At 32.0% G+C, this 57,671-nt stretch carries 55 protein-coding genes and 1 other annotated feature (1 of these 56 running past the window's edge); of the genes, 32 read left to right on the forward strand and 23 right to left on the reverse strand.

Annotated elements, in window-relative coordinates; genetic code table 11:
- The 5 genes from EF514_RS08365 to tnpA form a co-directional block, all read left to right on the forward strand.
- Positions 1-1,417, forward strand: a 1,417-nt coding sequence (locus EF514_RS08365) for an S-layer homology domain-containing protein (protein ID WP_127724993.1), incomplete at its 5' end; no start/stop codon positions are given.
- Between the two features lie 342 nt (positions 1,418-1,759).
- Positions 1,760-2,245: a M15 family metallopeptidase domain-containing protein gene (locus EF514_RS08370; RefSeq protein ID WP_127724994.1), complete on the forward strand. Its 486-nt coding sequence runs from the start codon at positions 1,760-1,762 to the stop codon at positions 2,243-2,245.
- Between the two features lie 1,022 nt (positions 2,246-3,267).
- The gene (locus EF514_RS08375) at positions 3,268-3,618 is read left to right on the forward strand and encodes a DUF2200 domain-containing protein (protein ID WP_127724995.1); all 351 of its coding nucleotides are present in this window, start codon (positions 3,268-3,270) and stop codon (positions 3,616-3,618) included.
- 118 nt (positions 3,619-3,736) lie between these two features.
- Complete coding sequence (locus EF514_RS08380; RefSeq protein ID WP_127724996.1) at positions 3,737-4,912, forward strand: SAM-dependent methyltransferase; 1,176 nt, start codon at positions 3,737-3,739, stop codon at positions 4,910-4,912.
- Positions 4,913-5,082: 170 nt separating this feature from the next.
- Entirely contained in the window at positions 5,083-5,553 is a 471-nt protein-coding gene (tnpA, locus tag EF514_RS08385; RefSeq protein WP_127724997.1) for an IS200/IS605 family transposase, read from the forward strand.
- 129 nt (positions 5,554-5,682) lie between these two features.
- Here tnpA and EF514_RS08390 read toward each other — a convergent pair whose 3' ends face one another.
- The gene (locus tag EF514_RS08390) at positions 5,683-6,876 is read right to left on the reverse strand and encodes a M20 family metallopeptidase (protein ID WP_205666414.1); all 1,194 of its coding nucleotides are present in this window, start codon (positions 6,874-6,876) and stop codon (positions 5,683-5,685) included.
- Positions 6,877-7,001: 125 nt separating this feature from the next.
- On the opposite strand from EF514_RS08390, the gene EF514_RS08395 reads away from it, so the two are divergent.
- On the forward strand, positions 7,002-8,402 hold the full coding sequence (locus tag EF514_RS08395) for a YfcC family protein (RefSeq protein WP_205666416.1): 1,401 nt from the start codon (positions 7,002-7,004) through the stop codon (positions 8,400-8,402).
- A 55-nt stretch (positions 8,403-8,457) separates the two neighbouring features.
- Here EF514_RS08395 and EF514_RS08400 read toward each other — a convergent pair whose 3' ends face one another.
- The gene (locus tag EF514_RS08400; protein ID WP_127724999.1) at positions 8,458-9,747 is read right to left on the reverse strand and encodes an MATE family efflux transporter; all 1,290 of its coding nucleotides are present in this window, start codon (positions 9,745-9,747) and stop codon (positions 8,458-8,460) included.
- Positions 9,748-9,832: 85 nt separating this feature from the next.
- Here EF514_RS08400 and EF514_RS08405 point away from each other — a divergent pair, with 85 nt between their 5' ends.
- From EF514_RS08405 to EF514_RS08420, 4 genes are all read left to right on the forward strand, one after another.
- Positions 9,833-10,558 (forward strand): MerR family transcriptional regulator, encoded by a 726-nt coding sequence (locus EF514_RS08405; RefSeq protein WP_127725000.1) that lies wholly within the window; start codon positions 9,833-9,835, stop codon positions 10,556-10,558.
- 33 nt (positions 10,559-10,591) lie between these two features.
- Entirely contained in the window at positions 10,592-11,248 is a 657-nt protein-coding gene (locus EF514_RS08410; RefSeq protein WP_127725001.1) for a Crp/Fnr family transcriptional regulator, read from the forward strand.
- 73 nt (positions 11,249-11,321) lie between these two features.
- Positions 11,322-13,190: a hydroxylamine reductase gene (gene hcp / locus EF514_RS08415; protein WP_127725002.1), complete on the forward strand. Its 1,869-nt coding sequence runs from the start codon at positions 11,322-11,324 to the stop codon at positions 13,188-13,190.
- A gap of 32 nt (positions 13,191-13,222) precedes the next feature.
- Complete coding sequence (locus tag EF514_RS08420; protein ID WP_127725003.1) at positions 13,223-13,768, forward strand: hemerythrin domain-containing protein; 546 nt, start codon at positions 13,223-13,225, stop codon at positions 13,766-13,768.
- A gap of 59 nt (positions 13,769-13,827) precedes the next feature.
- Here EF514_RS08420 and EF514_RS08425 read toward each other — a convergent pair whose 3' ends face one another.
- Entirely contained in the window at positions 13,828-14,655 is an 828-nt protein-coding gene (locus EF514_RS08425; RefSeq protein ID WP_127725004.1) for a carbon-nitrogen hydrolase family protein, read from the reverse strand.
- 93 nt (positions 14,656-14,748) lie between these two features.
- Between EF514_RS08425 and EF514_RS08430 the strand changes: the two genes are divergently transcribed.
- On the forward strand, positions 14,749-15,381 hold the full coding sequence (locus EF514_RS08430; RefSeq protein WP_127725005.1) for a GyrI-like domain-containing protein: 633 nt from the start codon (positions 14,749-14,751) through the stop codon (positions 15,379-15,381).
- 112 nt (positions 15,382-15,493) lie between these two features.
- Here EF514_RS08430 and EF514_RS08435 read toward each other — a convergent pair whose 3' ends face one another.
- Both EF514_RS08435 and EF514_RS08440 read right to left on the reverse strand, forming a co-directional pair.
- Entirely contained in the window at positions 15,494-15,949 is a 456-nt protein-coding gene (locus tag EF514_RS08435) for a copper amine oxidase N-terminal domain-containing protein (protein WP_127725006.1), read from the reverse strand.
- 94 nt (positions 15,950-16,043) lie between these two features.
- Positions 16,044-16,745 carry a pirin family protein gene (locus tag EF514_RS08440; RefSeq protein WP_127725007.1) on the reverse strand — a complete coding sequence of 234 codons (702 nt, stop codon included), beginning with the start codon at positions 16,743-16,745 and terminating at the stop codon, positions 16,044-16,046.
- Positions 16,746-16,910: 165 nt separating this feature from the next.
- Between EF514_RS08440 and EF514_RS08445 the strand changes: the two genes are divergently transcribed.
- The 8 genes from EF514_RS08445 to EF514_RS08475 all read left to right on the forward strand — a co-directional run bounded on the left by EF514_RS08445 (position 16,911) and on the right by EF514_RS08475 (position 24,654).
- Positions 16,911-17,681 carry a DeoR/GlpR family DNA-binding transcription regulator gene (locus EF514_RS08445; RefSeq protein WP_127725008.1) on the forward strand — a complete coding sequence of 257 codons (771 nt, stop codon included), beginning with the start codon at positions 16,911-16,913 and terminating at the stop codon, positions 17,679-17,681.
- A gap of 248 nt (positions 17,682-17,929) precedes the next feature.
- Complete coding sequence (locus EF514_RS10935) at positions 17,930-18,124, forward strand: hypothetical protein (protein ID WP_240649046.1); 195 nt, start codon at positions 17,930-17,932, stop codon at positions 18,122-18,124.
- 59 nt (positions 18,125-18,183) lie between these two features.
- Entirely contained in the window at positions 18,184-19,254 is a 1,071-nt protein-coding gene (locus tag EF514_RS08450) for a Na+/H+ antiporter NhaC family protein (RefSeq protein WP_240649047.1), read from the forward strand.
- A 45-nt stretch (positions 19,255-19,299) separates the two neighbouring features.
- Positions 19,300-20,478, forward strand: coding sequence for an S-methyl-5-thioribose kinase (gene mtnK, locus EF514_RS08455; RefSeq protein ID WP_127725009.1), 1,179 nt, complete (start codon positions 19,300-19,302; stop codon positions 20,476-20,478).
- A gap of 9 nt (positions 20,479-20,487) precedes the next feature.
- Positions 20,488-21,537 carry an S-methyl-5-thioribose-1-phosphate isomerase gene (locus EF514_RS08460; protein WP_127725010.1) on the forward strand — a complete coding sequence of 350 codons (1,050 nt, stop codon included), beginning with the start codon at positions 20,488-20,490 and terminating at the stop codon, positions 21,535-21,537.
- A 12-nt stretch (positions 21,538-21,549) separates the two neighbouring features.
- Positions 21,550-22,545 carry an NAD(P)-dependent oxidoreductase gene (locus tag EF514_RS08465; RefSeq protein ID WP_127725011.1) on the forward strand — a complete coding sequence of 332 codons (996 nt, stop codon included), beginning with the start codon at positions 21,550-21,552 and terminating at the stop codon, positions 22,543-22,545.
- Positions 22,542-23,972 (forward strand): FGGY-family carbohydrate kinase, encoded by a 1,431-nt coding sequence (locus tag EF514_RS08470; RefSeq protein WP_127725012.1) that lies wholly within the window; start codon positions 22,542-22,544, stop codon positions 23,970-23,972. The genes EF514_RS08465 and EF514_RS08470 overlap by 4 nt, the downstream gene beginning before the upstream one ends.
- Positions 23,973-23,994: 22 nt before the next feature.
- The gene (locus tag EF514_RS08475; RefSeq protein WP_127725013.1) at positions 23,995-24,654 is read left to right on the forward strand and encodes an L-fuculose-phosphate aldolase; all 660 of its coding nucleotides are present in this window, start codon (positions 23,995-23,997) and stop codon (positions 24,652-24,654) included.
- 47 nt (positions 24,655-24,701) lie between these two features.
- Here the strand turns inward: EF514_RS08475 and EF514_RS08480 are convergent, their stop codons facing one another.
- The gene (locus tag EF514_RS08480; protein WP_127725014.1) at positions 24,702-25,028 is read right to left on the reverse strand and encodes a GNAT family N-acetyltransferase; all 327 of its coding nucleotides are present in this window, start codon (positions 25,026-25,028) and stop codon (positions 24,702-24,704) included.
- 158 nt (positions 25,029-25,186) lie between these two features.
- On the opposite strand from EF514_RS08480, the gene EF514_RS08485 reads away from it, so the two are divergent.
- Positions 25,187-26,104 carry a diacylglycerol/lipid kinase family protein gene (locus tag EF514_RS08485; protein WP_127725015.1) on the forward strand — a complete coding sequence of 306 codons (918 nt, stop codon included), beginning with the start codon at positions 25,187-25,189 and terminating at the stop codon, positions 26,102-26,104.
- 21 nt (positions 26,105-26,125) lie between these two features.
- Here EF514_RS08485 and EF514_RS08490 read toward each other — a convergent pair whose 3' ends face one another.
- The 4 genes from EF514_RS08490 to EF514_RS08505 form a co-directional block, all read right to left on the reverse strand.
- The gene (locus EF514_RS08490; protein WP_127725016.1) at positions 26,126-27,742 is read right to left on the reverse strand and encodes a Na/Pi cotransporter family protein; all 1,617 of its coding nucleotides are present in this window, start codon (positions 27,740-27,742) and stop codon (positions 26,126-26,128) included.
- Between the two features lie 117 nt (positions 27,743-27,859).
- Positions 27,860-28,696, reverse strand: a complete 837-nt coding sequence (locus EF514_RS08495) for a DegV family protein (RefSeq protein WP_205666417.1) — start codon at positions 28,694-28,696, stop codon at positions 27,860-27,862.
- A 103-nt stretch (positions 28,697-28,799) separates the two neighbouring features.
- Positions 28,800-29,549, reverse strand: a complete 750-nt coding sequence (locus tag EF514_RS08500; RefSeq protein WP_127725017.1) for a DUF2238 domain-containing protein — start codon at positions 29,547-29,549, stop codon at positions 28,800-28,802.
- A gap of 33 nt (positions 29,550-29,582) precedes the next feature.
- Entirely contained in the window at positions 29,583-30,692 is a 1,110-nt protein-coding gene (locus EF514_RS08505; protein WP_127725018.1) for an aminotransferase class I/II-fold pyridoxal phosphate-dependent enzyme, read from the reverse strand.
- A gap of 161 nt (positions 30,693-30,853) precedes the next feature.
- Between EF514_RS08505 and trkA the strand changes: the two genes are divergently transcribed.
- A complete protein-coding gene (gene trkA / locus EF514_RS08510; protein ID WP_127725019.1) occupies positions 30,854-32,263 on the forward strand; it encodes a Trk system potassium transporter TrkA in 1,410 nt (469 codons plus the stop codon).
- Positions 32,260-33,708: a TrkH family potassium uptake protein gene (locus EF514_RS08515; RefSeq protein WP_127725020.1), complete on the forward strand. Its 1,449-nt coding sequence runs from the start codon at positions 32,260-32,262 to the stop codon at positions 33,706-33,708. Before trkA ends, EF514_RS08515 begins: the two co-directional genes overlap by 4 nt.
- A 17-nt stretch (positions 33,709-33,725) precedes the next feature.
- Here the strand turns inward: EF514_RS08515 and EF514_RS08520 are convergent, their stop codons facing one another.
- Both EF514_RS08520 and hisC read right to left on the reverse strand, forming a co-directional pair.
- Positions 33,726-34,307 (reverse strand): LysE family transporter, encoded by a 582-nt coding sequence (locus EF514_RS08520; RefSeq protein ID WP_127725021.1) that lies wholly within the window; start codon positions 34,305-34,307, stop codon positions 33,726-33,728.
- A gap of 196 nt (positions 34,308-34,503) precedes the next feature.
- A complete protein-coding gene (gene hisC / locus EF514_RS08525; RefSeq protein ID WP_127725022.1) occupies positions 34,504-35,595 on the reverse strand; it encodes a histidinol-phosphate transaminase in 1,092 nt (363 codons plus the stop codon).
- 195 nt (positions 35,596-35,790) lie between these two features.
- Here hisC and EF514_RS08530 point away from each other — a divergent pair, with 195 nt between their 5' ends.
- From EF514_RS08530 to EF514_RS08555, 6 genes are read left to right on the forward strand one after another with little or no spacing between them, the layout of a single operon-like run.
- Positions 35,791-37,107 (forward strand): phenylacetate--CoA ligase family protein, encoded by a 1,317-nt coding sequence (locus EF514_RS08530; RefSeq protein WP_240649048.1) that lies wholly within the window; start codon positions 35,791-35,793, stop codon positions 37,105-37,107.
- Between the two features lie 12 nt (positions 37,108-37,119).
- Positions 37,120-38,877, forward strand: coding sequence for an indolepyruvate ferredoxin oxidoreductase subunit alpha (gene iorA / locus EF514_RS08535; protein ID WP_205666424.1), 1,758 nt, complete (start codon positions 37,120-37,122; stop codon positions 38,875-38,877).
- A gap of 9 nt (positions 38,878-38,886) precedes the next feature.
- On the forward strand, positions 38,887-39,456 hold the full coding sequence (locus EF514_RS08540) for an indolepyruvate oxidoreductase subunit beta (RefSeq protein WP_127725023.1): 570 nt from the start codon (positions 38,887-38,889) through the stop codon (positions 39,454-39,456).
- Positions 39,457-39,465: 9 nt separating this feature from the next.
- On the forward strand, positions 39,466-39,870 hold the full coding sequence (locus EF514_RS08545) for an amino acid-binding protein (protein WP_127725024.1): 405 nt from the start codon (positions 39,466-39,468) through the stop codon (positions 39,868-39,870).
- 10 nt (positions 39,871-39,880) lie between these two features.
- Positions 39,881-41,179 (forward strand): phenylacetate--CoA ligase family protein, encoded by a 1,299-nt coding sequence (locus EF514_RS08550; protein ID WP_127725025.1) that lies wholly within the window; start codon positions 39,881-39,883, stop codon positions 41,177-41,179.
- Positions 41,180-41,189: 10 nt separating this feature from the next.
- A complete protein-coding gene (locus tag EF514_RS08555; protein ID WP_127725026.1) occupies positions 41,190-41,609 on the forward strand; it encodes a hypothetical protein in 420 nt (139 codons plus the stop codon).
- Between the two features lie 52 nt (positions 41,610-41,661).
- Here EF514_RS08555 and EF514_RS08560 read toward each other — a convergent pair whose 3' ends face one another.
- The 5 genes from EF514_RS08560 to EF514_RS08580 all read right to left on the reverse strand — a co-directional run bounded on the left by EF514_RS08560 (position 41,662) and on the right by EF514_RS08580 (position 48,140).
- Entirely contained in the window at positions 41,662-42,843 is a 1,182-nt protein-coding gene (locus EF514_RS08560) for an amidohydrolase (RefSeq protein ID WP_127725027.1), read from the reverse strand.
- Positions 42,844-42,964: 121 nt separating this feature from the next.
- Entirely contained in the window at positions 42,965-44,143 is a 1,179-nt protein-coding gene (locus EF514_RS08565) for an amidohydrolase (protein WP_127725028.1), read from the reverse strand.
- A gap of 3 nt (positions 44,144-44,146) precedes the next feature.
- On the reverse strand, positions 44,147-45,361 hold the full coding sequence (locus tag EF514_RS08570) for a hypothetical protein (protein ID WP_127725029.1): 1,215 nt from the start codon (positions 45,359-45,361) through the stop codon (positions 44,147-44,149).
- A gap of 517 nt (positions 45,362-45,878) precedes the next feature.
- Entirely contained in the window at positions 45,879-47,858 is a 1,980-nt protein-coding gene (gene ftsH / locus EF514_RS08575; RefSeq protein ID WP_205666426.1) for an ATP-dependent zinc metalloprotease FtsH, read from the reverse strand.
- Positions 47,859-47,870: 12 nt separating this feature from the next.
- Complete coding sequence (locus EF514_RS08580) at positions 47,871-48,140, reverse strand: zinc ribbon domain-containing protein (protein ID WP_127725030.1); 270 nt, start codon at positions 48,138-48,140, stop codon at positions 47,871-47,873.
- Positions 48,141-48,325: 185 nt separating this feature from the next.
- On the opposite strand from EF514_RS08580, the gene EF514_RS08585 reads away from it, so the two are divergent.
- Together EF514_RS08585 and EF514_RS08590 are read left to right on the forward strand one after the other, a co-directional pair.
- Positions 48,326-48,907: a TetR/AcrR family transcriptional regulator gene (locus EF514_RS08585; protein WP_127725031.1), complete on the forward strand. Its 582-nt coding sequence runs from the start codon at positions 48,326-48,328 to the stop codon at positions 48,905-48,907.
- Positions 48,908-48,940: 33 nt separating this feature from the next.
- Positions 48,941-49,270 (forward strand): CGGC domain-containing protein, encoded by a 330-nt coding sequence (locus tag EF514_RS08590; protein WP_127725032.1) that lies wholly within the window; start codon positions 48,941-48,943, stop codon positions 49,268-49,270.
- Between the two features lie 36 nt (positions 49,271-49,306).
- Here the strand turns inward: EF514_RS08590 and EF514_RS08595 are convergent, their stop codons facing one another.
- Positions 49,307-50,224: an alpha/beta hydrolase gene (locus tag EF514_RS08595; protein WP_127725033.1), complete on the reverse strand. Its 918-nt coding sequence runs from the start codon at positions 50,222-50,224 to the stop codon at positions 49,307-49,309.
- Positions 50,225-50,317: 93 nt separating this feature from the next.
- On the opposite strand from EF514_RS08595, the gene EF514_RS08600 reads away from it, so the two are divergent.
- Positions 50,318-51,298: a dipeptidase gene (locus tag EF514_RS08600; protein WP_127725034.1), complete on the forward strand. Its 981-nt coding sequence runs from the start codon at positions 50,318-50,320 to the stop codon at positions 51,296-51,298.
- A 40-nt stretch (positions 51,299-51,338) separates the two neighbouring features.
- Here the strand turns inward: EF514_RS08600 and EF514_RS08605 are convergent, their stop codons facing one another.
- The 5 genes from EF514_RS08605 to EF514_RS08625 all read right to left on the reverse strand — a co-directional run bounded on the left by EF514_RS08605 (position 51,339) and on the right by EF514_RS08625 (position 57,105).
- Positions 51,339-51,539, reverse strand: coding sequence for a PspC domain-containing protein (locus tag EF514_RS08605; protein WP_127725035.1), 201 nt, complete (start codon positions 51,537-51,539; stop codon positions 51,339-51,341).
- Between the two features lie 40 nt (positions 51,540-51,579).
- Positions 51,580-52,608 (reverse strand): hypothetical protein, encoded by a 1,029-nt coding sequence (locus tag EF514_RS08610; protein WP_164845579.1) that lies wholly within the window; start codon positions 52,606-52,608, stop codon positions 51,580-51,582.
- A complete protein-coding gene (locus EF514_RS08615) occupies positions 52,601-53,242 on the reverse strand; it encodes a DUF1700 domain-containing protein (RefSeq protein WP_127725037.1) in 642 nt (213 codons plus the stop codon). The genes EF514_RS08610 and EF514_RS08615 overlap by 8 nt, the downstream gene beginning before the upstream one ends.
- The gene (locus EF514_RS08620; RefSeq protein WP_127725038.1) at positions 53,235-53,549 is read right to left on the reverse strand and encodes a PadR family transcriptional regulator; all 315 of its coding nucleotides are present in this window, start codon (positions 53,547-53,549) and stop codon (positions 53,235-53,237) included. The genes EF514_RS08615 and EF514_RS08620 overlap by 8 nt, the downstream gene beginning before the upstream one ends.
- A 124-nt stretch (positions 53,550-53,673) precedes the next feature.
- Entirely contained in the window at positions 53,674-57,105 is a 3,432-nt protein-coding gene (locus EF514_RS08625; RefSeq protein ID WP_127725047.1) for a pyruvate carboxylase, read from the reverse strand.
- Between the two features lie 187 nt (positions 57,106-57,292).
- Positions 57,293-57,530: a binding site (T-box leader), on the forward strand.
- 82 nt (positions 57,531-57,612) lie between these two features.
- Here EF514_RS08625 and EF514_RS08630 point away from each other — a divergent pair.
- On the forward strand, positions 57,613-57,671 hold the start of the coding sequence (locus tag EF514_RS08630; protein ID WP_205666427.1) for a TrpB-like pyridoxal phosphate-dependent enzyme. Its footprint extends 1,300 nt past the window's final position; the window shows 59 of its 1,359 coding nt (coding positions 1-59); it begins with the start codon at positions 57,613-57,615; the stop codon falls past the right edge of the window.

A 57,671-nucleotide genomic window follows, 5' to 3' on the forward strand; every position in this document is an offset into this window, starting at 1 on the left:
TGGACAGTTAAAAGATCATGTGAAAGTAGATTTGGTACTTTATAGAGATGGAGTTGCAACAAATATAAAACCTGATAGTATATGGCCGGAAGGACCTGCTGATGAATTTACCTATAAGTGGGATAATCTTAAAAAATATAATAATTCCGGTAAAGAATACGTATATACTGTAAAAGAAAAATCTGTTCCAGAAGATTATGAAGTAGAGTACAGCAAAGATAATTTAACAGTTATCAATACCTATATTAAATCGCCCAACGAGTTAAAGATTACTAAAACTGTAGATAAAAGAGAAGTTATAGAAGATTCTAGAGAAAGAGTAACTTATACGATTAAGATTAAAAATATTTCTGATGGGATAGTTAAAGATGTTGATTTTTCAGATAACATGCCAAATTTATTGGAAAATATTAAAGTTGTAGTAGATGAAGATGATGAAGATAATGTTTCATTTGAAATTGTCGGAAATAAAGTAACAGGTGTAATAGATGAATTAAAGAAAAATGAAGAAGTAGAAATAAAGATTAGTGGAACATTAAAATCAAGTGATAGAGCAGGGGATATTTTTAAAAACATAGTAATTGTAGAAGGAAAAGAAACAGAATCCGGCGAGACAAAAGTAGTTGATAGAGATGATATTAGCGGTGGATATATACGTTGGAACTCAAGTGGAAAATCAAATGTGGTTTTAAATAAAGGAGAACATTTCGGTTATTTAATTGGATATCCTGATGGAACAATAAGACCAGAAGGAAGAATTTCAAGAGCTGAAGTATCTACAATTTTCTTTAGAATGATGACCGATGATTCAAGAAACAGTAATTGGAACACAACAAATGAATTTAATGATGTTAGAACCACCGATTGGTATAACAATGCTATTTCAACACTTAGTAAAGCTGAAGCTGTAACGGGTTATCCTGATGGAAGTTTTAAACCTAATGCAAAAATTACACGAGGAGAATTTGCTACAATGGCGTCAAGATTTTTGTCAGAAACAGGTGAATTAACTGATTATAAATTTACTGATACTAAAGGAAATTGGGCAGAAGAAGCCATAAGTAAATTAGCTTCAAAGGGTTTAATAAAAGGATATGAAGATGGCAGCTTTAGACCAGATCAGGAAATTACTAGGGCCGAAGCGGCAACGTTAATGAATGCAGTATTAGAAAGAGCGCCTCATAAAGATAATTTATTGTCAAATATGAAGAGATGGACAGATAATACAAATTCGAATTCTTGGTATTATGCTCAAATCCAGGAAGCTACCAATTCGCATACATTTACACGTGAATCGATAAATGATTTTGAAATCTGGAGAGAATTACTGTCTGTAAGAAATTGGGTACAGTATGAAAAAGAATGGAGTAATACTAATTCAACACAGAATTTAGGCGAGGTAATAGATAATCGCTAATCAAAGTTATAAGAGCTTCAAATTTTTAAAATTTACGGAGACCTTTTGATTGTTACAATTTAGGTCAAAAGGTCTCTATTTTAAAACTGGGAAATTTATTTCAGAGGCAATTGTACTTAATCATAAAATATAGTTAACCATAGTGTAACTTATTGTCTTTTATTATCTGTATAATAGCTTTAGATAAAATTAAGGAAGTTAGAGTTATTGGCTTATAATAATGTTTTGGTTTTGTTCCGGTAGTCCAAGTTCGATAAATATTAATATAAAAAATCAAAGGAATGTATGTAATTTTAATATTATTTAAAATTTAAGACATTTCATAAATATGTAGGTGAGAACATGAAAAAATTTATCTTACTTTTATTGTTTTTAATATCAATATTTTGTATATTTCCTAAAATCGGACTTTATTCATATTTATTTGATAAAAAAAACTACGATTATATAAACCAATCTTCTGTGGAAGCTATTTCTGATTTGAAACAATTAAGCCCTAAAACTGAAGAAGTTGCTAAGGAATTTCTAAAAGAATGTAAGATTAAGGGAATTTCAGTTCAGATAACGGAGACATATCAAACTGAATATAGAAATAATTATAATATGCAAGCTAATAATAGGGATTCGGATATGATTTGTAGTGAGAAGAAACATATGGAAGGAAGAGCTTTTGACATATGTAAATTAAATACAAATACTCCCTATGGAGATATAGAGTTTTTTAGAAGGTGTGCTGAGATTGGGAAAAAGGTTGGGCTAAGTCCTGGATTTTATTCTAAAGATAAGAGTATTGTACATTTTGAACTAAATCGTTGGTGGCTACCTTAATTATGTTAAGATTATTTAAATGAATTATAAAAGGTTGATATTATGGGATGTGTTTTTTTATCATTAGAGATATTGTTTTAAAAAACAATAAATTTAATTTTGTTTTTGATACAATCTTCAAGACTGTTTTAATGATAAAATATAATTTGAAAAATCTTATATAGTTATTAAGGTTTGATAAAATCTAATTTTAAAAAGGTATGATATTTAAAGTTCAATACTTATTTAAGTATAATTATCTTATAATAGAATCGAAAGAATTTTTGAGAATTTCAAAATATTATTAATCCATCAGTAAGTCGATTTTGCAAAGAAACATTTATAGATTACTTTAAAGTTCGATGAGATTTTACTGACCGATAGTTATAAAAACTTAAGGAAAGTAATATTCATTATTTAATATAAAGTTTACCAAAAAAGATTCGTCATTAGAAAATTTCAGGGAGAGATAATGTAAAAAATTTTATTAGAATGGTAAATACTTTAAAAGTAGTTGTATATGTATTATTGTTAAAAAACTTATAATTAATAAGTCAGTGTATTAGATTATTTAAATTCTTTTGTAGCATGCTATTAGTAATTTTAAATTGATATAGTTTTACACAATAAGATTATTTTAATTTAAATTTTCCTGTATATATTTTTTGTAACTAAATTTATTTAAGCTAAAAAGATTATGAATTGTAGAGGTTTATTTTAAATAAGTTAACTATTATAAACAAAAAATATAAAGATTATAAAAATGATAAGTACATTTCCAATAAAATAAAGAATATCATATTAACTATTATGGTATTCTTTATTTTATTGATGGTATAATTTTATTTCTTATTATAGATATAAGCGTAAAAGGGTGTATTATATTTTAATTTATAAATTTTTAGACTATTTATTGTAATAATAGATTAAATAGCTGTTTAATTGTTTCCATATAGTTTCTGCAAGATTTATTTAGGGTAGAATTTGAATAGTAGCTTTATTATAAATAATTTGAAAATTATAGTTGGTCAGGAGGTAGAAAATTGGAAAAACCTAAAATATATACTCTTTCTTTTAGCAGGGTATATCCTCTATATGTGGATAAGGTAGAGAAAAAGGGGAGAACTAAGGAAGAACTTCATGAAATTATTTTTTGGTTGACAGGATATGGTGAAAACGAATTACAGGAGCAACTGAAAAAGGAAGTTGACTTTGAAACATTTTTCAAAGAGGCTCCTAAAATCAACGAAAACATATCCCGGATTAAAGGTAGTATATGTGGAATTAAAGTAGAGAATATTGAAGATGATTTAACCCGACAAATCAGATCCCTTGATAAATTAGTAGATGAGCTTGCTAAGGGCAAGGATATTAATAAAATATTGAGAAGTTAATTAAGATTGAAATTAAATAGAAATAAAGTTTATTTGCAATACAACGATAGTGTCAATACTTTGGAAATATATAGTGATTGTAAGTTGGATTTTAGTGTGGAGATTTTGGAGGGATTGAATGAGTATTTTAAAAACTGCGCTAAAGACTATTTTTCAAAGGTCCTTTAAAGAACCTATTAAAATTATATTTTGGGATGGAGATTCAATTCAATTTAACGGAGAAGAACCAAAGTATGTAGTAACGTTTAATAAAAGCATTTCCGAAGAATTGTTAAGTGAAGATCCAACACTTGCTTTAGCTGAGGCATATATGGACGGAGACATTGATATTCAAGGAGATATTAAGGATTTAATTATTTCCCTTTACAGTACTAAGGACAGTTTTATTAAAGTAAAAAGCGGAATTCTAGCTGGTTTAGTAAGTAAAAGAAACAACAAAAAAGATAGTATAGAAAATGCGCAATACCATTATGATATAGGAAATGACTTTTACAGTTTATGGCTGGACGAGTCTATGATGTACTCCTGCGCTTATTTTAAAAGTGATGAAGATAATTTGAAAGTGGCACAAGAGAATAAGATAGACTATATACTAAAGAAGCTTTGGATTAAACCCGGACAAAAATTACTGGATATAGGCTGTGGTTGGGGAGAGCTTATAATTAAAGCTGCAAAAAGTTATGGCGCAAAATCCTATGGTATTACTTTAAGTGAGGAGCAGTACAAAACTATAAATAAAAAAATAAAAAAGGAAAATTTAGAAAATCAGGTTTTTGTAAAATTAATGGATTACAGAGATTTAAAAAATGAAACTTTTGATAGAGTTTTAAGTATTGGTATGCTTGAACATGTAGGTGAGGGAAATTTGCCTGATTATTTTAAGAAGGTATATGAGTTGTTAGTTGATGGCGGTATTTCTCTAGTACATTCAATTACGATGCCAAATGATGGCGCAAATAATATTTTTTTAAATAAATATATCTTTCCTGGTGGTTATGTGCCCGGAGTAAAACAAATAATTACTGAAATTGCAGAAAGAGGATTTAATCTACTTGATGTGGAAAGCTTAAGAAGACATTATGGTAAAACTCTTGAGATGTGGTATGAAAATTTTAAATCCAATTTATATACTATAAGACAAACTAAAGACGAGAGATTTATTAGAATGTGGACATTGTTCTTGCAAGGATGTGCAGGTTCTTTTTATTCGGGAAATATAGATTTGCATCAAGTTTTATTTTCAAAGGGTATTAATGATAATATTCCTTGGACAAGAGAATATATTTATAATTAATTAAAACAGAGCCATGAAGCTCTGTTTTATCATTGTACGCTTTAGCAAGATTAAACCACCAGCTATGCTGGTGGTAGGAAATACTAGCTTTAGCTTCAAGCAAAAAAATAACCTCACATGTTACAATAGTGTTGGTTTGCCGACCGCACTAAAAACAAAGGAGGTTATCTGTGGATAGCAATAGTTTATCACATACAAAATGGAATTGTAAGTATCACATTGTGTTCGCCCCAAAATATCGGAGACAAATCATTTATGGAAAATTAAAGGTAGATATTGGAAATATATTGAGAGAATTGTGTGAACGAAAGGGGATAGAAATAGTAGAAGCAGAATGTTGTCCGGATCATATCCACATGCTTGTAAAAATTCCACCAAAGTATAGTATTTCGCAAATTATGGGGTATTTGAAAGTGAAAAGCAGTTTAATTATATTTGACCGACACGCAAACTTAAAATATAAATATGGGAATCGACACTTTTGGTGTCGGGTATATTATGTAGATACAGTCGGTAAAAATGCAAAGAAAATAGAAGAATACATCAGAAATCAATTGAAAGAAGATTATATGGCAGATCAAATTAGTATGAGAGAATTTATTGACCCGTTTACGGGTGAGTCGGTAAATAAAGACAAGTAGTAAGGTGCTTTAGCATCCGTCAGAAAAAGCGGTGCGAGTGGCAGACCATTCAAAGCATGAAATGCTGCCGGTAATATGCCCTTATAGGGCTATGACAAACCGCCGGCTAAGCCGGCGGTCATGATTAGATTATTTTACTTGTATATTAAAATTCTCCTTTACTTCTTGCACTAACTTAGGATTTTCCGACAGTTCTATAGCTACTCCTAAGAAAGATTCAACTACCATTAAAAGTCGATTTTTTGCTTCTTCACTATTGGCATATTGTAAAAAAGCTTCTTCATGAACAAGTGCTTTACCATCACCAATACCTACATTGCCGTATAGTGTAGGACAGGCATAGCTCACATTTCCAATATCAGTAGAACCGGGTACTTCTTCTTCTTGACAAAGAGGTTCAAAACCCGAAAGTGCCATATGCTTTTCCATTAATTCTGCAAGAGTGGTATTTACTACTAAGTCATAATAGGTGTTTTCCGGATAATTGATCTTTAACTGAGCTCCAGTCATAAGCGATGCACCTTTGGCACAATTTTTTACTTTTTCATAGGTTTTTTCAAAGTAATCTTTTTTTGCTGCTCGTACATAAAACAAACATTTACAATGGTCCGGAATTGTATTTGCAGCATCCCCTCCTTTAGTAACTATGCCATGGATACGCACGTCGCTTTTTAGCTGTTGTCTAAGATAATTTATTCCTGTAAAAGTCAACATAACAGCATCAAGAGCATTAATTCCGTCTTCGGGATTAACAGAAGCGTGTGTAGCTTTGCCGGTAAATTCAAATTCCAAAGCTCCCATAGCAAGAGCTCGAGCCTTTAAGTTGGTATTTTTATAAAGATGCATTTGAAATGCAGCATCTATATTATCAAAGGCGCCGCCTTCTGCCATGTCAATTTTTCTTCCAGTTGTTTCCTCGGCAGGTGTACCAAAAACTACAATGGTTCCCTTAAAAAGTTCTTTGTCCTTAGCTAATAAAATGGCAGCTCCTACAGTTGAAGCCGCAATCCAGTTGTGTCCGCAGGCGTGTGCGGGTTTTTTATCAGGTCCATATCCAGGAAGAGCATCGTATTCTGCTAAAAAAGCAACAGTGGGACCATCACCATTTTTAAATTCAGCTCTAAAAGCAGTTTCCAAATCCATATATGGTTTTTCAACTTTAAAGCCCTCTTCTATTAACAGTTTAGTTAAATATGCTGAGGATTTGTATTCTTCGTCACCTAACTCCGGATTATTGAAAATATAGTCGCTAACTTCAAAAATCATATTTCTATTATCGTACACTTGAGTTTTAATTTTACTATGTAAATCTGTTAAGTTCATTTCAATTCTCCTTAATAATTGCTTTACTTAATTATAATCTATATAATGATTAATAAAATGTTATCACTATAAATTAACAAATTCAATAGACTAGTTTGTTAATGGTTATTAAGGAGGTCAATTTAGTGAATCGTAAGAAAAAGGGTTTTGCAATGCCCCACACCTACGTGATATTAGTAATTATGCTAATTATATCAATGGTGTTGTCGTGGTTTATACCATCAGGGGAGTATGAGAGGATTGAAGATGTAGAAACTGGAAGAATAATAGTTGTTGAAGGTTCTTATAAGCCAATGGAAAAAGAATATGTAACTCCTTTTCAAGCAGTAGGCGCCATAGCTGAAGGTATGGTTGAATCATCTGATATTATATTTTTTATTTTATTTGCCTATGGAATGGTTTACATGTTAATAAAGTCGGGTGCTTTTTTTGGAGGTATTGCCCAATTTTTAAAGGTCTTTAATGGTAAAGAGGCAATTATGCTACCTATTCTCATGTTTTTATTTGCACTGGCAGGCTCTACAGTGGGAATAAGCGAAGAGTTTTATGGTATTATACCTGTATTTGTAGGGATTGGTATAGCTATGGGCTATGATGGTTTAGTTGGAGGAAGTATAATTTGCCTTTCAATGGCAGTTGGTTTTTCGGCTAATACTACAAATCCTTTTAGCATAGGAATCGCACAAAGTTTAGCTGGTCTTCCAATGATGTCGGGAATGATTTATAGAATTATAATATTTTTAGTATTTACAAGTTTATCTATATTCTATGTAATGAGATATGCGAAAAAAGTGAAGGAAAATCCTGAATTAAGCTTGGTGAAAGATGTAAATTTCGGACATTTAAAGGGTATGAGTAGAGAGGAAATGGACAAACTTCCCTTTACAAATAGACATAAAATTTTACTGGGCATATTTGTGCTTTCAATAGTTTTAATGGTTTTGGGAACTATTATTGGAGGCTGGTACTTAAGAGAACTTTCAGCCCTTTTTATTATAATGATGGTAATTATTGGGTTGGTAGCCGGATTTAATTTTAGTGAAATCAGTAACTATTTTTTAGAAAGTGTTGGAGAGATTATTTTTGGGGCTTTAGTAGTAGGCCTTGCCAGATCTATAATGGTTGTGCTTACAGAGGCTAATATAATTGATTCTGTTGTATTTTATACTTCAAATTTGTTATTAAAGACATCAAAGTATATTGGTGCTGTAGGGATGTTATTGTTCCAAAATTTACTTAACTTTTTTATAACTTCCAACTCAGGTCAGGCAGCAGTAGCTATTCCCTTAATGGCTCCAATTGGAGATATGATAGGCTTAACTCGTCAGACTACTGTTTTAGCCTATACTTTCGGAGCTGGTTTTTCTGATATATTTTGGCCTACGGGATGCGCAGTAATGTGTGGACTTATGGGAGTACCAATGGATAAATGGTATAAATTTATTACGCCTCTTTTCTTAATGATGGTGGCCTTGGAAATTGTTTTTTTACTCTTGGCAGTTTGGTTTGGATATGGTCCCTTTTAAGAAAGTTAAGATTTCAATAGTAAAACAGAGAATTTTGATTCTCTGTTTTTTAAATTCATCTATGTTTATCCATTTTAACTATAAATAAAGCGCCAAGGATTACTGCTGCAAGTTGAGCCGTCGGTATAGATAACCACACGCCGTCAATACCAAGTAAAGGCGGTAGTATAAAGTTTAGCAATATCAATATAAAAACAGGTTCTCCATAGATTATAAGGTAGGATAATCTATTTTTATTAGTTGCATAGAAGTAGGAGGTAGTTATTCTAGTAAAAGAATAGAATAAAAAGGTTATACAAAATATTGGCAGTATTTTAGTTGTTATTAGTGCAACATCTGAAGACGCTCCAAAGACAACTGGAATTTGTCTTCGTAGTAGAAAAACCAAAAAAGCATAAGAAGCTGCAACTATAAAAGAAAATTTATATGCCAAGTTTCGAATTTGTATAGCTCCATCTGTATCTTTTTCTCCGGTATACATACTTATAAGAGGTTGACAGCCGTCGCCAATACCCTGTAACAATAGTTGAATAAAAGAAACTACATAGCTAACAACAGAATAGGCTGCTACAGCCTTAACTCCTCCGTAAATTACTGAAAATTTGTTCATCATAATTAAAATTACATAGGGAGCCACAGCAAGTCCAAAAGGTGATAGTCCTATTCTTACTATGGAGCTCCTAAGTTTTTTAATAGGTTTAAAATCATCAGGATGTAATTGGCGTACAAACTTGTATAAAAATGGAGTTAAAGGCAATAAAGTTGCAAATTGACCTATAATTGTTGCCCATGCAGCTCCTGCCATTCCATACTTCAAAACTGATACAAAAAGCCAATCTAAGACAATATTTATAATAAAACCTAAGATCATAGCAATCATTGCCAGGTTTGGTCTTCTTAAATTACGAATAATGGGAGAAAATCCATTTGCTAAAATTTGAAAAGAAGATCCAAGTACTATCCAGAATAAATATTCCATTGAATATTTAAGTATAGTTCCTTCAGCTCCGAAAATAACTAAAATAGGTTTTGAAAATAACAGTAAAAAAGCAGTGAGAAAAATACAGGCAATTGCAAGTAATGAAAGTGTACTGCCTAAGTATTTTCTTTCAGTGTGAATATCTTTTTTCCCTAAAGAAATAGACATACCTACTGCGCCGCCGAGTCCGATTCCTGTACCTGTAGCCTGAATTAAGACGACTAGGGGATAGGAGAAGTTAATAGCGGATAAGCCTGCATCTCCTACATTTCTTCCAATAAAAAGCCCATCAACAATTGAATATAAGCCTGAAAAGGCAAAAGCAAGCATTGATGGAAGCACGAATTTATAAAAATTTTTTTTCATAAGTCATTCTCCTTTTAAGAAATTTATGCTAACCTATAGAAGAGGATACACCTTAAAGTAGGTTTAATGTCAATAGGAGAATAAAATGAAAAAACAAATTAGTTCAGTGGCTAATATGCTTGATATACCGGCATCTAAATTACGTTATTGGGATAAAAAAGGATTGATTCGTTTTGAGCGAGATTTGGAAAATAACTATAGAGTTTTTTCAAATCAAACTATTATGGATATTTGCGATATTATTTTTTATCGCGACCTATATATGCCGATAAAAGATATTCAGGAGCTTTATTCAAAAGAATACTTTGATTTAAATGAACTTTTTCAAGAAAATAAAAAATCGCTTTTAAATCAAATATCTAAATTGGAAAAATCAGTGGAAAAAATTGATAAGAGAATAGAGGCTTTAAATACTATAGAAAAATTAAAAAGTGAAGGATTTAAAATTGAAAAATATAAATTAAAAGAAATTAATCATTTTGATTTTGAAAACCAAAGTCATGTAGAAAGCTATTTGGAAAATCCTGAGGAAACCATAATTTTTGTATCTCCTAAAGAAGGAGATAAATTTAAATATGGGATTTTTTCTGAATATGGAAAGACTATAAGAGAAAAAGACAGTGGATTAAATTTATATCTAGTGGGATTGTTTTGGGTTAGTACGGAAGATAAAATTTCCAACTTACAAGAATTTATAGATAAGGCAAAAGAATTAAACTATATTCCGGGATCTCTTGTAGGAGAATATTTAATTACCACAGGTAAAGATATTAAAACGGACTATTATATTGGAAGAATGGAATTAAAGTAGTTAGTTTAAATATTGAATTTTAAAGGTGATAAGATGTCAACTAAAAGTAATTTATTTAAGGGATTGAGTTTTTCAGAAATTGAAGATTTTTTAAATAATAATTTTGCAAAGTATTTGAAATTTAAAAAAGGGGAAGAGGTATTTTTACAGGGAGAAAAGCCTGAATATCTTTTTATATTGGAAAGAGGTTCAGTTGTAGTTGAAAATACTAACTCCAGTGGCAAACGAAGCATAGTTAACATATTTAATGAAAGGGGAACGGTCTTTGGAGAAGTATATCTGTACTTAGAGGGAGAATATGATTATAGTTGTTTTTCCAACGAAGATACAGAAGTATTGGCAATACCTAAGAAAGCTTTAGAGTTTAACGAAAATATAGATAAAATTAAAACTATACTTTTAAATAATATGTTGTCTATTTTAGCTGCAAAGGCGCTTTACTTAAATAAAAAGCTTTTAATTTCAAGTAGTTATTCATTAAGAGAGAAGTTAGCTAAGTTTTTTATGGAACAGGCTATAGATGAAAAAACAGTTAACTTAAACTTTACTAGAGAAGAACTGGCTGACTACTTAGGTGCTACAAGACCTTCCATATCTAGAGAACTTATGAATATGCATAATGATGGTTTAATAGAAGTTGGTAGAAAAAATATAAAGATAAACAAAGAGGAGTTGGAAAAGTTTCTATGATAATGTAACAAATGTTACGGAATGAAATATTTTAATAGTATATTCTCTATTTATAGAAGAAATGGGGGATATTATGGGAAATAAAATGTTTTGTTATCAATGTCAAGAAACAGCAAAAAATATAGGTTGTACAGAAGTAGGAGTATGTGGTAAAAATGCTGATGTAGCTAATAAGCAGGATATGTTGATTTGGTTGACTAAGGGTATTTCTGAAATTGTGACAAGACTTAGATCTGAGGGATACGAAGTTCCTTACTATATAAATGAAATAGTTACTGATAACTTATTTACTACTATAACTAATGCAAATTTTGATGAAAAAGTAATTGAAGATAGGATAATTCTTACACTAGGAGAAAAAGAAAATCTTTACAATAGTTTAAAGGATAAAGAAGATTTTTCAGAAGCTGCGTTATATAGTGATTTATCTATAGAAAATATCTCTGAAAAGAGCAAGGTTGTGGGTGTTCTTTCCACTTCAGATGAAGATATTAAAAGTCTAAGAGAATTAATTGTATATGGTTTAAAAGGACTTAGCGCATACACTAAACATGCGGAAGTACTGCTAAACAACAATGAAGAAATTAATATATTTATTCAAAAAGCTCTTGCAAAAACTTTAGATGATTCATTGGGTGGCGAAGATCTGATAAACTTGGTGTTGGAAACCGGGAAATATGGTGTCTTAGCTATGGAGGAACTGGATAAAGCTAATACCAAAGCCTATGGTAATCCGGAAATTACTAAAGTAAATATAGGAGTTAGAAATAATCCGGGAATTTTAATTTCAGGACATGACTTAAGGGATATGGAAATGTTGTTGAAACAAAGTCAAGGAAGTGGAGTGGATATCTATACTCATTCAGAAATGTTGCCTGCAAACTATTATCCTGAATTTAAAAAATATGATAATTTTGTTGGAAATTATGGAAATGCTTGGTGGAAACAAAGAGAAGAATTTGAGTCATTTAACGGACCTATTTTAATGACGACAAATTGTATCGTCCCACCAAAGGAAAGTTATCAAGATAGGTTATTTACAACGGGGATGGCAGGATTTCCCGGCTGTAAACATATAGATGGCAATGTAGGTGAAGAAAAAGACTTTTCAGAACTTATAGAGCTTGCAAAAAGATGCGAAAGTCCAAAAGAAATTGAAACAGGTGAAATTATTGGAGGTTTTGCACACAACCAAGTTTTTCAATTAGCAGATAAAATTGTAGATGCGGTTAAAAGCGGAGCAATTAAAAAATTTGTAGTAATGGCAGGGTGTGACGGAAGACAAAAGGGAAGAAATTACTATAGTGATTTTGCAAAGTCTCTTCCAAAGGACAGTGTCATACTTACTGCAGGGTGTGCTAAGTATAGATATAATAAGTTGAATTTGGGAGACATCGGCGGAATTCCTAGAGTACTTGATGCAGGTCAGTGTAATGATTCCTATTCCTTAGTTGTTATTGCTCTTAAGTTAAAGGAAATATTTAACTTAAAAGATATAAATGAACTACCTATTATATACAATATTGCATGGTATGAACAAAAGGCAGTAATAGTTTTGTTATCTCTATTGTATCTAGGAGTTAAGGATATTCACTTAGGGCCAACTCTTCCGGGATTTTTATCTAAAAATGTAGCTGATATTTTAGTTAGAGAGTTTGGAATATCAGGAATAGGTACTGTTGAAGAGGATATTGAATTGTTTTTTCCTGAAGCTAAAGAATTAAAAAGTTCAATTGACGAAGACTTTACAATTGGACAATTGGTTATGAAGCATCCTGAGACAGCACCGGTGCTTATGAGTATGGGAATGCACTGTCTAGGCTGTCCTGCATCTCAAAATGAAACTTTAAAAGAAGCGTCAATGGTCCATGGATTTAATTTAAATGAGCTTTTAGATAAAATAAATGAAATCATTATAGAGCAAGATTTAAAGATGGTATGATTTTCAATCTAAGTATTATAAAAGGAGCAAGTATGTTTACCATAGAATTTTTAAAAAAAGAGCATGAAAAAATAATAGAAGTAGTGGATAAAGTTGAAGAAAATTGTATTTCTATAATGAATGGACGAGAATTAAATGTTAATTTTTATAGAGTGTTAATTGAGTATATTAGAAAATTTGCCGATTCAACTCACCATAAAAAAGAAGAGGATATACTTTTTAAATACATGGTAGATAATTTGGGAGAAGTAGCGGAAAAATTAGTAAAAAGCGGAATGTTAACAGAGCATCAAATGGCGAGGTACTATGTAAGTGAACTTGAGAATTATTTAAATGATTATGAAGAATCCAAATCTGATAAAAGTAAAGTTCAAGTATTAGCTAATGCAATGAGTTATGTAAACTTATTGAGAATTCATGTGGATAAGGAAAATAATGTGGTATATCCCTTTGGTGAAAGAAGTTTGACTAAAGAACTGCTTTCTGAAATAGATTCGGAAATGAAGTCAAAAATAAAACTAGAAGAGCAAAATGAGGAAAGGAGAAAAGAGTTACTAGATAAGTTGTTTTCTCTTTAACTCAAGTTCGTATTTAGACAGTAGGGAAGTTTTAAAGAGTCAGTTGTTTACTGACTCTTTTATAATTTTATAAGTTTGTATCTATCAATTCTTCTATTTTCCAGAGTTCCGACTTGTTGCCTTATAGCTTTTACATAATCCAAGTTGATTTCTGCAGTAGTTAATCCTTCAAAGTCTGAGGACTTAGCTATAATATCTCCCCAAGGATCTACTACTAATGACTTGGCATAGGCCTGAAATTTTGGCTTTTTACCTATTTGAGCTGCGGCAATTACATAGGCCCCGTTTTCAATAGCCCTTGCTCTTAAAAGAGTTTCCCAATGGTCTTTGCCTGTATTAATAGTAAAGTTAGATGGTACAAATAAAATTTCCGCGCCTTCAAGAACCATTAATCTATAGAGTTCGGGAAATCTCATATCGTAACATATGGACATTCCCCAAGTCCCAAGTTCTTTAGTGTCTAATACTACAATTTCTTCACCGGGCATTATTTTATTGGATTCTTTAATAGTAGGCCCGTTTTCAATGGTAACGTCAAAGGGATGTAGTTTTACATACTTGCTCATTAACTCGCCTTTCGGGTTTATAATAAATGAGGTATTACTAGGTCTATCATATTCATTGCTTTTTTCATATATGCTTCCTGCATGAATCCAAATTTGATTTTTAATTGCTAGGTTTGCCAGAAAATTAAAAGTTTTTCCATCAGGAATATTTTCAGCGTGAGCAGAGGGGTCTTTCCCAATATAATTGGAGTTTTCAGGAAGAGCCACAAGTTTGCATCCCTTTGTACTAGCTTCTTCAATATAGTATTTGATTTTATTTAAATTTTCTTCTAAGTTGTCTTGTGTATCTAATTGTATAAGACCTATAGAATATTTGTTCATAATTGCCTCCTTAAAAGTAAAAGTATGATAACATATTGTTAACTGTCACAATTAAAATATGTAAAAAAATTAAAAGTTAGGAAGTGATTATCTGTGAAACATGAGTGGAGAAAACATGAAAAAGAGCTTTATAGCACTAAAAAGAAACCAACAATATTAACAGTTCCAAAGCAAAAGTACATAATGATTAAAGGGAAGGGAAATCCCAATAACGAAGATTTTTCTCGCAAAATAGGAGTCCTAATGTCAATAGCATACCCCATAAAAATGAATTATAAACGATTTTGCAAAAACAACTTAGAAATTGATGAAGAATTTCATTGTACTGATTACACTGTATATCCTTTAGAGGGACTTTGGACTAAGGAAAAGGAAAATAGTAATAATAAAGACGATTTTATATATACTATTATGGTAAGACAACCTGACTTTATTAGTGAAGAAATGTTTGATGAGGCTATTAAAACAGTTAAGAAGAAAAAACCTGATGATTTATTAGAAGAAGTAAGCTTTGGTGAAATTGAGGACGGGTTATGTGTTCAAATGCTTCATATAGGGTCTTATGACAGTGAAGATAATACTTTTAAGTTAATGGATGAATTAGTAAAAGAGGGCGGATACATTAGAAGTGATAGTTACCATAGAGAAATTTATTTAAGTGACGCAAGGAGAGTGGAATCAAATAAATTAAAGACTATACTTAGATATAAAATAAAAAAGAAATAGTTTTAAATATTTACTATAATTAATAGTGCTTAGATCTAGAAAAAAGAAAAGTGGGACTGTGAACCTGTTAAAAAAAGTCTTTTAGATAACCAAAAGACTTTTTTTGTTGAAACTAGTTACTATCATTTAGATTATATCCTTCGCCAATTATAACGGTTCTGTTTTCTCCATCCCAACTTATATCTGAGCCTAATTGTTCCACTACAAAACGTAGAGGTACAAAAGTGTGATTGTCTATAATTTTAGGGGGAACCTCCAAACTGAAACTTAGTACTTCATTATCTATGGATCTGCCTTCTGCAATTGTTTTTCCTATAGTAAGTTCAAGATAGTTGTTTTCATTTTGAATAGTTACTTTTCTTGCATTTTCATTCCAACTAATTTCATAATTCAGTTGTTCTGCAACTGCCTTAATTGGTGCTAAAGTTATATTTTCCTCAATAAATGGAGCAACTTCACTTTGTACATATTCTCCATTAATCCAAATTTTAATTTCTTCCTGTGCTTGTACGTTCTTTGGAATTATGAAAAATAATAAAATAAATATTAAATTTAAATTTTTTTTCATACTAAATCTCCTTTAACAGTTCAGCAGGATTTTAACTTATGCAATATATTTTTAAAGCTTAAAATTTGTTTAGAAATTCCTGTTAAGAATTGTCTTATGGTTTTTCCATTTCAATTATTAAAAGGTGAGAAGTGTTGCCGGCATAAATGGAAATATCTTCTTCAACAATTTCAAGAGCATCTCTTTCACCAAGGACAATTCCATTTACATCCATTTCTCCCTCAACAGCTATTAAGTAAGCTTGTCTTCCCGGATTGACTTTAAAATCCAAGGTATCATCTCTAAGAATTAAAGAGGAGTATATATGAACATCGGCATGAACCTGAATGGGAAATTTCTTATCTCCATCACCGGAGGCTATTGGCATCCATCTATTAACTCTGTCTTCCCACTTTAGGTGTAAATCGCCATAGTTTGGAGTATAACCTTCTTTATTTGGTAAAATCCAAATTTGAAGAAAGCGCAATACTTCATGACCATAGTTGTGTTCTCCATGTTTCACACCGGTTCCCGCGCTCATATATTGAACCTGTCCCCGAGTTAATTTTCGGCGATTGCCCATATTATCAGTATGAGTAAGCTCACCTTCTACAACATATGATATTATTTCCATATTTTCGTGAAAGTGTTTATTAAATCCGGTCCCGGCTCCAACTAAATCATCGTTTACAACCCTTAAAACTCCAAATTGAATATTATTTGGATTGTAATAATCTGCAAAAGAAAAATGGTGGAAACTATCTAACCAATGTGAATTACTATGTCCCATACTATCTCTTTTTATGTGTCTTAGCATATTAACCTCCTTTAAGTTAATTATACTTTCAACCTGTCTTTAAAAAAATACCCATTAAATAACATTTTAATCTGTGCTTTTAAACTGATTATTTTAAATATATAATTGTAAAAGCTAATATGCTAAGATAAAATGGAGTTATAAAATAGTTTAGTAGGTGGTTAAATGTTACCCATAGATAGAAAAAATAAAATATATAATCTTTTTTTAGAAAGAAAAACTTTGACTATTAAAGAGCTGGCAAAGGAGTTTGACGTTTCGGAGCAAACTATTAGAAGAGATTTTAAAGAGCTAGAAGATGGTGATATTATTACAATGTTTTACGGTGGAGGAACAATTAATGAAGTATCATTGTCTAAAAAGAACGTTGAATTTTCAGTAAGACAGAAATTAACTATTAGGGAAAAGGAAGAAATTGCAAGACTGACCTATGATAAAGTAAAACCAAATGAATCCATATATATGGACAACTCATCTACAGTTTTGGCTATGTTGGACTTTATAGATGATGTACCGGTTACTATAGTTACAAATGCAATTATGGTTTCATATAGACTTTTAAATTTTAAAAATATAAATTTAGTTCAGCTTGGCGGAGTAATAGATATAAGAAATAAATGTACTTCAGATAGTACATGTTTGGAAATGATTGATAATTACAATTTTGAAAAGAGTTTTATTTCATGCAGTTCCATATCTATGGTTAACGGAATAACTGATTCTAACGTAGCAATTTCATCAGTTAGAAAAAAAGTTATAGAGCATTCAAAGGAAGTATATTTATTAGTTGATCATACGAAGTTTGATAAAATTTCTCTCGTTCATATATCAGATTTTGAAAAGATAGATTACTTAATAACTAACAGAAAGCCTAGTGATGAATGGGAGGAATTTTTAGCGGAGAGTGACGTTAAAATTTTATATGGGAATTATTGAATTAAGAATATTTTAAGAGAGTTTAAGCTTTAAATAGGTTTTAGACTCTCTTTATTTATACGTTTATAGACTAGACTATAAGGATTAAAATCTTTACAAAATATTACATTAGTAGCTTCAATTAGATTGACTATTGTAAGAAAACCTTATATTATAATAACAAACGAACATAATATTACACAATACTTTATAAAAATTACATGATTAATCATAAAACTGTTTGTTAATATCATTAAGGGGGAAGTGAAGTGGAAAATAATAACTTAAAGGGTGTAAAAAAGGGAAGTTTACTGGGGCTTTTACCTTTAATTGCCTTCTTGGTACTTTACATGGGGACGGGTTTAATAACAGGAGATTTTAATGTGATGCCACTAATGGTTGGAATGTTAGTTGCCTCTGTTGTCGCAATGTTTTTAAATACTCCTGAAGGTGAAAAAAGTTAAGTCTAGATGAAAAACTATCTTTATTCTGTAAAGGTGGAGGAGAAGAAACTTTAGTTCTAATGGTAGTAATCTACGTACTGTGCGGAGGTTTCTCAGGTATTACTCGCGGTATGGGAGCAGTTGATTCAATTGTAAACTTTGCTCTGTCAATTATTCCCAGTAATTTAGTACTGCCAGGATTATTCTTAGTTGGATGTTTATTAAGTTTTGCCATGGGAACTTCAATGGGTACTGTTGCTGCTCTAATGCCAATTGGAATTGGGATAGCTGAAAAATCAGGTGTAAGTTTAGCTTTAGTATCGGGAGTTGTAGTGGGTAGTGCAATGTTTGGAGATAACTTATCCTTTATTTCTGACACTACAATTGCGGCAACGCGAACTCAAAATATAAAAAACATTGAGAAGTTTAAAGCCAATGCAATTATGGTTTTGCCTGCTTTTATTCTAACTATTGCTTGGCTATTATTTCAAGGTGGCTCAGGAGCAATTGAACTAGGTACATATAATTTATTTTATACAGCTCCTTATATTTTAGTAATAGTGCTTTCATTAATGGGATTAAATGTAGCTGTAGTTCTAGGTTTGGGAATTGCTTTGTCAGTGGTAATTGGCGTTATTAACGGAAGCTTTACGTTACTTGGCAGCTTTGCAGTACTCCATGAGGGAATAATGGGGATGGAAGATATGGCTGTAATAGCTGTAATAGTAGGTGGAATAGTGGAGCTGATGAGAGCTTATGGAGGAATTGATTTTCTATTGTATAATTTAACTAAGACCACTAAGACTAAAAAAGGTGCAGAACTTTCAATTGCAGGGTTAGTAAGTTTATTGGATTTAGCTATGACTAACAATACGATTTCTATAATTGCAGCGGGATCTATTGCCAGAGACATCTCTCAAGAATATGACATTGCTCCTCAAAGAGTGGCAAGTTTATTGGATATCTTTGCCAGTGCCTTTAACGGTTTGGCTCCCTATGCAGGTCAACTGTTAGTAGCAGGAGGAATGGCGGGAATTGCTCCGGCTTCCATTATGCCTTACAATGTATATTGTATTTTAATGTTGGTATTTGGATTACTTTCCATAATAACAGGAGTTCCAAATTATAATAAAAAAGTAAAAACAAAATAAGAGTGGTGACTTAGGTCCTACTCTTATTTACTTAAAGGAGAGGTTATGGATTATAAAAGTATATTAAGTGAGGAAGAAATAAGAGAATATGCAAAAAAACACATTGATGACTTTAGAGAGGGAGAAATATCAATAGATGAAATAGGTGATGGGAATATTAACTATGTCTTTAAAGTAACATCTAAAGGTGGAGAGAGTTTAATTTTTAAGAAGGCAGAAAAATTACTACGTACTTCAGGAAGACCTTTAGATCAAAAGAGAATTGAGATTGAACAGGAGTACTTAAAAATTGCCGACTCATATGTAAAAGATAAAGTTCCTAAAATATATGAATTTGATAAAGGTAATTCACTGATAATTATGGAGGATATATCGGATTTTAAAAATTTAAGAACAGAACTTATAAATGGAAATATTTATAAAAATATGTCTAAATGGGTTATAGAATTTTTAATTCCTATTTTAAGTAATACTTCGGACATTGTAGATGATGCGGAAAATAAAAAGGAGAAAATGAGATTTTTTATTAATCCTGAAATGTGTAAAATTTCTGAGGATTTAGTACTTACTGAGCCATATAATGACTATAAAAATCGTAATATAGTCTATAAAGGTGAAGAAGATTTTGTAAGGGAATATATTTATGAAGATATGACTTTGAGAAAAGAGGTTAATGAATTAAAAATTAACTTTATGAATAATTCTCAGGTGCTGTTACATGGAGACTTACATTCCGGTTCGATTTTTGTTAACGAAAGTGGATTAAGAGTAATAGATTCTGAATTTGCCTTTTATGGACCGGCAGGTTATGACATAGGAAATGTTTTGGCCCACTATGTAATTTCCTATATTACTTCAAGTGTGGAAAATAATAAAACAATGCAGTTTATGGATATACTTATAAGTGAAACTAAGTATCTTTATGACAAAGTTTTTAAGAAGTTGTTAGTTGCTCTTATTGAAAAGGCAAATGCTTTTTATACTGTTGAATATCTAAGAAAGTATGTAAACAGTATTAAATCGGATACTTTAGGTTATATGGGAACGGAGATAATAAGAAGAGTTGTGGGGGATACAAAGACCAAAGAAATAGAAGAAGTTTCGGAATTTAACAGGATTGAAAGTGATAAAGCTCTAATTAAATTTGGTAAGTACTGTATTTTAAATAGAGGGGAAGACATCAAAGGAGATGACTTAGTAGATTATATTAAATTTTTATTGTAGGAGATTAAAATGAAAAGACAAGATTATGATTTGCCATACCTTTTGAGATATGAAAATGTGGCTTGGTATGAGGATGGACAAGTAAGTATTTTAGATAGAAGGATATACCCTATTAAAAAAGAAAAGGTTGTATGTAGAAGTTATAGTGATGTAACTAAAGCCATAGCGGAAATGGTAACTCAAAGTGCAGGCCCCTATACTGCTGTAGGAATGGGAATGGCACTGGCTGCTTATGAGTGTAGAAAGGAAAGTTCGGAAAATCAAATCAACTTTTTAAAAGAAGCTTCCTATAATTTGGCTAATGCCAGACCTACAACTGCCAATAGAATGAGTTTAATAACGGAAAAGTCCTTTGAAATCGGTAAAGAAGCGATTTTAAAAGGAGAAAATCCAATTGAGGCAATTAGATTAGATACTATTGACTCTTTAAATCGAAGATATTCTACAATGGAAAATGTGGCTAAGTACCTTGTTAATCTACTTAGCAGTGATTCCGCCGTTTTAACTCAGTGTTACGGAGAGACTATAGTGGGAATGCTTTTAAGACTTGCAAAACAAGAAAAAAAGGACCTTAAATTTTATTGTGCAGAGACCAGACCATATTTTCAGGGAGCTAGGCTGACGGCTTCCTGTTGTGCGGAAATGGGTTTTGATACTACTGTAATAACAGATAATATGGTGGCTTGGCTGTTGGAAAATGAAAAGGTAGATATATTTACTTCAGCTGCCGATACTATAACGGAAAACGGCTATGTAACTAATAAAATAGGAACCTATCAGATTGCAATTTTATGTGAAAAATTTAATGTACCTTACTATGTTACAGGTTTACCTGATATTGGAAAGAAAGATAGAGATAGCATAGTAATTGAAATGAGAGACCCTGAGCAAATGTTGAAATTTTTGGATATTAAAATTACAGATAAAAATGTTAAGGGAATATATCCTTCCTTTGATATAACACCTCCGGAACTTATAAAGGGAATAATTACAGATAAAGGAATTTTCAAACCTGAGGAATTAAGTGGATATTTAAAGAATCCCACAAAGTTTTATTAATAAGGAGATAATATGAAATTATTAGTGAGAGCTCCAATGGTGGAAAGGGATTTAAATAGATTGAAAGGTGTTTTTAGTGAAATTATCTATAATCCTTGGACCATAACTGGAGAGAGATATTATGAAGATGAAATGATAGAGTTATTAACTAGAGAAAAACCTGATGGCTTGATAATTGAATTAGACGAAATAACTGAAAAGGTAATAAGGAATTATAAAGGATTAAAATTTATAGGTGATTGTAGGGCAACGCCGGAAAATATAGATGTGAAATCCTGCAGTGCTTACGGAATACCCTTACTTACAACTCCGGGAAGAAATGCTCAGGCAGTGGCGGAATTATGGCTATCTACAGTAATTATGTTTCTTCGAAATGTTCTTGCTTCAATGAAATGGATGGAGGAAGAAAATTGGATAGATGGTACAACACCTTATTATTTATTTAGAGGAAATGAATTATATGAAAAGCATGTGGGATTTATTGGAATGGGTGCTGTGCCAAGAGCAATTTTTAAATTACTTAAGCCTTTTAACTGCAAAGTGTCCTACTACGATCCCTATTTAAAAAATGAAATTGAAGGTGCGGAAAAAGTATCTCTGGAAGAAATATTTAAAAATTGTGAAATTGTCTCAGTACATTTGCCTTCAAATGAAAATACAAGGGAAATGATAGATGAAAAGCTTTTAAATTTAATGAAAGAAGACGCCATCTTTATAAATAGTTCACGTTCAAATGTAGTGGATAACAAAAAATTATACAGAGTACTAGATGAGAGGAAAATACGCGGCGCTATTATAGATGTCTTTGATGTGGAACCTCCTATTGGCGGAAAGACCATATTTGACAATTTAGATAATGTTATACTAACACCTCATATATATGGTGCAACTTTTGAAGTGGTAAATCATCAGTCTAAAATTATAACAGATAAAATTTTAAAGTTTATAGATGGTGAAAATCTAGAAGAGATTATTTTCAATAGTGATATTTTAACAGGTGAATCATGAGAGAAGAATATTATTTGCTAATTGATATTGGTACGGGGAATACTGTAGTTGCCATAGGAGATAGCAAAAGGAATATAGTGGATTTTATGGGATTTTCAAATGAATATGAAAGAGATTTAGCCTATGAAAATTCATTGGTTTTTTCCCCTGAGAAACTCTTGGATAAAATCATTGTCGCAATAAAGAATTTACTTGGTAAGAATGAAATCAGAAGGATTGAATCTATAATATGCGACAGTCCTAGACAAAGTTTCGTTTTACTAGATGAAAATAAAAAAGCGATTATTGGAATGCCAAATATAGACAATCGGGGCAAGGAGTTTATTGAAAAGTACAGTGATGAAAAATTAAAAGAAAAAGTATATACACTAAGCGGTCATCCTTTAACAGAGGACTTTGGTGCGATGAAATTAGTAGCCACTAGAGAGAGGCAAAAGGAAATTTTTAATAAATCACGTTGGTTTATAAGTATCAGTGAATGGTTGGGAAGCGTATTTACTGAAAAATTGTCTATGGAATATTCACATGCCGGAGAAACTCAACTTTTTAATATAAAAGAAAATCGTTGGGATGAGGAGCTATGTGAAATATTTAATATTGATATCGATATATTACCTGAAGTAGTGAGTAGCGGAAAAGTGCTGGGAAGTATAAAAAATGATTTTACTACAGAGTTTGGGCTTGATTCTCAAACGGATTTTATAGTGGGAGGAGCAGATACACAGTTTGCTTTAGAAGGGATAGGAGATATAAATAAAAGTGATTTAGTAATCGTGTCAGGAACTACTACTCCCATTATAAAGTTGAGAAATAATCCCATCTATGACTATGAAAATAATATTTGGAATGGGAAACACTGCGGCGGAGAAAAGTATATGGTTGAGTCTAATCCCGGGGTTACAGGATTAAATTATCAAAACTTTAAAGAAATCTTTGCTCATAATATAAGTTATGATGAACTGGAGAATCAATATTTGAAAATAAAAAATCCCCGTGTAGTTGCAAGCCTAACGTCACAGATAACTTTAAAGGCCAAGGGAAGTATAAGGGGTGGATTTTATTTAACGCCACCAAATTCAAATAATATTACAATTTACGATTTTATGTATGGGATTTTATGTGACAACGTATGTGCAATATATGAAAAGTTTAAAATTTTAAATGAAAAAGAAAAAAACAATTTAGTAGTAGGTTGTGGGGGAGGTTTTCAATCTGAAAACTTTACACAAAATCTTGCTAATTTAATAGGACTGCCAATAAGTTTAAATGAAGGGTTTAGTAAAAGTTCATTAATGGGTTTATTAAATAAGTCAGTTAAAAATAAAAACAATGAAGAGCTTTTTTCAAATACAGTTAAAACTTATTATCCTAAAGAGGGTACATATATTCACTTATACTATGAAAAGTGGCTAGAGAGTGTAAAATGAAATATTTAAAAGGAGAAAAAATATGTTAATGATTGAAGAGAGAAAGAAAATAGTGGAGTTTGGTAAAAAACTTATAACTGAGGGATTGACTACGGGAACAGGCGGAAACATTTCCATTGTAGATAGAGAGAAAGGTTACTTTGCCATAAGTCCAAGCGGAATTGACTATTTTGAAACTGAAATTGAAGACATTGTCATAATGGATTTAGAGGGGAATGTAGTAGAGGGAAAAAGAAAACCTTCAAGTGAATTTGAAATGCATAGATTAATATATTTAAATAGAGAAGAATCCGGAGCAGTGGTGCATTGTCATTCAACTTTTGCCACAGTACTGGCTTGTAATAGAATGGACTTGCCCGCTTCAAATTACATTATAGCTGATGCAGGGGGAAAGGATATAAAGTGTGCGGAGTATGCTACCTTTGGAACTAGAGAAATAGGTGAAAAAGCTGTTGAGGCAATGGTGGGAAGAAGAGCTTGTCTTCAAGCTAATCATGGTCAAATTACCTTTGGCAAGACTTTAGAAAGTGCTTTTAATTTAGCTAAGACAGTTGAACAACTTTCAAAGATTCATGTATTTGCTTCGGCTTGCGGGAAACCGGTAATAATTGATGATGAAGAAGTTGAAAATATAGTTCACAGATTTCAAAATTATGGACAAAGTACGAAGGAAGAACAGTAAAAAAGGAACCTAAGCTAATCTTAGGTTCCTTTAAATTGCGTTAAAGTTTAAAGTATTTCACAGATACCCGGGTCCTGAATATCTTTACCTGCATCTACATTTACATCGTCATAGCTGTTGTCTTCATTAAATTTTCTAACAACATAAGAGCATTGAGCTTTAATTTTAAAATTGTTTTCTCTTGCATAAGATGTAAGCTCATTAAGAAGCTTTTCAGCCATACCTTGGCCTCTTAGTTCAGGTTTTACCACAGTACTTGCAGCAATTAGAACCTCAGGGTTATCTTCAGTTGGTCTAAATTTAATAAAACCTGAAGGATTTTCCTTACTTTCTCCTACCCAAAATAAATTTTCGTCTCTAACTATTTTATTCATAAAATCATCCTTTCACTTCCTATTAAAAATTATATACCCCTTAAGAGATATTAATTAACAAAACAAATATCCCAATATTTAATAAGTTTACATATTTGATATAATTATTAATAAACTTAGAATTTAAGATTTTAATATAACTATTTAAAGAGGTAAGAATGTATTATTTTATAATAAATCCAAAATCTCAATCGGGAAGAGGAGAAAAAATTTGGCTGGAAATCAAAAGGAAAGTTGAACTTAAAAAAATTGATTATAAATACTTTGTAACAGAGAAGAAAGGTGATGCTCAAAAGTTTGCTAAAGAAATTAGCAGTGATTTAACAGAAAAGGTCATTATAGTAGTGTTAGGAGGAGACGGGACACTTAATGAGGTTATAAATGGATTGAAAAATATTAATTTAATAACTTTGGGAATTATTCCTACAGGTTCGGGAAATGATTTCGTAAGGTCTTATGGAAAGATTAAGGATTTAAATAGTCATGTGGAAAAAATTTTAAATCCTAAAGATATTGTAAAATACAATATAGGCTATGTGGAAAATGAGTATGGGTGTAGAAATTTTATAGTGTCCTCAGGTTTTGGTTTTGATGCAACTATAACAAACGAAGTCAACAATGCTAAATCAAAGATAGTATATAAAAACACCGCACTTGGAAAACTTATCTATGCATTTAGCGCATTAAAGGTAATGGCCAGCTTTAAACCGTTGGAGTTGAAAATAACTGAGGGCAGTGGAGAGAGAATTTTTAAAAGTTGTTATTTTTGTGTAATTATGAATACAGCCTATGAGGGAAAGGCCGTAATGTTATGTCCTCAAGCAAAGGGTTATGACGATTTTTTAGATCTCTGCATATTTAATACTAAGTCAAAAACAGTAGTTATCTATTTGATTTTAAAGGCATTTTTTGGTAGACATGAAAACAGTAATCGAGTTTATATTTCAAAGGGTAGGAAGTATAAAGTGGAATGTTTAAGCTCCACCCATTGTCATGTTGATGGGGAACAGTTAGGTAGGAGTACTTGGGCGGAATATGGTTTAAGAAATGAAAAAATAAATATTATAGTAAAATAAAAAACCTCCGAAGAGGTTTTTTTAAATTACTAATTTCCCTATATTACTTAGATATGCGGAAATTCTTTCATAGCTGCTTAAAAGTTTTTCATAGAACAGACCGCTTTCAGGGTCGCAAGTTCCGTTTTTCATTCTATCTATGTGGCGATTTCTAAATGTTTCAATTTCAACTTCTACAATGTCATTAATTCTACGGGTATTTGCACGTCTTTCTTCTCTGGTCTTATCTTCATAGATAGATTTATATAGACTGTTTAGACGTTGATCTAAAATTCTGATTTCCTTATGGAAATCTTCACTGTAGTATAGGTTTCTATCATAGGATGCCTTTGCATATTCGCCAATTGATTTTGTATGGTCTCCAATTCTTTCTATATCTCTTACAATTCTCAGATAACCTGTGAAATAAGAAGCCATTGTATCATCCATAGGTTCACTTAAAACATCAATAATGTATTTTGTAATATTGGAGTTTAAATAGTTTATTATCTCCTCATTATGCAAAAGAAGTCTATGTTTCTTTTCGTCATAATCATTAAATATTTCCATTGCAATTTTATAATTTTCTCTTGCAATATCTAACATTCTTGTGGTTTCCGCTCTTACGTCAGTTAGAGCTGCATTGGAATCTTTACCGCTTTTAATATTAATATACTTAAGAGCAAGATCTTCTGTTAGAGGATCCTTTCCAGGTATTAATTTTGTAGCAAGATTTGCAAGGTACTTAGAAAATGGAAATAGTATAACAGTGGCTACAATATTAAATAAAGTATGGAAATTGGCCAACTGTGCTGCAGGTAAATCCTTAGAAAATTTTACAACCCAAGTTTCTATAGGAAGTATACCTAGAAGAATTACAAATATTATAGTTCCTATAACGTTAAAGAGCACGTGTACAGCGGCTGCTCTCTTACCGTTTTTAGAGCTTCCCATAGCAGATAGTATACTGGTAATACAAGTACCTATATTAAAGCCGAATATAATGTACATTGAGCCGTGTAGTCCAACTAATCCCTTATTGGCAAGTGCTTGCAAAATACCTAAGGAAGCACTTGAAGATTGAATAATTGCAGTAAAAAAAGTACCAACAAAAATACCTGTTATTGGATTTGAAATCTTAGTCATCAAAGATACAAAAGCCTCATTTGTTTGTAGAGGAACCATTGACTGAGACATAATATCCATTCCCATAAATAAAACTCCCAGCCCCATAACTACCTGTCCAAGATGGGATATTGAGCTTTTATTTATAAATTTATACATAAAGAACCCAATAAAAGCAATTAAAGGTGCTGAATCAGTAATATTTAATGCAACTAACTGTCCGGTGACCGTTGTACCTATATTGGCCCCCATAATTACTCCTACGGCTTGTTGCAGCGACATTAAACCTGCATTTACAAACCCTACAACCATTACTGTTGTAGCGGAACTACTTTGAATAATAGCTGTAACAGCAATTCCCACTCCAATACCTTTAAGGGTGTTGGAGGTTAATTTTTCAATAATTTTTTGAAGCTTATTTCCGGCAAAGAGTTCCAACCCTTCGCTCATTAAATCCATACCATATAAAAATAATGCAAGTCCGCCTAGTAGCGAAAAGATATAGACAATTGAAAAGCTTTGAACCGTCGACATTTTTTCCTCCTATTAAATTAATCCATTGTTAATCATAACTCAATTGTAGAAAATTTCATAGTAATATTTTGATTTTTAAAGAATGTTTTAAAAGTATGGTGGACTAAAATAATATTATTATTTTCTAACGAAGGCGATTGCAAGACACCCCGGGCCTACATGAGTTCCTATTACACCACTTATGGGAAACATTGCCGTGTTTTTTAAGTTATATTTTTTAATAGTTTCATTCATAAATTGAATACATCTTTCTTCGCTGGAAGTATGTCCAAAGTATACCGGGAAACTTTCATCTACTTCAGTGGCTTCAAATTCTTTATAAAGCAAGTTAAGTGAAGCTTTTGAACCGCGTGCTTTTCCCAATTCTTCAAGTACAGAATTTTTAAGTATAATCGTAGGTTTAATATTTAACAATTCACCTATGAAGGCCATTGAAGCGGGAATTCTTCCACCCATTTTCAAGAATTTCAAAGTATCAAGAGCGCCGCATACTACTGTGTGTCTCTTTAAATTTTCTATAGCACCTGCAATGTTTTCAAGTTCTTTCCCTTCATCTCTTAACTTAACAGCATGTTCCACTAACAGCCTTTGGGTAATAATAGCCTGTTCGGAATCAATAACTCGTATTCTGTCATAATCTATCATATCCTTTGCCAGGTTTGCGGAATTGACAGTGCCGCTGAGTCCTCCGGCAAGTGTAATTACTAGAACATCATCACCTTTTAACTTTGCTTCGTTATATATATTAAGGTACAATTGTGGAGATGGTTGACTTGTTACAGGTAGAGAAGTTGATACTTTTAATTTTTCAAAAAAACAATCAAAATCTTCAACTGTATTTTGAGGACAGACTTCATCTCCAAAACTAATAGTAAGAGGTACAATATCTATATTTAATTTAACTGCTTCATCAATAGTAATGTCTGAAGCACTGTCAGTAATAATTCTAATCATAATCTTTTCCTTTCCCAAATATAATACTTTTTAATTATATCATATTAAAAATATTCTATAAAATAACAAAGCTCTGCTTTAAAACAGAGCTTTGTTTAGTAGATTAAATTTCCTTATCAGTAGTATTATTTATAGTATCTTTTTTTAAATGTTTCTCTTCATTTTTTAAGTGGATGTATCCTAAAATCACTATGAATAAAGCACCTATAAAGTTAACTATTAAATCTTTCATAGTGTCAACTATTGCAGCGTGGCCTATCAATATTTCTCCATGATAGGTCATAAATTTTTGCATATTGGTTCCTAGTATATGATCTGCCAAAAACTCATAGATTTCCCAAATTACACCGCAGGTAGTGGCAAAGGAAAGAGCAAAGAGACTTACAAAGAAGGGCGTTAAATTCAAGTGGAGTTTTTTATTTTTATTTAAGAAATCCACTATTACAAAGCCTAGGGCACCAAGCATAATTGCGCTGAAACAATGTAAGATAGTATCCCAAAAAGGTACTTTGTAATAAAAATTTCTAACTTCGCCTAAATAAATTGCACAGAATAGGAAAATAAAGTAGATGATTTCCATCATATCAGGAATATCGACACCAAACTTCTTTTCAACTTCAGAGGGCAGAAATATTACAATCATTCCAACTAAACATTGTAATATCATAAGTACGTAATCGCTTTTCACCAGTTCATAGGCTTTATTGGAAGTTCCGCTGGGAGCTTTAACTAGGTTTACAGTTGCATAGACTACAGAAAGGGCAAGAAGTATAAAGAGAATTTTAAAAATAAGTGTCTTTCTCTTATCTATTTTATTATTTTTATTATCGTCAGTATTAAGATTTTTTTCCATTATAATTCCTTTCTATTTTGGCTAAAGAATAAATTAAAGAGTATTTTCAATATATTTATCTGCTTTTAATAAAATATCCATAATTAAATCTATTTCCTTGCGAACAATTAATCTAACTGATTTCTTATCCAAACTTTCAAAGGAAAGTCCGGATACTGTATTAAGTCCGAAAGCACTTAATACCTTCCATAGATTAACATTTGCATCAGTATAGATTAACATTATGGGGCTTTCAAGAGATGTGTTGGCGATTTTTAAATTTTTCGTTTTTGAAATACCCTTAATTAAAGTTTGTTTTTTTGTTTTAATATCAGAGATTAGGTTAGGAATATAATCTTTATCATCAATTAAAATTTCAGCTAGAATTCGTCCTAAGCTATTACAGTTAAAAGGAGAAATAAATTTTTTTAAATATTTACTACTTTCTTCGCTGCTTATGGAGTAACCTACTCTAACACCGGCCAAGCCATAACCTTTCGAAAAACTTCTTACAACGTGTAGATGCTTGTATTCCTTTATTAATGGTGCTGCTGAATTTTCAATATCCATATAGTCTCCATAAGCTTCATCTACAATAATTGCCATATTTAAATTTTTAGCAGCTACAACTATTTCTCTAACTGTTTCAATGGGAAGAATTTGACCTGTTGGATTATTGGGATTTTCCAAAAACACTAAGGAAGCATTACTTGAATGCATCTTATTTAAAAAATCATCTTTTACAAAGGTGTAATTATTTTCAGGTTTAAGGTCATAGTGGCTATGTTTAGCTCCGATTAAGTAAGCGTGGTCGGTATAGGCGGAAAAATTGGGAACATAACTAAATAATCCTTTATTTCCAAGTAAGTAAAGTAGATTAATATTAGTTAATAAATCATAGGAGCCATCACCTAAAGTTATATTTTCTCTATTTAAATTGACTATGCAATTAAATTTTTCTATAATTTTATCTACTAGAGAGAGATTGTTTGGATAATTTTTAATAGAATCACCACTTATTCTACTTAATTTTTCTAAAATATATTTCGGCGTATCTCCATAGTAGATTCCCAAAGAAGCGTCCACTATAATTGGATTTTCATTAGACCCGTCATAGGATTTGGGTATGTAATTTTTAATTGTATTATTTATTAAATCGGACATATGCTCCTCCTTATATTTGGGGTTATTATAGATAATATATTAATTTACTTTAAAACTCAAGAAAGTGATTTTAATTTCACTTGACTAATTTTATAGTAAAAAATACAATGATTTTATATATAGCAAAAAGTGACGTTTATTTTATAAATTGAGAGGTTAAAATGAAAGTATTAATTGCGGGTATTGGTAAGTTAGGATTTCGTGTGGCACAATCATTAGTTGATGAAGGAATGGAAGTAATAATTGTAGATAAAAATGAACAGGTAGTAGAAAATGCAACAAATACCTTAGATGTTATGAGCGTTAATGGGAATGCTTTGGATTTAATGCTTCTAAAGGAGTTGGGGATAGAGCAATGCGACATTGTTATTGCTACTACCAGAAGTGATGAGGCAAATGTAATTTTATGTACCATAGCTAAAAAAATGGGATGTGGCATGAGTATTGCCAGAGTTAGAAATCCGGAATATCATAAACACTTAAATTATCTAGGTGAAGAATTAAATATCGACCTCATTGTCAATCCTGACTATGAAAGTGCTTTAGCTATCGAAAAATATCTTTTGAAAAAATATTTGCTAATGAGTGATGACTTTGCAGGTGGTAAAGTTAAATTAGTTGAATTTAACATAGGTGAGAATAAACATTTTGTCGGCAAGAAATTAATGGAGTTAGAAGGTTTTGAGAATCTGTTAATTACTACAATTGCAAGAGACGGAAAGACTATAATACCAAATGGTCAAACTGTTTTAGAGGAGAATGACGTAATTTTACTTGTGGGAGATTCAAAAACTATTGAGTTTTTTGACAAGGAACATTCCGATGTAGTTAGATTAAGAGCAGTTCAAAAAGTTATGATTGTAGGCGGAGGTAAGATAGGATATTATCTTGGAAAACTTCTTGTTGATTCAGGAATTGAAATTACAATTGTAGAAGTAGATATGGATAGATGTTTATTCTTAAAGGAAAAGTTACCCGAGGCTACTATTATAAACGGAGACGGTACGGATATGAATTTGTTGGAAGAGGAAATGATTCACACTTTTGATGGATTTGTAGCTGCAACGGGAATTGATGAGGCTAATTTATTAATTTCCCTAGTTGCAAAACAGGTGGGAGTCTATAAGACAGTAGCTAAAATTTCAAGAAGTAACTACAATTCAATTATAGATAAATTATATATTGATGCTGTATTTAATACTAATTATATAACTGCCGGCAGAATATTAAGAGTTATAAGGGGGTCAGGTTCTCTCTCTGTAAACTTGATGTTAAGCGGAGATGCAGAATTTACGGAACTGGTTTTAAAAGAAGGAGTCCTTGCTTTAAATAAACAGGTTCAGGATTTAAATTTGAAAAAAGGAGTTTTAATCGTTTCTGTTGTAAGAGACAATGAGGTTATAATTCCAAAGGGAGATACAGTTTTAAAAGCCGGAGATCATGTAATTATATTTTGGGCTCATGATATGTTAGATGAAATGAACAGAGTGTTTAAAACAGTACGTCAAAAGAACGGTTTATTTTCATCAAAACATAAATATATAGAAGATGACGGTGGGGGAAGTCTGTGAATTATTTGCTAATAATTAAAATGCTGGGGACCATATTATTTATAGAATCATTGTTTTTATTACCTCCCTTAGCTTTAAGTATATATGATAATGATGGAACAAGTATAAACATACTTTTAATAATGGTTCTTATGTTTTTAATGGGGTTTGGTGCTATGAAAATAAGGAACAGGGAAAAAACCATAACTCCAAAAGACGGACTATTTATAGTGGCTTTTTCTTGGGTAATAGCTTCTATATTTGGAGCGTTACCCTTGTATATATGTACTGATTTAAGTTATATAGATAGTTTTTTTGAAATAGTTTCAGGATTTACTACTACAGGAGCATCTGTAATACCAAATATTGAACTATTACCGAGATCTATTGTGTTGTGGAGAAGTATAACGCATTGGCTTGGCGGAATGGGTATTTTGGTCTTTACCATAAGTTTGCTGCCGAAACTTGGGGTTGGGGGATTTCAAATTTATAAAGCTGAATCTCCGGGACCGATGGCTGGGAAAATAGAATCTACAATGCGCCAATCTGCAAAGAGACTTTATGCTATCTATTTAACCATTACATTAATATTATTTTTATTGTTGGTAATGGGGGGAATGGGTATATTTGACTCGCTAATTCATACATTTGGAGTAGTTGGTACAGGTGGATTTTCAAGTAAAGCAGATTCTATAATGAGTTATAACAGCTACTATATTCCGTGGGTTATGACCGTTTTTATGGTGCTTTGCGGAACTAATTTCTATATTCACTACTTGTTATTCCAGAAAAAATTCACTGAGATATTTAAAGATGAGGAATTGAGATTATACTATATTATTTTATTAGTTTCTTTTATTATTATAACTTTGGATTTATATCTTAACAATTATGGAAACTTAGCTATTAGTGCAAGAGACGGTGCTTTTCAAATAAGTTCAATTATTTCAACATCAGGCTTTGCAAATGCTGATTACGATTTGTGGCCTAATTTAAGTAAGTATATTCTTCTGATTTTAATGTTTATAGGTTCTTGTGCCGGGTCTACTGCTGGAGGATTTAAAATTGTAAGATTAGTTGTACTATTAAAGCTGGTAAAGAGGGAATTACAAAGGGTGGTCCATCCAAAAGCGGTAATTCCTATTACTTTAAACGGAAGAAAATTAAAAGACGAAGTAGTTATGGGTATTAATTCCTATTTCGGAATATATGCAATAGTCTTTGTCATATCTGTGGGAATAATTTCCATATCTGAAATAGACTTAGTAAGTAGCATATCCTCTGTGGCAACAATGTTAAGTAACGTGGGTCCTGGGTTTAACCTAGTTGGACCTACAAAAAATTTTGCATCCTTTGGAGCAGGATATAAATTATATTTTAGTTTTTTAATGTTACTTGGAAGACTGGAGTTCTTTACGATTTTAGGACTAATAAGTTTTAGATCTAGGAAAAAGACTATACAATAATCAGAACAATAAATATTTTATATAAAGAGAGAAATGGCACAATAAACTAATAGAAGAGCCATTACTGTATTTGTAATTTTAGAATATTTAGAAAACAGTGTCTTAAATATAGAACCAAAAGCAAGCCAAAGTAGATTTGAAGATACACTTATTATTGGAAGTAAAATAGTAAAGGGCAAAATTTTAAATACCTGTCCATTATATACAGGTATTATGTAAGTTTGCATGGTAACCAGCGCATATATAATAACTTTTGGGTTTACAAACTGAAGTAGTAATCCTGATAGAAAATCGCTTTTTAAGTTCTCTTCTTCATTTATTGATGAGCTGATAAAGATTTTTCTTGCTAAGTTTAACATATATATAGCACCGATTATCATCATCGGTGTTTTTATAAAAGGTATTATTGAATTTAATAGACTGCAAAACAATGCTGAAAGGGACATTAAAATAAAACATCCCACAAAAACCCCAAAACTAAAGGGTAGAGATTTTTTAAAACCCAGTCTGGATCCATTTGACATTGCCATTATATTGTTTGGTCCCGGAGTTATAGTTGAAATAATTACGTACGTAAGAAAATTAGCCCAATTAAACATTTTACACCTCTGTTAGTATTTTTTAAGTATATTTTAAATTGTTGGATGAAGACACAATCAATTCCATTATAGATTAAAACAATGTAAATTTAAATAAGTAATAGTAATAAGATATAAGTGATTGGAAAATTCAATTATAAAAAATAGGGAAGAAGTCTTTAATAAAAGCTTTTTCCCTATTTTAATTTAAACTGGATTATTTAAAATTTTGGATTACTTCCACTAGAGTTTTGGCAAACTCCTGATTTTCTTCCATAGTTCCTATGGAAACTCTTGAATAATTGCCTTTCATTGGTCTTATAATCACACCTCTTTTTTGCATTTCCTCAAAAAGTGTTTTGGAATCTATCATTGGAGTTTCAAAGAAGATGTGATTAGTTTGACTTTTACAGTAGGGTAAACTTAACTTATCCAGTACTTCATAGAGATATTTTTTACCCTTTAAATTATTTTCGTATACTTTTTTTAAAAAAGCTTTATCATCAAGTGCGTTTATTGCTGCAAGTTGTCCAAGTACATTACAGTTAAAGGGTCCTCTAACCTTATTTATATTTGCAATAATATCCGGCTGCCCAACTAGGTAACCAACTCTTAATCCTGCTAAACCATAGATTTTGGAAAAAGTTTTAACTGTAATTACGTTGGGATACTCTTTGAATAAATTATAAGCATCTTTAATTGCATCTTCTGATTCAGCAAATTCAACATAGGCCTCATCATAAACCACTAAGATGTGTTTAGGTACTTTATTTAAAAAGTTTAAAACTTCTTTTTCAGTTAAAAGAGTTCCTGTAGGGTTGTTTGGATTACATACCCAAATTAATTTGGTATTTTCATTTATTCTGTTTAAAATGCCATCTAAGTCATACCTATAGGACTTCATTGGAACAAAGTTGATTTTTGCACCCATAATAGTAGAGGAGTCAGTATATCTTGTAAAAGTATATTCACTTAAAATAACTTCATCTGTGGGATTTATGTAGGTTTGTGCAATTAAAGTTAAAGCTTCATCTCCTCCGTTGGTTATAAGTAGATTTTCCGGTGAAAGTTTAAGAGTTTCAGATAATTTTTCCTTTAAATCTGTGGCATTTCCATCGGGATAAATATTTAAACCTCCATTGATATAATCAACTAGAGCTTTTTTGACAACCTCACTGGTACCAAATGGATTTTCATTTGAGGCAAGTTTTATTACATTTTCAAGACCGTATTCCTTTTGAACATCTGCAATAGGTCTTCCGGGAACGTAGGGTATTATGTTTTTAATTTCTTCTCTGGCTTTAATCATATTTCACACCTCAATTAATATTTTATTATATATTATAGTTTTATTACTTAAATTAAGCAAATGTAATTAATGAAATAGTGTAAAAAAAGTTTTTTTATAGAAGTGGTATAAATGAGCCTATTGACAAAGCTTGCTAATGTAGATATAATTTTTAGTTAAATATTTATATTTATAATATGAGATGGAGGTTATGAGTTGGACGTAACAACAAATATTTGGGCTAGAGAAGAAAGGCTTAGTAGAGAGGATATTAAAGCCATTCAATCACAGAGATTAACTAAGCAGGTTTATAAAGCCTATAATTCTGTAGAGGCGTATAGGGAAAAGATGGATGAGATGGGTGTAAAACCTGAAGACATAAAAAGTGTAGATGATATTTCAAAACTTCCATTTACAACTAAGTCGGATTTCAGAGAAAACTATCCTTTTGGACTTTTTGCTGTAGAAAGAGATGAACTTCTTAGAATACATGCTTCTTCGGGAACGACAGGTCAACCCACTGTAGTCGGTTATACACAAAAGGATTTAGATAATTGGACAGAAACCGTTTCAAGAGTTGCAGTGGCAGGTGGAGCAAGTAAGGGAGACATTGCACAAATTTGTTTTGGATACGGTATGTTTACCGGAGCTTTAGGCTTGCATTACGGTTTGGAGAATATAGGGGCTACCGTAATACCATCGTCAGTTGGCAATACTAAAAAACAAATTATGTATATGAAAGACTTTGGAGCAACGTTATTAGTGGCTACGCCATCCTATGCACTTCATTTGGGAGAAGTGATAAGATCTATGGGAATGGATCCTATAAAGGATTTAAAAGTCAGAATAGGTTTATTTGGGGGAGAAAACTTCTCTTCATTAATGAGAGAGGAAATAAAATCCATATGGGGAAGTGAAATGTTATGTACTTCCAACTATGGAATGAGCGAATTAAATGGACCGGGAGTTTCCGGAGAATGTTATGTTGGAAATGGATTACATATTAATGAAGATCATTACTACGCTGAAATTATTGATCCTGAAAGTGGAGAGGTATTGCCTGAGGGTGAAAGTGGAGAACTTGTAATCACCTGTTTAACCAAAGAGTCAATTCCTCTTATCAGGTACAGGACACGGGATTTGACAAGGTTGTTCTATGAACCATGTAAGTGTGGAAGAACAACGGCTAGAATGGAAAATTTAAGCGGACGTTCTGATGATATGTTAGTAATAAGAGGGGTAAACTTATTTCCAAATCAAGTTGAAGTTGTTATAAATGAATTTAGCGAGTTGGGAGCTCACTATGAGATGGTCATCGATAGAAAGAACTATTTAGATCATCTGGAAATTAAAGTTGAATTAATAGATTCGGATATTTTGGATTCCTATCCTAAATTGGAAAATTTGGAAAAAAATATAAAAAACAAGTTAAAGTCAACTACAGGTTTAGATGCAAATATTAAATTAGTTGCTCCAAGGACTTTGAGAAGATTTGAAGGAAAAGCGCAAAGAGTTACGGATTTGAGAATATAAGGGGGATTAATTTTGAAAGACAGAATAACAATGCTTGGAAACGAAGCGATAGCAAGAGGGATTTATGAAGCGGGTGTAAAAGTTTCTTCAGCTTATCCGGGTACGCCAAGTACGGAAATAAGTGAATATTTGTCAGATTATAAAGATGATGTATATAGTGAATGGGCGCCAAATGAAAAAGTTGCCGTTGAAGTTGCCATAGGAGCATCTATGGTAGGTGTAAGATCTTTTGCCTGTATGAAGCACGTGGGTTTAAACGTTGCAGCCGATCCTCTTTATACAGCTTCTTATATTGGTGTAAATGGGGGATTGGTTTTGACGGTGGCAGATGATCCGGGGATGTATAGTTCTCAAAATGAACAGGACACCAGAGCAGTGGCAAGAGCTGCACATATACCCGTGCTTGAGCCTTCAAACAGCCAAGAGGCAAAGGATATGACTGTACTGGCCTATGATTTAAGCGAAGAATATGATACTCCTGTAATACTTAGAACTACTACAAGACTTGCTCATTCCCAAAGTGTTGTGGAATTAAAAGACAGAAGGGAAGTTCAAGATAGGGAATACATAAAAAATCCTCAAAAGAACGTAATGGTACCTGCTAATGCAAAGTTAAAACATCCCTTAGTAGTGGAGAGAAATAAAAAGTTAAGTGAAGCTGCCAGTGAAATGGACATAAATTTTATTGAATACAATGATAGGTCAATGGGAATTATTACTTCCGGAATACCTTATCTATACGTTAAGGAAGTTTTCCCGAAGGCATCAGTACTTAAACTTGGATTAGTAAATCCTCTGCCAAGGAAATTAATTGAGGATTTTGCCAAAAATGTAGACAAATTATACGTAATTGAGGAGCTTGATCCAATTATAGAGGAACAGGTTAAATCTTGGGGAATAGAAGTAGTGGGTAAGGATATTTTGCCTTTAGTCGGAGAGTATAGTGCAAATATGCTTAGAGAAAAAATATTGGGAGAAAAAGTGGACTCAAGTTTAAAGGCTGAAGCTCCTGTTAGACCTCCAATACTGTGTCCTGGATGTCCACATAGATCAGTATATTCAGTTATGAATAAGTTAAAACTTCACGGAGCTGGGGATATAGGCTGTTATACACTTGGAGCGGGAGCACCTCTTCAAACTATAGACAGTACAATATGTATGGGTGCTAGTATTAGTTCTTTACATGGAATGGAAAAGGCAAAGGGATCTGAATTTATAAAAGATTGGGTGGCTGTTATAGGAGATTCTACATTTCTTCATACAGGTATAAATTCTCTAATGAATATGGTATACAACAAGTCCAAAGGTACAGTATTGATTTTAGATAACTCAATTACAGCAATGACTGGACATCAGGAAAATCCTGCAACGGGAAAAACTTTAATGGGCGAAGATGTTTCTCCTATAGATATTAAAAAAATCTGTGAGGCTATGGGAATTAATAGGGTAAAAGAAATTAGTTCTTTTGACTTAGAGGGACTTACAAAGACATTTAAGGAAGAGTTGTCAAGTAATGAATTATCAGTAATTATTGCCAAAGCACCTTGTGTATTATTAAAGGGAGTTGCAATAAAAAATCAATATGTAGTAAATAAAGAAAAATGTAGAAAGTGTGGTCTTTGTATGAAACCGGGTTGTCCTGCCCTTACTAAGGATGAAGATGGTTCTACAAAAATTAACGACACCATGTGTAACGGTTGTGGACTTTGCTTTAGATTATGTCCTTTTGATGCAATTGAAAAAGTTGAAAGTGTTATAGACAGTTTGTAGGAGGTTAAAATGGAAACAAAAAATATTATGATTGTTGGCGTAGGTGGACAGGGAACTCTTTTAACCTCAAGAATATTGGGAAAAATAATTTTAAATGCAGGTTATGATGTAAAACTTTCTGAAGTTCATGGTATGGCTCAAAGGGGAGGCTCTGTAGTTACTTTTGTAAGATATGGCGATAAGGTATATGAGCCCATAGTAGAGGAAGGAAGCGCAGATGTTTTAATTGCCTTTGAAAGGTTGGAGGCTTTAAGATATGCACATTTTCTAAAGAAAGACGGAGTAATTATTATAAATGACCAAAGAATTGACCCGATGCCTGTTGTTATTGGTAAAGAGAAGTATCCTGAAAATATAATTGAAACTCTTTCAAAAGAATATAATGTAATTTCAGTAGATGCACTGGAAGAATCAAGAGAGTTGGGAAATCTAAAGGTTTTTAACGTAATAGTACTCGGTGTGGCAGCAAAACATATGGATTTTTCAAAAGAGGATTGGCATGATGTAATAAAAACTACAGTGCCTGAAAAAACAGTTGACGTTAATCTAGAAGCTTTTAACAGGGGATTTGAATTATAAGGAGGGCCTATGCTTAAGCAGTTATCAGTATTTATAGAAAATGAAGGAGGCAGTGCTTCCGAAGTTACAGAAACATTAAGTAGGAACAACATTAACATCAGAGCAGTTTCACTATTTGACAGTCCGGAATTTTGTATTCTCAGATTAATTGTCGATGATACACAAAAAGGTGCGGATGCATTACGAAAAGAAAATTTTCTAGTTAAGGAAACCGATGTGATAGGGATTAGTCTTAACGATGAAATTGGAGAATTAAATAGGATGTTAAAAGCCATAGCAGCTGATAACATAGTGGTGAATTACCTCTACTCATTAGTGGTAAGAGAAGATGGAAGGCCTTTAATGGTAATAAATGTTGATGATATTGAATTGACCAAGAACATACTTATAAAAGCCGGATTTGATGTAGTTTAGGAGGAAATAGATGATTTGGAATGAGACAAAGGAGTGTATGAGTAGAGATGAGCTACATAACCTTCAAAGTAAAAGACTTGTAAAATTAGTTGACAGACTTTACCATGATGTTTCTTTTTATCGCAAAAAAATGCAGGAATTGGGGATTGAACCCGGAGATATTAAGGGTGTTGAAGATATTACAAAACTACCCTTTACAACTAAGGATGATTTAAGAGATAATTATCCCTTCGGATTATTTGCTGTTCCAGAGTCCCAAGTGGTTAGAGTTCACGCTTCGTCGGGAACTACTGGTAAGCCTACAGTAGTAGGTTATACCAGAAGAGATGTGGATATTTGGAAGGAATGTGTTACAAGAGTACTTTCAATGGCAAATATAGGTAGAGACGATAAGGTGCAAGTTTCTTACGGTTATGGTTTATTTACTGGAGGTTTGGGACTTCACTATGGCGTTGAAAATTTAGGTGCAATGGTAGTTCCTATTTCAACTTCAAATACCAAAAAACAAATAACTTTAATGGAGGATTTCGGTTCAACGGCAATAGCTTGTACGCCTTCTTACCTATTGCATTTAATGGATGTAATAGAAGAGTTAAACGTAAGGGATAAATTGAAATTAAAGTCTGTAATATGTGGTGCTGAGCCTTGGACAGATCAAATGAGGGCAAAGATTGAAGAAGGTCTTCAAGTTAAGGCCTATGACATTTATGGATTAAGTGAAATTATGGGGCCGGGAGTGGCAGCAGATTGTGAATATCATAACGGTCTTCACATATATGAGGATCATTTCCTTCCGGAAGTAGTTGACAGTAATACTTTAAATCCCGTAGAGGAAGGGGAACAAGGAGAATTAGTAATAACTACCCTTACTAAGGAGGCCTTTCCTTTAATTAGATATAGGACTAAGGATTTAACTAGCATATCTTATGAGAAATGTGAGTGCGGAAGAACTTTATCAAGAATATCTAGATTTAAGGGTAGAAGTGATGATATGCTAATAATAAGAGGAGTTAACGTATATCCATCTCAAATAGAAACGGCTTTACTTGAAGTAGAGGAGACAAAACCACACTATTTAATTATTGTAGATAGAGTAGATAATTTAGATACAATTGAAGTATGGGTGGAAGTAGAAGACACTTTCTTTTCAGATGAAATTAGAAAACTTGAGAATTTAACTAAGAAAATAGGGTATGTAATAAGACAGGCAATAGGTTTACAAGTAAAGGTTAAATTAGTTGAGCCTAGGACACTTGAGAGAACAGACGGAAAATCAGTTAGAGTGATTGATAAGAGAATTATTCAATAGGAGGAAAAGTATGGTTAAACAATTAACCGTGTTTATTGAAAATAAACCGGGCAGTTTGCACAAAGTTACTGAAATACTAGGTAAAAATAATATTAATACAGTTACCTTTTCATTAGCCGACACCACTGATTTCGGGCTGTTGAGAATGATAGTTTCCGATCCTGAAAGAGCAAGAGAGTGTTTAAAGGGTGAATTGATTTCAACGCATTTAAATGACGTAATAGTAGTTCAAACTGATAGAACTTCCGAATCTATGTTTAAATTAGTAAGTGCTTGTAAGGATTATAATATTCAATATATGTATGTTTGGTCCAGTCGAGGAGAAGCTACAGGAGTGGTTTTAAAAGTTACTGAAGGAGAGGAAGCAGAAAAACTCTTAAAAGATTTAGGATTTAAAGTATTAAATGAAAAAGAAGCATACTTATTATAGGAAAAAGACCTTTGGAAATTTTCAAAGGTCTTTTATAATGTTAAGTTTTATTTTATTGAGAATTTTTAATTAAGTAGTCAATTGCATATTGAGCATAAATTCCTGAAGCTTCCGGTAATACTTCGTCGTCAATATTGAAAAACTCACTGTGATGCGGATAAACAGCACTTACTTCGGGATTTTTTCCGCCAATAAAAGCGAAACATCCGGGTTTATTTTCCAAGTAGAATGAAAAGTCCTCACTACCTGTAACTTTTTCTACTTTAACTAAGGCTTCCGCCCCGGAAATTTTAGTTGCTGCTTCTTCTGCTATTAAAGATGATGCTTCATCGTTAATTGTGGGCTTCATAACGTGGGTATATTCCACTGTAACTGAGGCACCGTAGGCAGCAGCAGTATTTTCACATATTCTAATCATATCTTCTTTAATTCTTTTTTCGATTTCTCTTGAGAAGTACCTATTAGTACCTTCCATTACCGCTTCACCGGCAATTATATTAAATCTGTTACCACTGTGAATAGTTGCCACAGAAACAGTAACTGAATCAAGAGGAGAGTAGCTTCTTGATACTAAAGTCTGTAAATTCATTACTATAGCACTTGCAACGACAACAGCATCAATAGTTTCATGAGGCGCGGAGCCATGTCCTGATACTCCTTTAACGGTAATTTTAAATTGATCTCCGGCAGCCATTCTCTCTCCTGCTTCCACAGAAATTTTACCTGCCTCTAAAGGACTCCAAATATGAGCTCCGAATATATTGTCAGTTTCTTCATACCAATTGCCAAATTCAATCATTGCTTTAGCCCCAAGAGCTATTTCTTCACCGGGTTGGAAGATCAAGTAAACTTTGCCCGGAAGTTCATTTTTAACCCCAGCTAATATTTTAGCTGCTCCAAGTAAGGTGGCAATATGAGCATCATGGCCACAGGCGTGCATCTTACCTTCATTTTGTGATTTAAAGTCCAAATTGGTACACTCAGTTACGTTTAAGGCGTCAATGTCAGCTCTTAGCGCAACAGTTTTTCCGGGTTTTCCTCCTTGTACTACTCCCACAAGTCCGGTTCCCAATCTTTCATTTATTTCATAAGGAATATTCATTTTATCTAATTCCTCAGCAATTTTTTTAGTGGTTTCAAATTCTTCAAAGCTCAACTCAGGATGAGCATGGAAGTATCTACGCATATTAATTATATATTCTCTGTTTTTATCTATTAAATGTTTTATATTCATATAAACCTTCCTAAATCTCCATATTGACAATTATATTTATATTTTACTATAAAATATGAATATATTAAAAGAAAAGCAGATACCCTTAAAGTATATCTGCTTTTACTTAAAAATTTATAACTTAAGCATTTTTAGTTAAATAGTCAATTGCATATTGAGCATAGACACCTGAACCTTCAGCTAAAACTTTATCATCAATATTAAAGAACTCGCTATGGTGCGGGTGAACAGCGTCAACGTCAGGATTTCTTCCGCCGATGAAGGCAAAACATCCGGGTTTATTTTCTAGGTAGAAGGAGAAGTCCTCTCCGCCTGTAACTTTTTCTACCTTAACTAATGCTTCAGGGCCAGCAACTTTTACTACTGCTTCCTCAGCTATTGCTGATGATTCCTCATCATTAATAGTTGGTCCCAGAATATAGGTGTAATCTACTGTAGCTGTAGCTCCATAAGCAGCAGCAGTATTTTCACACACTCTTATCATATCTTCTTTAATTCTTTTTCCAACTTCTCTTGAGAAGTATCTATTTGTTCCTTCCATTACCGCTTCGCCTGCAATTATATTAAATCTGTTACCACTGTGAATACTTCCCACAGTTACAGCAACAGCATCTAGAGGGGAATAGGTTCTTGAAACAAGAGATTGCAGGTTCATTACAATTGCACTTGCAACTACTACAGCATCAATAGTTTCATGAGGAGCAGAACCGTGTCCTGACACTCCCTTAACTTTAATTTCAAATCTGTCAGCAGCAGCCATTCTGTCTCCGGCTTCCACAGAAATTTTACCTGCCTCTAATGGACTCCAAACGTGAGCTCCAAATATATTGTCAGTTTCTTCATACCAATTGCCGAACTCAATCATAGCCTTAGCTCCTAAACCGACTTCTTCAGCAGGTTGGAATACCAAGTAAACTTTGCCCGGAAGTTCATCTTTAACCTCAGCTAATATTTTAGCTGCTCCAAGTAAAGTTGCAATATGAGCATCATGACCACAGGCGTGCATTTTGCCGTCATTTTGTGATTTAAAGTCTAAATTGGTACACTCAGTTACGTTTAAAGCGTCAATATCAGCTCTTAGCGCAACGGTTTTTCCGGGTTTTCCGCCTTGTACTACTCCCACAAGTCCGGTTCCCAACTTTTCATTTATTTCATAAGGAATATTCATTTTATCTAATTCCTCAGCAATTTTTTTAGTAGTTTCAAATTCTTCAAAGCTCAATTCAGGATGAGCATGGAAGTATCTACGCATTTCCATTACATAATTTCTATTTTTTTCTACTAAATGTTTAATATCCATAAATTAACCTCCTAGCATAGGTGCCATAATACCAGCAAGAATTACAGAAGCGATTGATACTGTAATAAATCCTGCAACTAACATTTTTGGCAATATTTCATTTAAAATAAATTGAGTTTCCTCTTCGCCTTCTCCAATACTATTGGCAACTTCATTTGAAATTATAAATGTTCCTGGGAATCCGAATAAAGCAGATGTTCCAATTGCAAAAGCCATAAAAAAGTCCATTTTTACAACTTTGCTACCTATAAATGAAGCTATTCCAATTCCAATAACACCTAGTAATAAACTTAAAAATAAACTAGGTAGAAGTTGAAGTACAATATCTGGAGTTGCCTTGGCTAAACTTGAAAATATAACTACCATTAAAGCAGCCATTGCAAGACCTTGAGAATTTGCTCTAGTCAGTATATCTTTTTCCAAGAAACCAAGCTCTGAGAATATTATACCCAATAGTAGTGCAGCAATATTCTTATCTAAAATATTTTTGCCGGTAACCTTTGTAATTCCAACAGAAAGCCCTGTTGCTAAAAGTGCTACAAGAGCTACTTTAGCCAAGTATACGTTATTACTTGCATACTTTGCTGAAGTTTCAGGAATTAATTTTGCCGGTTTAGTAGAAGTATATTCCTCAACATTTTTAGACTTTACAAAGTCGCCTTCTCTATATTGAAGTTGAACTTTTTTTGCTACTTTTCTTAAGCAATAAGAAGCTATAGGGTAACCAAAAAATCCTTGTACAACGACTAATAGAGTTGCTAAAATTTGTAAGTCATCCCTTCCTATTTTTGCTGCAGCTTCTCCCATTTGAATTCCGGCTACTACTCCTCCGGCAATAGGTGGTGCAGCTACAATTGCTGTTTCTTTACCTATAATTGGTCCGCCTACAATAAATAAGAATACTGCAATGCCAATAATTGCAAATATAGCGACAACGACAGTCCTCCATTGTTCCTTTAACTGTTGAAAATTCAATAGCGTTCCCATGTGTGCTAATAATATTACAATTATTAATCCACCAATACCCAATAATTGCGATGTTTCAAATAAATCTGTAGGTACACCAAGCCAAAAGCCAAGTAATAAAATTACTGAACTTGTAAACATCATTGATACAATACTTTTGGTTTTAACAGATATAATATCTCCAATGGCAAATACTAAAAGAATAAATGCGATAGCTATAATTCCTGCCATTGATCCAAACATATCTTGCATAATTTAACCCCCTTATATAAATATTATTACTATAATATTGCAATTGTAAGTGGCTGTCAAGTAGAAAAATAGAGCTTTAAGGGGATTTTAAGTGAAATTGTATATAATAAGAAAACGATATACACTTAAATATTTTTATATATTATTACTTTTATATAAAAAATTTATTGTAATTAGGGAAGAGATAGATTAGGATATTAAAGATTGGAATGGATAAAATACTAAACTTTTGGATAGAAAATCTTATATTTTATGTAGAAGTTTAATAGTTAAGAGGGTTTATTATTTATAGTTAATTAAAGGTGAAGGATTAATATAATCTATCATTAGAAACGTTTTCGTAATATTTAAAATTAAAGAAATTTTATTGATTTATAGAAAGACAAAGGTTATATCAAGCTAGTAAAAATTTCCATGCTATTTAAAAGTATTGTTGCTAAGTAATTTTATAAAATTAAATTAAAAAGATGAGCTCTTATAACTGAACTCATCCTTTTAAATTTTTGAGAATTTATTTTTATCTGTTTTTATTTAATATGTCCATAAATTCTTCGCCTGTTATATTTTCTTTTTCAAGTAAATATTCAGATATGGCATCTAGTGCCTTAGTATTCTCACTTAGTAAATTTAACGCATCTTCTTGACATTTTTCTAATATTTTATTTACTTCCTTATCTACTTCAGTTCCTGTTTCTTCAGAATAGTTGCCGACATTTCTACCGTCTAAATATTGGTTTTGAATACTTTCTAATCCCATTGGTCCAAAAGTTTCACTCATCCCATATTGAGTTACCATAGATCTTGCAAGTTGAGTTGCTCTTTCAATGTCATTTGATGCACCAGTTGTAACTTCGCCAAACTTCAATATTTCTGCAGCTCGTCCTCCTAATAAGGTAGTGATTTGGGCTAACAATTCAGACTTGGTCATTAAATATCTTTCTTCTTCAGGAACGTTCATAGTATAGCCGAGACTTCCCATAGTCCTTGGGACTATAGTGATTTTTTGTACTGGCTGGCTGTTTTTTTGCAATGCACTTACTAAAGCGTGACCAACTTCATGGAAGGAAACCATTTCACGTTCTTTAGCATTCATAATTCGGTCTTTCTTTTCCTTTCCGGCAATTACTACTTCAACAGCTTCCATTAAATCTCCTTGATTTACGGTTTTCCGGTTTTCTTTTACTGCTAAAAGGGCACCTTCATTTATCATATTAGCTAAATCAGCTCCGGTGGCACCTGAAGTGGCAAGGGCGATGGCATGTAAATCAACATTGGGATCTAGCTTAACTTTCTTTGCATGAACTTTTAAAATCGACTCTCTACCAAGTAGGTCAGGTTTATCTACAATTATTCTTCTGTCAAATCTTCCAGGTCTTAGAAGTGCCTTATCTAAAATTTCAGGTCTATTAGTAGCAGCAAGAACTACAACTCCTTTTTCACTGTCAAAGCCATCCATTTCAGCTAAAAGTTGATTTAAAGTCTGTTCTCTTTCATCATTGCTTCCAAGTTGGTTATCTCTACTTTTACCAATGGCGTCAATTTCATCTATAAAAATAATACTTGGAGCATTTTTCTGAGCCTGCTCAAATAAATCTCTAACTCTTGAAGCACCAACACCTACAAACATTTCAACAAACTCACTTCCGGATATGGAGTAGAAGGGAACGCCTGCCTCGCCTGCAAAAGCTTTAGCCAATAAAGTTTTACCTGTTCCGGGAGGTCCAACCAGTAGAGCACCTTTAGGTTGTTTAGCTCCGATTTCATGATACTTTTTAGGATTTTTTAGAAAATCTATCATTTCAGTTAAACTTTCTTTAGCTTCATCTTGACCTGCAACATCATCAAAGGTAACTCCCGTATTTTTTTCCATATTGTATTCTTTAGCCTTGCTTTTTCCTATATTGAACATTCCGGAACCTCCGGACTTGTCTATTTTCCTTGAGGCTTTTCTAATTACAAAGAAGTAAAACACGTACAATATTAAAGTTGGCAATATCCACCAAGCTATAAAATTTAAGAAAGGTGAGGAGTTGGTGGTTACATAATCTTCACCGAAAGTCACTTCATTTTCTAGAAGTCTATCAGCCAGATAAGGATCATTAACTTTAGTTGTAATATAGTTACTTTTTGGTTCTATTTCTGATTTTCCACTATATCCTTCTCCAATTATATTCTTAACTTCAGATAGATTTGCATCTTTAGAAATTTCAAAGGAAATTTGATTTTCTTTAATTTTTGCCCTACTTACATTACCGGTTTCCACTAACTCAATAAATTGGCTGTATTCTACTTCCGGAGCAGCTTTCTTAGACATATTCACGAAGAAAATATTAAAAAGTATTGTAATTAGAAACATCACTACTATTAAATTAAATATATCAGGTCCTTGAGGGTTGTTTTTAGAAGTAGAATTGTTGTTTTTGGAGTTAGGTTCAGTATTACTATTAAAATTTGTATTTGAATCTGAATTCATTTTCTTATCTTGCTTTTTATCCATATTAATTCTCCTTTAACTTTTTATTGATTTGCCACAAAACTTACAATAGTTACTGTCCGATGTATTATAGGTCATACAAGAGGGACATTGTTTTTCTTTTTTTACTTTAATTAGTCTTTTTTTTATTTCAATTATTTCATTAATCAGACTGTCGATTTTTTGTTGTTCATTAATGGACAGCTCTAAGATTTTCTTTCCTGATTCAATGTATTGATTTTCAAGATCAATTTCTAATTTGTTAAGATTTTCTTCAAGATTTAAAATTTCAATTTCAGATTTCAAAAGCTACACCTCCATTATTTTAATAATACATTATGGTTTTGTTAAAACCTATATTCAAAGATGGTAGTTTGTAAGTTAACGGACAATTATGAGAAAGTGTCCATTATTTTTGGCTCGTTTAGTTGAAAGTATTATGTTAATACGTTAAAATCAACTAAAGATTAAATATATTAAAGGAAGTATTAATGGGAAAAAATATTCAGGATTTAAGGGTTCAAAAAACTTTAATGGGATTGTCTTCTTCTTTGCTTCGCATATTGGAAAAGAAAAACTTCAGCAAAGTGACTGTAAATGACATATGTGAAGAAGCAATGATTAGCAGAAGTGCTTTTTATAGTTATTTTCAGGATAAATATGATCTTTTGGAATATTCTATAAAGACTATAAACCAAAGTATTTTAGAAGATATAAGAACTTCGGGCTTTAAATCTAAAATTTATAAACTGTTGGAAAATTTAAAAAAGAATAAAAAACTTTTAAAAAATATAATCGGTGAAACCTATGATTCTACTCTTGGAAACCTGGTACATAGAAAATTTGAGGAAGACTTAAAAAAGATAATTATTACAAGAGATTCTGATAGTTTTAATTTAAAGTGTCCCTTTGAAATCTCATCAGTATTTTATATATCAGGAATTACAAGTATAATAATGTACTGGTTATTTAAAGATAATTCTTATTCTATAGATGATATGGTGGAATATATATTTAATTTATTGCCGAAAGATTTTGTTGAAGAAGAGGGAATTTTCTTTGATAAAATTTAAAATTTTTAATTAATGAGTTTTGAGGTGAATAAAATGAAAGTTGGCATTATAAGATGTATGCAAACAGAGGATTATTGTCCTGGAACTATGGATTTTAAATTTATAAGTGAGAAAAAAGGAGCTTTCGAAGGAGTTGAGGGTGATATTGAAATAGTGGGCTTTATAAATTGTGGAGGATGTCCCGGCAAGAAATCTATATTAAGGGCAAGGGAGTTGGTAAGAAGGGGAGCAGATACCATTGCTTTTGCTTCCTGTATTCAAAAAGGTAATCCAATAGGATATCCTTGTCCTTTTGCACAAAAAATGAAAGCTTTAATTGAAAAAGATTTAGATGGTATTGAGATTTTAAATTATACCCATTAAAAAGTTAAAAGCTACTTCAGCAGGTAGCTTTTAACTTTAGAAATTATTATTTAAAAAATTCAAGATAATGGAACAAAATTCAGGATCCTCTTTAGGAGTTAAAACCAAATCTCTTTTTATAAAAAAATGTTCATAACCTTCACGGGTAAAGGTAGTTGTATTCATATTTAATTGATTGGACTTGCTTTTTAATCTAATAAAATTATAAAAATCCACTTGTCTATCTCTCTTTGAATGCATTAAAAGTAAAGGTCTGTTATTAAATTTATTTAGAGCATTATAGGAATTATAATTTAAATTATTAAATCCATAGTGAAGACCTAGATACATAGTTATAAAAGGTTTTTCCATAAGCCTTATGGGTTTGGGTATATAGTATTGTTTCATAGTATCTATAAAGACGCTTGGAAAATCAGAATAGGGAGAAATTGCTATAACACCGTTTATTCTATTATCTTCTCCAGCTGCTATTATAGAGGTTGAAGCTCCCATGGACGTTCCCATAACTATTATTGGTAGGGAAGAGGCTTTATTATTTAGCTTTAAATAATCTACGCCGGCTACAACATCTTTCCACTCAGTCATTCCAAGTCCTATGCCGTTGCCTTCACTTTGACTTCTAGCTCTCATTTCAATTAGAAGGCAATCCCAGCCGTTTTCATTTAACATTTTGGAATATCCAAAAAACTGAGTAACTGAAGGGTTGTTGATTCCCGATAATATAATTACTGTGCCCTTGGTATTTTCGGAATAGGTATGCCAAGCTGCCAGATTTAAATTATCAGTAGTATTTAAGCTGATTTGTTCATAATCCAGTTTAAAATCGTCTGGATTATATTGAACTTGTTCAAACCTTTTATTTAAAAGACTTGGCATTACTATAAAAGGCAACAATGTTAAAAAAAGTAAGAGCAGGATTATTAAAGTTAAAGAAATTTTTAAAATTTTTCGCATAGTGTTCTCCAAATTTTATTTTATTACATTATATTATATAAAATTTTTGAAACTTGTAAAAGTATATACATGGGATATAAATAGGGGGTAAAAATGAGAATATTTAACACTCATTCGGATATATTGACAGATATACAATATAGAAGACTAAAAGGTGAGAAGAATGTATTTAGAAACAATCATTTGGGAAATTTTTCAAAGGGCGGTGTAAATGGAGCAATATTTGCAATTTGGGTTGATGAAATTCATCAAAACAATTATTTGGATTGGGTAGAAGGTGCATTATTTGCTCTAGATGAAGAGTTAAAAGAACAGAAAGACATTATTAAACAATTTCTTACCTTTAAGGATTATAAAAATGCAATAGAGGAAAATAAAATTGCTATTTTGCTTGGGATGGAAGGTTTAGCTCACATTGGAGAAGATATCTCACTTTTAGAAAAGTACTATTATGAAAATGGATTAAGGCATGCAAGTTTAACGTGGAACGAAGAAAATCTTTTAGCTAAAGGACCAAAATATAGTGGGGGTTTAAGTAGCTATGGGAAAAAAGCAATTAAAAAAATGCAGGAGTTGGGAATTATAGTGGATGTAAGTCATTTAAATGACGATGGATTTTGGGATTTAATGAAAATTACAGAGGGTCCAGTTATGGCAAGTCATTCAAATGCGAGAGCTCTTTCCAGTCATAAAAGAAATTTAACTGATGAAATGTTAAGGGAGTTAAAATCAAATGGAGGAATTGTGGGGCTAAATGCGGCAAGCGACTTTATAAGTGATGACAAATCAAAGCAAGATTTAAAGCACCTAGTAGTTCAATTGGAGTATTTAGTTGACATTATGGGAATAGATCAAGTTTGCTTTGGATTTGATTTTATGGATTTTTTGCCATTGGAATCTCTTGGCAGCATAGTACCTGAGGAAGGATCAACTCCTACACCAAAAGATTTTCTATCTGAAGCGGATATACCTAAAATATTAAATTTAATGGAGGACAGAGGGTTTAATAAAGATGAAATAGAAAAGATCTCCTATAAAAATATAGAAGGATTTTTAGAAAAGATCTTAAAGTAACTTTATATGAATAAATAAAAGCGTTGGTAGTTCAACGCTTTTAATAAATATCTATTTCATAGTCCCAAGGAAGAATTAACCAGCAAACCAAGTATAGTATTGCTCCGGAAAATGCTACTAAGGTTGCAAAGAGCCAAATTATTCTGACAATAGATGAATCTATATCAAAAAACTCGGCAACTCCACCACATACGCCTGCAATTTTACAGTCTCTTGAAGATCTATATAATTTTTGTTTCACATAATCACCTCATTATTTTTTAATATCCATATAAAAATTGTTACAATATGGAATTATTAAAGGTATTTTCAAGATTTTCTTCCAATTCATTTCCAAACTCATCCCAGTAGTCATTCCAATCTTCATCCCAGTTATCATTCCAATTTTCATTTGAACCATCTTTCCAATGTTTGTGTCCATGGCCATGACCAGTTCTATTTTCATAATTATAATCTTCATATTGTAAATAATTCTCTTGGTTCTTATTAATGGAAATTCCGCTCATAGAACTATTAATAGTCAGAGTATTGTCACCCTTTGCTACAGAATCTCTTTCAATAATCAACAGATTATCAGGGTCGTTTATATTTAATTTAACTGTACTCATTGAAACATCTATAGCATTACTTCCTAAAAAGGTTACATTTGATCCATTTAAAGTTGACATTGAAGTTTTAAAATTAAAATTGGAAAGTTTTGAATTATTGATTCTTCCAGTTGACATTGTAGTATTTATATTTGAATTTCCAATAGTCGAATTTTCAACTTCCATAACTGAAATTGAGGAATTTAAATTAAAATCTCTAATATTTACATTATCCAACTTAATATAATTGACATTGGAATCAATATTAAACTTATCAATTTCATTCATTGGCGCCATTATAGTTATTTTATGTTCAGAGTTAGTAGAACTATTAATCATTTCTTTACTTAATTTTTTAAGATTAATTACTAGATTGCCATTTGTTTCTTCAACGGATATTTTGTTAGTACCATTACTATTAGTAAGTGAAGATGTATAAACTTCCCATTCTTTGATATTTCTACCCAATAATTTTATTTCTACAGCATCTCCATTAATACTTATTGTATTAATATTTGGATAATAATATTCATTTTTTTCTTCAATACCCGAATAGTGATTAGTTGAATTATATTGCTCTTGATTATTACGATCTCTAAATAATCTGAAATTTCTTGGTGATATTGAAGTATAAGCTCCGGAAAAATAGGAAATTGATGATATTAATATACCTGTTACTAAAAAAATAAGGGCTATTTTAGTGGATTTTTTCATGTTACTCATCCTCCTTTTCATTGCCATCTTCAAACTTTATAGTGTCAAATTCGTCGGGATTGTAATTATTTTCATAAAAACCTTTATTTTCAATATCGTTCATATTTTGAGGTTTTCTTTTATTTGCAATTAATCCGGCAATTTTATGAATTAGGTATCTAGTTCCATTAAAGAGGAGAATAATTGCTCCGATTGCAATAAAAATAGTCCCAAGGAAGAATATTGCTGAAAGTGGGGAATAGGTAATAAAGTGTGAAATACCGATGAATCCTCCTATAACACCAATAAATCCCGATACAAATAAGAGGGATATAATAACAAATAAAGCAAAAATAACAGCTATGAAAGCAATTGCCAGAGGAAAGGTTATTGGAAGTGACAGTATTCCTAAAATTATTAGTAGAAGTCCATCACGATTTTTTCGCTTCTGTGGTGGTGTTTGTTCCCATCTATTAGCTTGTTGATTCATAAGTATTTCTCTAGCAATTTTAGAAGGATCATATCTATTTGGAATTTCATCTTCAATATCAAAACCCTGTTCTTCAAAAATCTCTTCATAATATTTTAGTACATCATCTCTTTCAGCAGGAGAGATACTCCTTAAACGATTATTAAGTTCACGCATAAATTCTCTTCTAGTCATTTAAATCCCCCCCAACGATTTCATCTATGCTTTCTTTATAATTAATCCAATTTTTAATATATTCTTTCAATTGTCTTTTGCCTTCAGGAGTTATTTGGTAATATCTTCTGTTTCTGCCCCCGTAGGGTTGATCATAAGTGGAAAGACAATTGTTTTTTTGTAATCTGCGCAGTACAGGATATAGAGTTGACTCTGATATGGATATAGACTCCATTAAATCTTGAGTAAGTTTGTATCCATAGGTGTCTTCCTTATTAACAGTTGCTAGAACACACAAATCTAAGATTTGAGAACTTAATACAAACATAGGCATCCTCCTTTCATATTTATAGTATACGGCGTATAATATACTTGGTCAACGAATATGGGAAAATTTAATAAATTTTTAATAAATAAAAAACCGCAAATTTGCGGTTTGCGGTTTGTAGTTTTTATTTTAATGTTGCTATTAATTCGCCACTTTTAACCATATCATTTACTTTAACAAGAATTTCATTAATAATTCCATCATGGTTAGCTACAATGTTACTCTCCATTTTCATGGCTTCAATAACCATTATAGGGTCTCCGGCTTTTATTTCTTGACCTTCCTCAACATTTATACTAACAACTTTACCCGGTATTGAAGAGCCGATTTGACTTTCATTGTCAGGGTCTGCAAAGTCAACACTTGTTTTTTTAAGAGGAGTAACTGTGGCATTTTTATCCTCAATCTTTACAGTCCTTCTATTTCCGTTAATGTCAAAGGTTAAATTTCGGTAACCTTCCTTATCTCTTTTACCTATTTCCACTAAAGTGACAATTAAATTTTTACCGGTATCTATAGGTATTTCAGCTGTTTCATTTTCCATAAGTCCGTGGAAGAAAACATGTGAAGGCATCATCCACAAGGACCCGTTTTTCTGAGTATTTACTATATAATCTTCAAATACTTTAGGGTAAAGAGAATAGCTTATTAAATCCTCCTGACTTGGATTTATATTGTACTTGCTTTCTAAATAGTTTTTGTCTGCTTCATAATCCTCGTCTTCAAGTAAAAGTCCTGCACGAACAGTAATAGGATCCTCGCCCTTTAGAATCATTTTTTGCAGGTCTTTAGGGAATCCTCCCAAAGGTTGGCCCATCATTCCTTTAAAATAACTTTTTACTGAATCGGGGTAGTCTAAATTGCTTCCCTTTTCAAGTATATTATCAGGAGTAAGTCCGTTTTGAACCATAAATATTGCAAAGTCTCCCACCATTTTAGAGGATGGAGTTACTTTTATAATATCTCCTACCATTTCATTTACAGAACTAAACATCTCCTTAACTTCTTTAAATTTATATCCAAGTCCGAAACTCTCTACTTGAGGTTTTAAATTTGAGTATTGACCTCCGGGGATTTCATATTTATATATTTCAGTTGATCCCGATTTAAGGTCTGACTCAAAATTAGCGTAGACTTCTCTTACACTGTCCCAATATTTTGATATATCTTCAATTTTATCTAAATTTAATTCCGTATCTCGCTGAGTATTTTGTAGTGCTGCTACAACGGAATTTAGGGCAGGTTGGCTAGTAAGCCCACTCATTGAGTTAATAGCTAAATCAGCAATGTCAACACCAACTTCAGTGGCCATTAAAACAGTTGCAACACCGTTTCCTGTAGTATCATGAGTGTGTAGGTGTATAGGTATGGAGATTTCATTTTTAAGAGTCTTAATTAGTTTTCTTGCAGCGTAGGGTTTTAATAAGCCTGACATATCTTTAATTCCCAATATGTGACAACCTGATTTTTCAATTTCTTTTGCTAAGTCCACATAGTATTTTAAATTGTACTTATCTCTTTTCTCATCAAGTATGTCTCCTGTGTAGCACATAGTACCTTCTGCTATTTTTCCGTTTTCCAAAACTTGATCAATGGATAGTCTCATATTTTCCATCCAGTTTAGGGAATCAAAAATCCTAAAGATGTCTATCCCATCTTCTGCGGATTTTTTAATAAATTTTTTTACTACATTGTCGGGATAGTTAGTATATCCAACTGTATTATTTCCGCGAATTAACATTTGCATTAATATATTTGGCATTAATTCCCTTAGCATCTTAAGTCTTTCCCAAGGGTCTTCCTGTAGAAACCTATAGGCAACGTCAAAGGTAGCGCCGCCCCACATTTCGACAGAGAACAATTCCTTCATGTTATTATTTGTAGCCTGGGCAATTTTAATTAAGTCAATGGTTCTAACTCTTGTAGCCATAAGTGATTGATGAGCATCACGCATAGTTGTATCTGTAATTAAGAGTCTTTTTTGATTTAAAATCCATTCAGACAGTCCCTTTGCTCCAAGTTCATCAAAAATTTGTTTGCTACCCCTATAGTCTTTAATATTGTCAATTGAAGGTAGTATAGGGGTATTAAATAATTTTTCCTTCTTTGAAGGATTGTTTACTACTATTTCTCCAATATATGACATAAGTCTAAGTTCAGCATCAGGTTTAGTTTTAAATTGGAACAGGGAAGGGTTTTTGGAAATAAAACCTGTATCGCAAGTTCCATTTCTAAATTCTTTGGAGTTCAATACGTTTAAAAGAAAAGAAGAGTTGGTTTTCACACCTGTTACCTTCGTTTCACGTATAGCTCTAAAGGCTTTACTAATAGTATCTTCCCAAGTTCTAGCATGAGATATAACCTTAACTAGAAGTGAATCATAGTATGGAGTTATAATAGCACCAGTATAGGCATTTCCACCGTCTAATCTAACTCCGAAACCTGAACTGGATCTGTAGTGAGTTATTTGTCCTGTATCAGGAGCAAAATCATGAAGGGGATCCTCTGTAGTAATTCTACACTGTATTGAATAGCCGTTAAGCTTAATGGAATCCTGATTAGGAATATTAATTTCAGGACTGTTAAGAGGGTATCCCTCAGCTATATAAATCATAGATTGAATTAAATCTATTCCGGTAACCATTTCCGTAATTGTATGTTCAACTTGAATTCTTGAGTTTACTTCAATAAAATAATGATTATTGTTTTTATCCACAAGAAATTCAACAGTACCTGCACTTAAATAATTTAAAGACTTTGCAATTTTCAATGCATCATCCAGTATATTTTTTCTGGTTTTTTCGTCTATTGAAAAGGCTGGAGTATACTCTATAACCTTCTGATGTCTTCTTTGAATGGAGCAATCCCTTTCAAATAGATGAACTACGTTGCCGTACTTGTCGCCTAAAATTTGAACTTCAATGTGTTTTGGATTTTCCAAATATTTCTCTATAAACATTGAATCATTGCCAAAGGCTTTAGAAGCTTCCATTTTTGCAGATCTAAAATTTGGTATAAGTTCATCTTCGGATTTGACAATTCTCATACCTCTTCCACCGCCACCTGCTGCTGCTTTTAACATTACAGGATAACCTGCTTCCTTAGCATATCGTAAAGCTTCTTTTTCAGATTTAATAGCCTTGTCTGTGCCGGGAATTACTTTTACTCCTGCGTTTTTAGCAGCTTTTTTAGATTCGATTTTATCTCCCAATGAAGCCATTACCTCAGGTTGAGGACCAATAAACACTATTCCCGCTTCTTCACATTTTTTAGCAAACTCCGCATTTTCAGCTAGAAAACCGTATCCAGGATGAATGGCATCGACATTTTTATTAATAGCTAAATTAATTATTTCGTCAATGTCTAAATAAGCATCCAATGGAGACTTTCCTTTACCTATTAAATAGGATTCATCAGCTTTTGTCCTAAAAAGGGAAAGAGAATCTTCAACTGAATATATGGCAACGCTTCTAATTCCCAATTCTCTACAAGCTCTGAATATTCTAATTGCAATTTCTCCCCGATTTGCAACTAATACTTTTTTGAATTTTTTAATATTGTACATCTTCAATCTCCTCTTTTTTGCTTTAAATTTTATCTATTATACAACAATGAAATTAAAAAGTATAGTCTAATTAATATATAAGTATATATAAAAAACTATACATAAAATCTATATTAATGTTATGATTTATAAATATAAAAATATGGATTGACAAAATAAAAGAGATATGCTATTTTATTATAAACTGTTGAGAGGGAAGTAAAAATAAGTTAAACTTTAAAGAGAGTGAACGATGGTGAGAGTTTCATAAGAAATGACTTATTAAATGGACCCTTGAGGGCTTTGGGGAAGATAGTATCCAAAGACGGTTTCTCCCGTAATAGAGATAGGATGTTGTTGCATTCGAAGAGTGGATAGTATTTTAAAATAAACTATCAATCAAGGTGGCACCGCAAAATATATATTTTGTCCTTGAAAAACCGTAGGTTTTTTCAAGGGCTTTTTTATTTTACATACTCTACTCTTATTGAAGGCTATTAAAAATAGGAGGATATAAAAATGACAAAAGTACCGTATAAAATTAATTTATCAGAGGAAGAAATACCAAAATATTATTA

The sequence above is a fragment of the Anaerosphaera multitolerans genome, assembly GCF_004006535.1.
GTDB lineage: Bacteria > Bacillota > Clostridia > Tissierellales > Peptoniphilaceae > Anaerosphaera > Anaerosphaera multitolerans.

Excerpts from the sequence above, each read along its gene's own strand:
- EF514_RS08370 (WP_127724994.1), top strand. The coding sequence starts at position 1,760 with ATGAAAAAATTTATCTTACTTTTATTGTTTTTAATATCAATATTTTGT.
- EF514_RS08380 (WP_127724996.1), top strand. The coding sequence starts at position 3,737 with ATGAGTATTTTAAAAACTGCGCTAAAGACTATTTTTCAAAGGTCCTTT.
- EF514_RS08390 (WP_205666414.1), bottom strand. The coding sequence starts at position 6,876 with ATGAACTTAACAGATTTACATAGTAAAATTAAAACTCAAGTGTACGAT.
- EF514_RS08400 (WP_127724999.1), bottom strand. The coding sequence starts at position 9,747 with ATGAAAAAAAATTTTTATAAATTCGTGCTTCCATCAATGCTTGCTTTT.
- EF514_RS08405 (WP_127725000.1), top strand. The coding sequence starts at position 9,833 with ATGAAAAAACAAATTAGTTCAGTGGCTAATATGCTTGATATACCGGCA.
- EF514_RS08410 (WP_127725001.1), top strand. The coding sequence starts at position 10,592 with ATGTCAACTAAAAGTAATTTATTTAAGGGATTGAGTTTTTCAGAAATT.
- hcp (WP_127725002.1), top strand. The coding sequence starts at position 11,322 with ATGGGAAATAAAATGTTTTGTTATCAATGTCAAGAAACAGCAAAAAAT.
- EF514_RS08420 (WP_127725003.1), top strand. The coding sequence starts at position 13,223 with ATGTTTACCATAGAATTTTTAAAAAAAGAGCATGAAAAAATAATAGAA.
- EF514_RS08425 (WP_127725004.1), bottom strand. The coding sequence starts at position 14,655 with ATGAACAAATATTCTATAGGTCTTATACAATTAGATACACAAGACAAC.
- EF514_RS08435 (WP_127725006.1), bottom strand. The coding sequence starts at position 15,949 with ATGAAAAAAAATTTAAATTTAATATTTATTTTATTATTTTTCATAATT.
- EF514_RS08440 (WP_127725007.1), bottom strand. The coding sequence starts at position 16,745 with ATGCTAAGACACATAAAAAGAGATAGTATGGGACATAGTAATTCACAT.
- EF514_RS08445 (WP_127725008.1), top strand. The coding sequence starts at position 16,911 with ATGTTACCCATAGATAGAAAAAATAAAATATATAATCTTTTTTTAGAA.
- EF514_RS08450 (WP_240649047.1), top strand. The coding sequence starts at position 18,184 with ATGGTAGTAATCTACGTACTGTGCGGAGGTTTCTCAGGTATTACTCGC.
- mtnK (WP_127725009.1), top strand. The coding sequence starts at position 19,300 with ATGGATTATAAAAGTATATTAAGTGAGGAAGAAATAAGAGAATATGCA.
- EF514_RS08460 (WP_127725010.1), top strand. The coding sequence starts at position 20,488 with ATGAAAAGACAAGATTATGATTTGCCATACCTTTTGAGATATGAAAAT.
- EF514_RS08465 (WP_127725011.1), top strand. The coding sequence starts at position 21,550 with ATGAAATTATTAGTGAGAGCTCCAATGGTGGAAAGGGATTTAAATAGA.
- EF514_RS08470 (WP_127725012.1), top strand. The coding sequence starts at position 22,542 with ATGAGAGAAGAATATTATTTGCTAATTGATATTGGTACGGGGAATACT.
- EF514_RS08475 (WP_127725013.1), top strand. The coding sequence starts at position 23,995 with ATGTTAATGATTGAAGAGAGAAAGAAAATAGTGGAGTTTGGTAAAAAA.
- EF514_RS08480 (WP_127725014.1), bottom strand. The coding sequence starts at position 25,028 with ATGAATAAAATAGTTAGAGACGAAAATTTATTTTGGGTAGGAGAAAGT.
- EF514_RS08485 (WP_127725015.1), top strand. The coding sequence starts at position 25,187 with ATGTATTATTTTATAATAAATCCAAAATCTCAATCGGGAAGAGGAGAA.
- EF514_RS08490 (WP_127725016.1), bottom strand. The coding sequence starts at position 27,742 with ATGTCGACGGTTCAAAGCTTTTCAATTGTCTATATCTTTTCGCTACTA.
- EF514_RS08495 (WP_205666417.1), bottom strand. The coding sequence starts at position 28,696 with ATGATTAGAATTATTACTGACAGTGCTTCAGACATTACTATTGATGAA.
- EF514_RS08500 (WP_127725017.1), bottom strand. The coding sequence starts at position 29,549 with ATGGAAAAAAATCTTAATACTGACGATAATAAAAATAATAAAATAGAT.
- EF514_RS08505 (WP_127725018.1), bottom strand. The coding sequence starts at position 30,692 with ATGTCCGATTTAATAAATAATACAATTAAAAATTACATACCCAAATCC.
- trkA (WP_127725019.1), top strand. The coding sequence starts at position 30,854 with ATGAAAGTATTAATTGCGGGTATTGGTAAGTTAGGATTTCGTGTGGCA.
- EF514_RS08520 (WP_127725021.1), bottom strand. The coding sequence starts at position 34,307 with ATGTTTAATTGGGCTAATTTTCTTACGTACGTAATTATTTCAACTATA.
- hisC (WP_127725022.1), bottom strand. The coding sequence starts at position 35,595 with ATGATTAAAGCCAGAGAAGAAATTAAAAACATAATACCCTACGTTCCC.
- EF514_RS08540 (WP_127725023.1), top strand. The coding sequence starts at position 38,887 with ATGGAAACAAAAAATATTATGATTGTTGGCGTAGGTGGACAGGGAACT.
- EF514_RS08545 (WP_127725024.1), top strand. The coding sequence starts at position 39,466 with ATGCTTAAGCAGTTATCAGTATTTATAGAAAATGAAGGAGGCAGTGCT.
- EF514_RS08550 (WP_127725025.1), top strand. The coding sequence starts at position 39,881 with ATGATTTGGAATGAGACAAAGGAGTGTATGAGTAGAGATGAGCTACAT.
- EF514_RS08555 (WP_127725026.1), top strand. The coding sequence starts at position 41,190 with ATGGTTAAACAATTAACCGTGTTTATTGAAAATAAACCGGGCAGTTTG.
- EF514_RS08560 (WP_127725027.1), bottom strand. The coding sequence starts at position 42,843 with ATGAATATAAAACATTTAATAGATAAAAACAGAGAATATATAATTAAT.
- EF514_RS08565 (WP_127725028.1), bottom strand. The coding sequence starts at position 44,143 with ATGGATATTAAACATTTAGTAGAAAAAAATAGAAATTATGTAATGGAA.
- EF514_RS08570 (WP_127725029.1), bottom strand. The coding sequence starts at position 45,361 with ATGCAAGATATGTTTGGATCAATGGCAGGAATTATAGCTATCGCATTT.
- ftsH (WP_205666426.1), bottom strand. The coding sequence starts at position 47,858 with ATGGATAAAAAGCAAGATAAGAAAATGAATTCAGATTCAAATACAAAT.
- EF514_RS08585 (WP_127725031.1), top strand. The coding sequence starts at position 48,326 with ATGGGAAAAAATATTCAGGATTTAAGGGTTCAAAAAACTTTAATGGGA.
- EF514_RS08590 (WP_127725032.1), top strand. The coding sequence starts at position 48,941 with ATGAAAGTTGGCATTATAAGATGTATGCAAACAGAGGATTATTGTCCT.
- EF514_RS08595 (WP_127725033.1), bottom strand. The coding sequence starts at position 50,224 with ATGCGAAAAATTTTAAAAATTTCTTTAACTTTAATAATCCTGCTCTTA.
- EF514_RS08600 (WP_127725034.1), top strand. The coding sequence starts at position 50,318 with ATGAGAATATTTAACACTCATTCGGATATATTGACAGATATACAATAT.
- EF514_RS08610 (WP_164845579.1), bottom strand. The coding sequence starts at position 52,608 with ATGAGTAACATGAAAAAATCCACTAAAATAGCCCTTATTTTTTTAGTA.
- EF514_RS08615 (WP_127725037.1), bottom strand. The coding sequence starts at position 53,242 with ATGACTAGAAGAGAATTTATGCGTGAACTTAATAATCGTTTAAGGAGT.
- EF514_RS08620 (WP_127725038.1), bottom strand. The coding sequence starts at position 53,549 with ATGTTTGTATTAAGTTCTCAAATCTTAGATTTGTGTGTTCTAGCAACT.